The organism is Moraxella sp. 179-F 1C4 NHS (genome assembly GCF_045370505.1).
Taxonomy (GTDB): Bacteria; Pseudomonadota; Gammaproteobacteria; order Pseudomonadales; family Moraxellaceae; genus Faucicola; species Faucicola tetraodonis.
Window position 1 is genome coordinate 1 of the sequence record NZ_JBIQEC010000015.1, and the last position, 57671, is coordinate 57671.

The 57671-nt window shown below is 43.3% G+C and carries 39 protein-coding genes, 1 tRNA gene and 1 CRISPR repeat array (1 of these 41 running past the window's edge); of the genes, 22 read left to right on the plus strand and 18 right to left on the minus strand.

Features of this window, described 5'->3' with window-relative positions; all coding sequences use genetic code 11:
* Nucleotides 1–62: 62 nt before the first annotated feature.
* Both ACH0AB_RS08030 and metH read right to left on the minus strand, forming a co-directional pair.
* On the minus strand, nucleotides 63–794 hold the full coding sequence (locus tag ACH0AB_RS08030) for a hypothetical protein (RefSeq protein WP_406877845.1): 732 nt from the start codon (nucleotides 792–794) through the stop codon (nucleotides 63–65).
* A gap of 9 nt (nucleotides 795–803) precedes the next feature.
* A complete protein-coding gene (gene metH, locus ACH0AB_RS08035; protein ID WP_406877846.1) occupies nucleotides 804–4571 on the minus strand; it encodes a methionine synthase in 3768 nt (1255 codons plus the stop codon).
* A 288-nt stretch (nucleotides 4572–4859) separates the two neighbouring features.
* Between metH and ACH0AB_RS08040 the strand changes: the two genes are divergently transcribed.
* Nucleotides 4860–6101, plus strand: a complete 1242-nt coding sequence (locus tag ACH0AB_RS08040) for an NnrS family protein (RefSeq protein ID WP_060994308.1) — start codon at nucleotides 4860–4862, stop codon at nucleotides 6099–6101.
* A 1-nt stretch (nucleotide 6102) separates the two neighbouring features.
* Here the strand turns inward: ACH0AB_RS08040 and ACH0AB_RS08045 are convergent, their stop codons facing one another.
* The gene (locus ACH0AB_RS08045; protein WP_406877847.1) at nucleotides 6103–6858 is read right to left on the minus strand and encodes a hypothetical protein; all 756 of its coding nucleotides are present in this window, start codon (nucleotides 6856–6858) and stop codon (nucleotides 6103–6105) included.
* A 370-nt stretch (nucleotides 6859–7228) separates the two neighbouring features.
* On the opposite strand from ACH0AB_RS08045, the gene ppk2 reads away from it, so the two are divergent.
* A complete protein-coding gene (gene ppk2 / locus ACH0AB_RS08050; RefSeq protein ID WP_406877848.1) occupies nucleotides 7229–8242 on the plus strand; it encodes a polyphosphate kinase 2 in 1014 nt (337 codons plus the stop codon).
* A 91-nt stretch (nucleotides 8243–8333) separates the two neighbouring features.
* Here the strand turns inward: ppk2 and ACH0AB_RS08055 are convergent, their stop codons facing one another.
* The 4 genes from ACH0AB_RS08055 to ACH0AB_RS08070 form a co-directional block, all read right to left on the minus strand.
* A complete protein-coding gene (locus tag ACH0AB_RS08055; protein ID WP_406877849.1) occupies nucleotides 8334–9776 on the minus strand; it encodes an ATP-binding protein in 1443 nt (480 codons plus the stop codon).
* 34 nt (nucleotides 9777–9810) lie between these two features.
* Nucleotides 9811–10488, minus strand: a complete 678-nt coding sequence (locus tag ACH0AB_RS08060; RefSeq protein ID WP_007117116.1) for a response regulator — start codon at nucleotides 10486–10488, stop codon at nucleotides 9811–9813.
* Between the two features lie 43 nt (nucleotides 10489–10531).
* Nucleotides 10532–11071 (minus strand): cytochrome b/b6 domain-containing protein, encoded by a 540-nt coding sequence (locus ACH0AB_RS08065; RefSeq protein ID WP_406877850.1) that lies wholly within the window; start codon nucleotides 11069–11071, stop codon nucleotides 10532–10534.
* A 112-nt stretch (nucleotides 11072–11183) separates the two neighbouring features.
* Entirely contained in the window at nucleotides 11184–11459 is a 276-nt protein-coding gene (locus ACH0AB_RS08070; protein ID WP_007117114.1) for a PepSY domain-containing protein, read from the minus strand.
* A 223-nt stretch (nucleotides 11460–11682) separates the two neighbouring features.
* Between ACH0AB_RS08070 and ACH0AB_RS08075 the strand changes: the two genes are divergently transcribed.
* Nucleotides 11683–11759: transfer RNA gene (locus ACH0AB_RS08075), tRNA-Val, on the plus strand.
* Nucleotides 11760–12377: 618 nt separating this feature from the next.
* Nucleotides 12378–21649: a CRISPR direct-repeat array (repeat unit 28 nt; unit sequence TTTCTAAACCATCTATGCGATGGCGAAC).
* A 97-nt stretch (nucleotides 21650–21746) separates the two neighbouring features.
* Here the strand turns inward: ACH0AB_RS08075 and cas1f are convergent.
* From cas1f to ACH0AB_RS08100, 5 genes are all read right to left on the minus strand, one after another.
* Nucleotides 21747–22715: a type I-F CRISPR-associated endonuclease Cas1f gene (cas1f, locus tag ACH0AB_RS08080; protein ID WP_050324603.1), complete on the minus strand. Its 969-nt coding sequence runs from the start codon at nucleotides 22713–22715 to the stop codon at nucleotides 21747–21749.
* A 58-nt stretch (nucleotides 22716–22773) separates the two neighbouring features.
* Entirely contained in the window at nucleotides 22774–23397 is a 624-nt protein-coding gene (locus ACH0AB_RS08085) for a type I-F CRISPR-associated endoribonuclease Cas6/Csy4 (RefSeq protein WP_099808514.1), read from the minus strand.
* A gap of 1 nt (nucleotide 23398) precedes the next feature.
* A complete protein-coding gene (gene csy3, locus ACH0AB_RS08090) occupies nucleotides 23399–24460 on the minus strand; it encodes a type I-F CRISPR-associated protein Csy3 (protein WP_406877851.1) in 1062 nt (353 codons plus the stop codon).
* 61 nt (nucleotides 24461–24521) lie between these two features.
* Nucleotides 24522–25493: a type I-F CRISPR-associated protein Csy2 gene (gene csy2 / locus ACH0AB_RS08095; protein ID WP_406877852.1), complete on the minus strand. Its 972-nt coding sequence runs from the start codon at nucleotides 25491–25493 to the stop codon at nucleotides 24522–24524.
* Nucleotides 25490–26728 carry a hypothetical protein gene (locus ACH0AB_RS08100; protein ID WP_406877853.1) on the minus strand — a complete coding sequence of 413 codons (1239 nt, stop codon included), beginning with the start codon at nucleotides 26726–26728 and terminating at the stop codon, nucleotides 25490–25492. Before ACH0AB_RS08100 ends, csy2 begins: the two co-directional genes overlap by 4 nt.
* A 182-nt stretch (nucleotides 26729–26910) precedes the next feature.
* Between ACH0AB_RS08100 and cas3f the strand changes: the two genes are divergently transcribed.
* Together cas3f and ACH0AB_RS08110 are read left to right on the plus strand one after the other, a co-directional pair.
* The gene (cas3f, locus tag ACH0AB_RS08105) at nucleotides 26911–30174 is read left to right on the plus strand and encodes a type I-F CRISPR-associated helicase Cas3f (protein WP_406877854.1); all 3264 of its coding nucleotides are present in this window, start codon (nucleotides 26911–26913) and stop codon (nucleotides 30172–30174) included.
* Nucleotides 30175–30629: 455 nt separating this feature from the next.
* Entirely contained in the window at nucleotides 30630–31085 is a 456-nt protein-coding gene (locus ACH0AB_RS08110) for a replication initiation protein (RefSeq protein ID WP_076775676.1), read from the plus strand.
* 98 nt (nucleotides 31086–31183) lie between these two features.
* Here ACH0AB_RS08110 and ACH0AB_RS08115 read toward each other — a convergent pair whose 3' ends face one another.
* Nucleotides 31184–31450, minus strand: a complete 267-nt coding sequence (locus tag ACH0AB_RS08115; RefSeq protein ID WP_065253432.1) for an ArsR/SmtB family transcription factor — start codon at nucleotides 31448–31450, stop codon at nucleotides 31184–31186.
* Between the two features lie 67 nt (nucleotides 31451–31517).
* On the opposite strand from ACH0AB_RS08115, the gene ACH0AB_RS08120 reads away from it, so the two are divergent.
* Nucleotides 31518–32810, plus strand: a complete 1293-nt coding sequence (locus ACH0AB_RS08120; RefSeq protein ID WP_312535222.1) for an arsenic transporter — start codon at nucleotides 31518–31520, stop codon at nucleotides 32808–32810.
* A gap of 25 nt (nucleotides 32811–32835) precedes the next feature.
* On the plus strand, nucleotides 32836–33246 hold the full coding sequence (gene arsC, locus ACH0AB_RS08125; protein WP_065253430.1) for an arsenate reductase (glutaredoxin): 411 nt from the start codon (nucleotides 32836–32838) through the stop codon (nucleotides 33244–33246).
* A 351-nt stretch (nucleotides 33247–33597) separates the two neighbouring features.
* On the opposite strand, the gene ACH0AB_RS08130 is transcribed toward arsC, so the two are convergent.
* The 5 genes from ACH0AB_RS08130 to ACH0AB_RS08150 form a co-directional block, all read right to left on the minus strand.
* Nucleotides 33598–35283 carry an AMP-binding protein gene (locus ACH0AB_RS08130; RefSeq protein WP_406877855.1) on the minus strand — a complete coding sequence of 562 codons (1686 nt, stop codon included), beginning with the start codon at nucleotides 35281–35283 and terminating at the stop codon, nucleotides 33598–33600.
* 150 nt (nucleotides 35284–35433) lie between these two features.
* On the minus strand, nucleotides 35434–36510 hold the full coding sequence (locus ACH0AB_RS08135; RefSeq protein WP_406877856.1) for a CaiB/BaiF CoA transferase family protein: 1077 nt from the start codon (nucleotides 36508–36510) through the stop codon (nucleotides 35434–35436).
* On the minus strand, nucleotides 36503–38671 hold the full coding sequence (locus ACH0AB_RS08140) for a 3-hydroxyacyl-CoA dehydrogenase NAD-binding domain-containing protein (protein WP_406877857.1): 2169 nt from the start codon (nucleotides 38669–38671) through the stop codon (nucleotides 36503–36505). The genes ACH0AB_RS08135 and ACH0AB_RS08140 overlap by 8 nt, the downstream gene beginning before the upstream one ends.
* Nucleotides 38672–38891: 220 nt before the next feature.
* Nucleotides 38892–40100, minus strand: a complete 1209-nt coding sequence (locus ACH0AB_RS08145; protein ID WP_406877858.1) for an acetyl-CoA C-acetyltransferase — start codon at nucleotides 40098–40100, stop codon at nucleotides 38892–38894.
* A 112-nt stretch (nucleotides 40101–40212) separates the two neighbouring features.
* Nucleotides 40213–41361 carry an acyl-CoA dehydrogenase family protein gene (locus ACH0AB_RS08150; protein ID WP_188875812.1) on the minus strand — a complete coding sequence of 383 codons (1149 nt, stop codon included), beginning with the start codon at nucleotides 41359–41361 and terminating at the stop codon, nucleotides 40213–40215.
* Between the two features lie 282 nt (nucleotides 41362–41643).
* On the opposite strand from ACH0AB_RS08150, the gene ACH0AB_RS08155 reads away from it, so the two are divergent.
* From ACH0AB_RS08155 to ssuD, 15 genes are all read left to right on the plus strand, one after another.
* Complete coding sequence (locus ACH0AB_RS08155; RefSeq protein WP_227713380.1) at nucleotides 41644–42306, plus strand: TetR/AcrR family transcriptional regulator; 663 nt, start codon at nucleotides 41644–41646, stop codon at nucleotides 42304–42306.
* A gap of 361 nt (nucleotides 42307–42667) precedes the next feature.
* A complete protein-coding gene (locus ACH0AB_RS08160; protein WP_406877859.1) occupies nucleotides 42668–43684 on the plus strand; it encodes an aliphatic sulfonate ABC transporter substrate-binding protein in 1017 nt (338 codons plus the stop codon).
* A 152-nt stretch (nucleotides 43685–43836) separates the two neighbouring features.
* Nucleotides 43837–44733, plus strand: coding sequence for an ABC transporter permease subunit (locus tag ACH0AB_RS08165; protein WP_253852206.1), 897 nt, complete (start codon nucleotides 43837–43839; stop codon nucleotides 44731–44733).
* Nucleotides 44733–45512: an ATP-binding cassette domain-containing protein gene (locus ACH0AB_RS08170; protein WP_406877860.1), complete on the plus strand. Its 780-nt coding sequence runs from the start codon at nucleotides 44733–44735 to the stop codon at nucleotides 45510–45512. The genes ACH0AB_RS08165 and ACH0AB_RS08170 overlap by 1 nt, the downstream gene beginning before the upstream one ends.
* Nucleotides 45513–45868: 356 nt before the next feature.
* On the plus strand, nucleotides 45869–47167 hold the full coding sequence (locus tag ACH0AB_RS08175) for a YeiH family protein (RefSeq protein ID WP_406877861.1): 1299 nt from the start codon (nucleotides 45869–45871) through the stop codon (nucleotides 47165–47167).
* Nucleotides 47164–47361 (plus strand): hypothetical protein, encoded by a 198-nt coding sequence (locus tag ACH0AB_RS08180; protein WP_204155600.1) that lies wholly within the window; start codon nucleotides 47164–47166, stop codon nucleotides 47359–47361. The genes ACH0AB_RS08175 and ACH0AB_RS08180 overlap by 4 nt, the downstream gene beginning before the upstream one ends.
* 256 nt (nucleotides 47362–47617) lie before the next feature.
* Nucleotides 47618–48835: an SfnB family sulfur acquisition oxidoreductase gene (locus ACH0AB_RS08185; RefSeq protein WP_406877862.1), complete on the plus strand. Its 1218-nt coding sequence runs from the start codon at nucleotides 47618–47620 to the stop codon at nucleotides 48833–48835.
* Nucleotides 48836–48852: 17 nt separating this feature from the next.
* A complete protein-coding gene (locus tag ACH0AB_RS08190; RefSeq protein WP_406877863.1) occupies nucleotides 48853–50091 on the plus strand; it encodes an SfnB family sulfur acquisition oxidoreductase in 1239 nt (412 codons plus the stop codon).
* A complete protein-coding gene (locus ACH0AB_RS08195) occupies nucleotides 50091–51467 on the plus strand; it encodes an LLM class flavin-dependent oxidoreductase (protein ID WP_406877864.1) in 1377 nt (458 codons plus the stop codon). Before ACH0AB_RS08190 ends, ACH0AB_RS08195 begins: the two co-directional genes overlap by 1 nt.
* A gap of 101 nt (nucleotides 51468–51568) precedes the next feature.
* Nucleotides 51569–52435 carry a MetQ/NlpA family ABC transporter substrate-binding protein gene (locus ACH0AB_RS08200; RefSeq protein WP_406877865.1) on the plus strand — a complete coding sequence of 289 codons (867 nt, stop codon included), beginning with the start codon at nucleotides 51569–51571 and terminating at the stop codon, nucleotides 52433–52435.
* Nucleotides 52436–52479: 44 nt separating this feature from the next.
* Complete coding sequence (locus ACH0AB_RS08205) at nucleotides 52480–53553, plus strand: methionine ABC transporter ATP-binding protein (RefSeq protein ID WP_406877866.1); 1074 nt, start codon at nucleotides 52480–52482, stop codon at nucleotides 53551–53553.
* The gene (locus tag ACH0AB_RS08210) at nucleotides 53546–54193 is read left to right on the plus strand and encodes a methionine ABC transporter permease (protein WP_065253422.1); all 648 of its coding nucleotides are present in this window, start codon (nucleotides 53546–53548) and stop codon (nucleotides 54191–54193) included. The genes ACH0AB_RS08205 and ACH0AB_RS08210 overlap by 8 nt, the downstream gene beginning before the upstream one ends.
* 158 nt (nucleotides 54194–54351) lie before the next feature.
* Nucleotides 54352–55122 carry an FMN reductase gene (msuE, locus tag ACH0AB_RS08215; RefSeq protein ID WP_406877867.1) on the plus strand — a complete coding sequence of 257 codons (771 nt, stop codon included), beginning with the start codon at nucleotides 54352–54354 and terminating at the stop codon, nucleotides 55120–55122.
* Nucleotides 55123–55339: 217 nt separating this feature from the next.
* Nucleotides 55340–56266 carry a CysB family HTH-type transcriptional regulator gene (locus ACH0AB_RS08220; RefSeq protein ID WP_159676670.1) on the plus strand — a complete coding sequence of 309 codons (927 nt, stop codon included), beginning with the start codon at nucleotides 55340–55342 and terminating at the stop codon, nucleotides 56264–56266.
* A 395-nt stretch (nucleotides 56267–56661) separates the two neighbouring features.
* A protein-coding gene (gene ssuD, locus ACH0AB_RS08225) for an FMNH2-dependent alkanesulfonate monooxygenase (protein ID WP_406877868.1) crosses the window boundary here: on the plus strand, nucleotides 56662–57671 show its 5' portion. 199 nt of this gene lie beyond the right edge of the window; only the first 1010 of its 1209 coding nucleotides appear in the window; its start codon is at nucleotides 56662–56664; the stop codon falls past the right edge of the window.

The window sequence follows — 57671 nt, forward strand, 5'->3', positions numbered from 1 at the left end:
TGTTTACTCTCGCTGACTGCTTTTTTTGTTATGATAGCGCTTTTTTAAAGGGCTGCGTAACTTCAGTTATCTAAAAAAACTATCCTTAAACCTGTGAAGATTGAGAAAATTAGCCACAATATAATAACTACAAAACAAGAAAATGAAAAACTGAATTCATAATTTAATGTTGCTTTTAAAATTAAAATGAATGGTAAATTAATTACAATTGATGCGAGAGAAAAGTTTAAACCTGCAAAGAAAATTCTAAATATTTGTATATTTGAAATTGTTTTCCATTTTTCAATTAGAATTAATATAAATGGTAGGATTGAGATAGCAGGAAAGTAAGTAATTAACTTAGAATTTATTTCTATTTCTAAGAGATATTTTAAGATAAAAAATAAAGGCGTACTAAAACAGAGAACAAAAAACACGCCAATTTCACGAGCATAATTTTTATGAATATTCTGGTAAATAGGTAAGTTTTCTTGATATAACCACCTTAAAATCATAGGAATTAAAGTAAAAGTAGTTATAAATGTAATAAGAACTGTAAAAATACTTAAAGTTAAGCTCGGAATGGTTTGACTGTTTGTTAAAGCAGAGTATATAAGTGACTCAAATCCTATTTCTGTTAAATAGAATTTGATAAATAATCTTGATGTAATAAAAGCAATTACAGAACCACTTAGTAAACCAATAATAATAGAAGTTATTCTTTCTTTAAAGAATATAACTAGCTTTTTATAGGTTTCGTCAGCTATATCAAGATTATTTAAATTATTTGTCTCAGTATTTGGTTCTGTAATCATGATTAATACCTACAAATTCGGATTTAGCCACTTTTCTGCGGTAGCTTTATCCCAACCCTTACGTCTAGCATAATCTTCAAGCTGGTCTTGACTGATTTTACCGACATTAAAATAATCACTCTCTGGGTGACTATAATAAAACCCACTCACACTAGAGGCAGGGTACATGGCATAGCTTTCCGTTAAATACGTCCCAATAGCATTGGTGGTATCAAGCCAGTCAAACAGCTTGCCTTTTTCGGTGTGGTCAGGGCAGGCAGGATACCCAGGCGCAGGGCGAATACCGACATATTTTTCTTTAATCAGCTCTTCATTGGTGAGATTTTCATCGGATTGGTAGCCCCAATATTGTTTACGAATCAACTCATGCAAATGTTCGGCAAATGCCTCAGCAAAGCGGTCGCAAAGCGCCTGTACCATGATGGCACTATAATCATCGCCTTTGGCTTTATAGTCATTGGCAAGTGCTTCTGCGCCAAACAATGACACCGTAAAACCACCGAGATAATCGGTTTTTTCAGGACTGATAAAATCCGCTAGGCTGTAATTAGGTTTACCACTGGCTTTATCAGACTGCTGGCGTAAATGCTCAAAGGTATGCGTGACATTGCCTTGCTCATCGAGTACCTGCACCGTGTCTGAGCTTGGGCGTTGGGCAGGGCTTAGTTTAAACACCGCTTTAGCTGTGACCAATTTTTCCTTGATTAATTTATCAATCATGGCTTGAGCATTGGCAAATAAGTCTTTGGCTTCCTCCCCGACGATGTTATCATCAAAGATTTTGGGATATTTGCCGACCAATCCCCAAGAGATAAAGAAAGGCGTCCAGTCGATATAGGGCAATAAATTTTGTAACGGATAATCGTCCAAAATGACTTGTCCTAATTGGTTGGGCTTAGGCGGCGTGTAGTTCGCCCAGTCGTATTGGAAACCTTGCTCAATCGATTCGGCATACGATAGCTTCGCCGCTTTGGGTTGGCGATTGGCAAGACGTTCACGGACTTCGCCATACTCTTGACGCAGCTCACTGATGAAATCGACGCGTTTTTCTTTAGATAGTAAGGTTGTGGCTACGCCCACTGCGCGACTGGCATCAGCAACATAGACAACCGCATCGTTTTGATAGTTGGGCTCGATTTTTACCGCGGTATGGGCTTTTGAAGTCGTCGCACCGCCAATCAGTAGGGGTAGATTAAAGCCTTGCTCCTGCATTTGTTTGGCGACATACACCATTTCATCAAGGCTTGGGGTAATCAAGCCTGACAAGCCGATGATATCGACGTTTTCATCTTTGGCGACTTGTAGGATTTTTTCACAAGGCACCATCACACCCAAGTCGATGATGTCATAGCCATTACAGCCGAGCACCACGCCGACGATGTTTTTGCCGATGTCATGCACATCGCCTTTCACCGTTGCCATGAGCACTTTGCCTTTGGTTTCGCCTGCAACTTTTTCTTTTTCGATATACGGATTAAGCCATGCCACCGCTTGCTTCATCACACGGGCGGATTTTACCACTTGCGGTAGGAACATTTTGCCTGCCCCAAACAAGTCACCGACCACATTCATACCGTCCATCAAAGGTCCTTCGATGACGTCTAAGGGACGGGGAAATTTTAGCCGTGCTTCTTCGGTGTCTTCATTGATATAAGTGGTTACCCCTTTAACTAACGCGTGCTCAATGCGTTTTTCTACGGGCAATTCACGCCATGACAAATCGACGGTGCTGTCTTTTTTCTTACCGCTCAAATAGTTTTCTGCCACTTGCATCAAATGGTCGGTGGCGTCTTGACCTGACTCGCCTTGGTTACGGTTCAAAATCACGTCTTCAATGGCGTTTCTAGCATCTGGTTCGATATCGTCATACAGCTCTAACATAGCTGGGTTGACAATCCCCATGGTCATGCCGTTTTTGATAGCATGGTACAAGAACACGGCGTGAATGGCTTCTCGAATGGGATTGCCACGAAATGAGAACGACACATTGGACACACCGCCTGAGACCATGGCATTGGGCAAATTGTCGGTAATCCATCGGGTAGCATTGATAAAGTCTAAGCCGTAGTTGTTATGCTCTTCAATCCCCGTGGCGACGGCAAAAATATTGGGGTCAAAGATGATGTCTTCACTCGGAAAACCGATTTCATCAACCAAAATATCGTATGAGCGTTTGCAGATTTGGATTTTACGCTCAAAGCTGTCTGCCTGTCCGTCTTCATCGAACGCCATGACGATAATCGCCGCTCCATAACGCTGACATAGTTTGGCTTTTTCCACAAACTCTGTTTTGCCTTCTTTTAACGATATCGAATTGACCACAGATTTGCCTTGCGTGCATTTAAGACCCGCTTCGATGATATCCCATTTTGATGAGTCAATCATCAGCGGTACACGGCTGATATCTGGCTCACTGGCGACCAAATTGACAAAGTGAATCATCGCCGCCTTGCTATCTAGCATGGCTTCATCCATGTTGATATCAACGACTTGGGCGCCGCCTTCGACTTGGTCACGAGCCACGTCTAACGCTTCGGTGTATTCTTCGTTTTTGATGAGACGCAAAAATTTCTTTGAGCCTGTGACATTGGTACGTTCACCGACATTGACAAACAGGCTATCCCGGGTGATGTTGAATGCTTCAAGTCCCGACAACCGGCAAGCTGGCTTGTAGTCTGGCAGTTGGCGTGGGGCAAAGGGTGACGTCATCTCGACAATTTTGGCGATATGTTTGGGGGTGGTACCACAGCAGCCGCCCACGATATTGACCAAGCCAGATTTGGCATAGTCGGCAACCATGGTGGCAGTTTGCTCAGGCGTTTCGTCATATTCGCCAAACTCGTTGGGCAAGCCTGCATTGGGGTGAGCGGAGACAAAAGTTTCGCACACATCCGACAAGGTTTTGATATGCGGCTTTAGCGCATCTGCCCCCAGCGCACAGTTAAACCCAATCGAAATCGGCTTGGCGTGGCGGATTGAATTATAAAACGCTTCGGCAGTTTGCCCCGACAACGTACGTCCCGAGGCATCGGTAATGGTCCCCGAAATCATAATCGGCAATTCAAACCCAATGGTGTCAAACACGCCCGTCACCGCAAAAATCGCTGCTTTGGCGTTTAGGGTATCGAACACGGTTTCTATCAAGATAATGTCCGCACCGCCTTCAATCAAAGCGTAAGTCGCCTCAGTGTAGTTATCAACCAGTTCATCAAAGGTGACGTTACGAAACGCTGGGTCATTGACATCGGGCGAAATCGAGCAAGTGCGAGAGGTGGGACCAATCACGCCTGCGACAAACCGAGGTTTGTCTGGGTTTGTCGCAGTGATTTCATCACACACTTGACGGGCAAGGGCGGCGGCGGATTTGTTAATCTCATAAACGAGATTTTCCATGCCGTAGTCTGCCATCGAAATTTGCGTGCCATTAAAACTGTTGGTTTCAATGATATCTGCGCCTGCCTCAAGATACGAGCGGTGAATATCACGGATAATATGCGGCTGGGTCAGTACCAGTAAGTCATTGTTGCCTTTGACATCACGTCCAAAATTGGCAAATCGCTCACCACGGTAGTCTGCCTCGATGAGTTTATAGTTTTGGATTTCTGTCCCCATCGCCCCGTCAAGGAACAAAATCCGCTGCTTTAACAGGTCAGCTAAACGGACTTTGTTAGTCGCTTGTATGGCTTTGAACGGAAAATTGGCAGGGGGTGTGAGTTGAAAATTGGCTGGGTCGTGGGGTTTGTGACTGGTAGGTGTGTTACTGGTGCTAATACTCATGCTAATACTCACTGAGAGGGCTTGTCCTGATTCAAATTGTCATAGGTATCTGTTAATAAGTCGATTATAACATTTTGTCGCCGCTCAATCGTTAGATTTGTGGAATAACCTGTTGAATGAAAATTTTAGCTAAAACCTAATTTGTGTATAAAAGCATGAGGCAGAGAGAATGAAAATAGCGTTAATCTTTAATATGTAAGTTAACGGCTATTCTCATTTACACTTTGCTATAATATATATTTTAAATACATGTTAAAACGATGGTTGCCCTAATAAGTGAGCATAGCCATGCAACAAATCAGATTACCTAACAAACCCCCTTATTCTCCCCATCCTGTACTCAATTTAGGCTTTCGCATTTTCTTTTTAGGTGCAGCAGTGTTTGCGATTTTGACGATGCTGAAATGGGCATACATAACGTTTGCCACGCGGTTTGAGTTTGATGGTACGCATCAGATGATGCCGTTTTACTGGCACGGTCATGAGATGTTGTATGGTTACGCACTGGCAGTGATTGCAGGGTTTTTGTTGACCGCCGTGAAAGCTTGGACTCAGCAGTCTATGCCTTATGGTTATAAGTTGTTGGTAATTTTTGTACCTTGGGCGTTGGCTCGAGTGTTATTTTTGGCCAACGGCATAAATATCAACACCGGCACGCTGATAGCGGCTGCGAGTGATACCATATTTTGGTTATTAACCGCCTCTTTTCTTATCTTACCGATTTATCGCGTTCGGCAAAAACGCCAAATCGGTATCGTGGCTAAGTTGCTTTTATTATTCATCGGACAGGTTTGGTTTTATGTTGCGCTATTTACCCAAAACAATAATGGCATGCATATGAGCCTGTTATTTGGGTTGTATTTGATTGTTGGCGTGGTGCTTACCATGGGTAGACGCATGATGCCCATGTTTATTGAACGTGGGATAGCTACGGGTGGGGAAGTACGACAGAAAGTTAAAAATTCTGATTTGCTGGATCGGCTCAGTCTGTTAGGATTTTTTGCCTTTATGCTGAGTGATGTGTTTCTAACGGGCTATCGTTGGGCAGTGTGTGCCAGCGGTACGGCAGCGCTAGTCATTGCGATCAGCAATTTAATACGACTTAAAAACTGGTATTTGCCAGAAATTTGGTCAAAACCACTACTGTGGTCACTTTGGCTAAGCTTTTTTGGTATGGTGATTGGGTTTTTCCTATTTGTATTAGTCCCTTTTGGTATCATTAATCACAGCTTAGCGATGCATGCCGTTGTGATATCAGGTATTGGGCTAATGACACTGGCAATGATGTCGCGGGTGTCTTTGGGTCATACCGGACGTAATATCCATCAGCCGCCCAAAACCGTTACTGTCATTTTTATTAGCATGACGATGGCTTGGTTGGCGAGGGTGGTATTGGGTTGGATACTGCCTGATTATTACTTTGCTACGCTGGCAATGGCTCAAGCGTTTTGGATTGTCGCCTTCTTGGTATTTGTAGCGAGTTATGCGCCTATCTTAACTTTGCCAAGAACAGATAAATTATTTGGTTAGTTTATTTAACGGTAAACTGCTCATCAGCTATGGCAACTTTGGGTGGCTCGATATAAGGTAACACAGCGCCACGGCAACTTTCTCTACTATTTTTAGTCGCAGCAAGCAGCTTTAAGCGCGCCAAATACTGGGCTTTTAACGCATTAAAGCTTTGTTTATCCACACCCGATGTATTTAAGGCGGTTAATTCAGCCGTAGCTACCCAGCGGTCAACAGTATTATAGTGCTCGCGAGAATGGCGCCAACCAAACTCACAAAATTCTGCTTCTGCCCAAATAAGTTTGACTTCACTATCGGCTACCGTTTTGACGAGCGGGGTGAATGCAGGCGTTTGTTTAATGGTCAACAGGCTTGCCCAAAGATCGGGACGCTGTAAACCTGATGTAGGCGGAATGTCTGCTGTCAAAGGCAGTTTGTCAACTTGGTTGGTTTTTAACGCCTCAACAATACTTAATGCTTCAGCCAGCGCATAACGACTTGCTTTGGTGAGGCTGGCTTCATTTCTTTCATGTGCCACATAACTTAGCCATGCATCGGCTTTATAAGCCTGAAAACGAGTATTGATTGGTTGGTGCTCAGCTTGATAGGGCTGTAGCTGCTCACGAATACAAAAAACATCTGCGACAAAGGCTTTATTTTGGGTGCCTTTAGCTATAACAGGTACAACGGCTTTTGTATCACTTGAACAATAAGCCCCTGGTTTATATTGGGTAGGCACTGCTTGGCTGGATAGTTCAGCATGAGCAGGATTTACCATGAAACCTATACGATGCAAAAATGGACGATGCCGATTCAAAATTGGAAACCTGCTATGCGTCAGTTTGTGATGTTATATGGACATCGGGTGGAGGGGTATTAATATAGAATATTTGTTTACTAGTTAGTATGATGCTATTTTAGGCTGCCTTTAAAGGTTTACACAAAAAAATTTGCAATCTCTCTTAAAGATAAGTAAGCATTGGTACAATTTTAACGACAATTAAATTGAAATAAAACCTAAAACAGCAAACATATGTCAGAACGTTGTTTTTTTCCGATAAGCTGATGTTTTTAACCTTTTGTATCATCATACCTTCATAATTTTGTCATATTATCAGCATTTTTAATTCTCATTAGAGAGTCTCAATATGCCAAATAATCAGCCCACTGCTAATAGTAGCCTTGTTATCAGCAATCATATCACCGATATGCTTGATGACTTACCCCAATCACAGTTTTTAAATGATGAAACCCTCAAAACCAATGATAGACTGCGTCAACAAATGCATGACGACTTGATTGACAGCTATGATGAAGAGATTGAGTCCGAAATGGACGACTACATCCAAGATTTACGGTATGACGGGCAGCCGTTAACCGACAGCCAAAAAATCGCTCGCCATATTTATTTTAATGAATTGATTCGTCTGCAAAAAGAATTGATCAAATTGCAAGATTGGGTAGTAGCAACCGGTGAGCGCATCGTTGTCATCTTTGAAGGTCGCGACTCAGCGGGTAAAGGCGGCGCTATCAAACGTATCACCCAACGGCTCAATCCGCGTGTCTGCCGTGTGGCCGCCCTGCCTGCACCTAATGACCGAGAAAAAACCCAATGGTATTTTCAGCGCTATGTCGCGCACCTGCCAGCGGCGGGGGAGATTGTGCTATTTGACCGCAGTTGGTACAACCGTGCTGGGGTTGAGCGCGTGATGGGATTTTGTACGGACGCGCAATACGAAGAGTTTTTTGAGTCAGTGCCAGAGTTTGAGCGTATGTTGGTGCGCTCGGGGATTCGCTTAATCAAATATTGGTTTTCTATCTCAGATGACGAGCAAGAGTCACGTTTTATGAGCCGTATTTATGACCCGCTCAAACAGTGGAAACTCTCACCGATGGATTTAGAATCGCGTCGGCGCTGGGAAGATTATACCAAAGCCAAGGAAGTGATGTTTGAACGCACCCATATCCCAGAAGCCCGTTGGTGGGTAGTTGAGGGTGATGATAAGAAAAAAGCGCGGCTAAACTGCATCAACCATCTGCTCTCACAAATTCCCTACCAAGAAATACAACGGGATGAAGTGGTATTGCCAGAACGCGAGCATCACGACAATTACCAACGTGAGCCAATCGCTGAAGATATGTATGTGCCTAACGTGTACTAATTTTTTAGTTTACTCCGACAAAAAGGATACGCTATGTACCTTTTTTAAACGCTGCCTGTTGTTGGTCAGTTAAACTTCAGCAATTGGCACGTCAGCGCTTAAAGAGACTGACTTGAAAACCGCAAATCTGACCATTGTGTTCTAGGTTCTGCATGGTAATTTGCAAACCATGCAGCTCAGCAATACGGCGCACAATCGACAGACCCAAGCCACTACCAATCTCAGCTTGACCTGCAGGGCGAAAAAACCGCTCTGATAGCCGAGCAAGGTCGATAGATGCAACCCCGTTGCCATTGTCGATAACTGTAATCACATCGCGATCTAACACTAACCGAATCGTGGTATGGTCAGGGCTATAGCGAATGGCATTGTCCAATAGGTTACGCAGCAAAATGCCGATTAAAGTGGCGTTACCTGTCAAAGGCAAGATAGCTTTGGCATCCACTAACACATCACGGCGTAATTGGCTGTTTTTTTCGCGGGCACGGCGGTTGACTTCTGAGAGAATGTCATTGGATAGGGCTATCCAATCAATCGGTGCAAAGGTCTGCGGATCGAGCCCTTGCTGCGGTGCCAGTTTTGCCAAAATCAGCAACTGTTCGACCAGTCGATTGGCGCGCTCATTACTGTGACTGATTTGTCGGCAGTGACTCAGGAGTGCATCGGTTTGGCTATCGGTTAAATTGGCTTGCAAGATGGTTTGTTGTAGCACATCGGTCTGTAGCTTGATGGCAGTGAGCGGGCTGCGTAATTCATGAGAGGCATCTGCGGTAAAGCGTTTTTCACGCTCAAGGGTATCCGCGACTTTATCAAATAACCCATTGAGCGCGTTTAGCAAGGGTTGAATTTCTAACGGTGTATCAACCGATAAAGGGGTTTTATCTTCAGGGCTGCGAGTGCTCAACAAGTCACTAATCCGTTTGAGCGGAACGAATCCACGCCGCACTGACAGCCATGTCAGCATAATCAATAGCATCACCCCAATCAGCGAAGGAACAAGTTGAATGGTTAATGATTTATATATAATCTCTTGACGCGAATTAAGGTTTTGCCCGATGGCAATGAGATGGTTGGTCGCGTCGTCATGCGCATAAAACAGGCGCCACGAGTGACTAAAGGGATTGAGCTCTTGATAGGCACTGTTGTTTTCCAAGAAACCGTGTTGTTTGGGCAAAAATGTAAAATGCTGACCGTCTTTATCAGCCATCAGTAATTTACCGTTTTGATCCCAAATCGCAAAACCCATATAGTCTTCTTCAGCATCCCCTAAATCGCCTGATAACAAGCCGTTTTCAAGATTTAAAATTTTAGGCTCATTGGCAGGGTTGGCGAGATGAAGTTTAACGTCTTGTGAGATACCAATCAGATAGCGGGCTAATTGGGTGATTTGGGTGTCATTGATTTCGTTGATTTCGTGCGAAAGCCGCCATACCGATATGAGGGTAATCGATAGCCAAATAATCGGTAGTCCGATGAGCAGGGAGTTGAGTAGCTGCCTTTGGATACTATAAGGTTTTTGGGTGGTAGGGGTCATAATGGTAACCGCTTAAAGCGGGATATCGGGCGAATCATTCAGGGCGCTGCAACGCAGGATTGAGATAATAGCCAATACCACGCCGAGTAAGGATAAAATCATTGCCGAGTTTTTTTCGCAGGTTATGAATATGTACTTCAATCGCGTTGCTTTCGATATCTTGCTGCCAACCGTATAGCTTATCCTCAAGGCTGGCACGGCTATGCACCAAATTGGGATAGCTGATAAACTGCTCAAGGACGGTGATTTCTTTGGCAGTCAAATCCACCCATTTGCCTTGATAAAAAACTTGCTGCTGCTGTGGCAAATAGCTGACATCCCCATAACGGATTTCAGTCTGACTGCGACCTTGGCTACGGCGAATCAAAGCCTGCAAACGGGCAACCACTTCATCTAAAGCAAACGGTTTGACCAAATAATCGTCTGCGCCAGCATTGAGACCTGCCACGCGGTTGGCAATGGCGTCTCGCGCCGTAATAATCAAGACAGGCGTGTCAATCTTTTGTTGTCGCCAATTGGCTAAAATGGTCATCCCATCACCACGCGGCAAGGTCAAATCCAATAACACAGCATCAAACACCCCTTCATGAATTGCCATTTCACCGAGTTTGGCATCAGCAAACCAATCCACCATCATGTTTTGTTGGCTCAAACCTTTGACAATGCCATCGGCAATGGTGGCATCATCTTCAATCAGTAAAATTCGGGTCATGAGGGTTTTCCGTGTGTTTTATCTTAGTTTTTAGCAAAGGTATTTATTGAACGGTTTTTTCACCCGTTATCATCGATTTTACCAAGTTTTGCTGTTGTAGTCTGCCCATTATAATCGCCGCTGCCACATGTAAAGGGACTAGCACCCAAAGACTGTTGGCTAAAAATTCGTGAATCGCTTGGATGCTATCGTCTCCCCAAAATTGGTCGGTGGTTTGCAAATAGCCTGTGACACCCAGCGCGATAATAACGCCCCACAGCGCAAACATCATCAGCGCACCCAACGGATTGTGACCCAGATGACCTTGAAACTTATGCTGCTTGATGTCGGTCATATGCTCGCGAATGCGGGTTGGGGTAGGGAAAAAATTACTAAATCTGGCGTATTGGCTACCCACCAATCCCCAAATCAAACGAAACACTACGAGCGCCACGACGGCATAGCCCATGTACTCATGCACATCACTACCACCTTCAGTGACGATAAGGTTGGCAAAAATACCCGCAGCGACTGCCCAATGAGTGATGCGCACCCAAATATCCCAGACTTTGACGGTTTGTGCAGATTGTGGTTGTGGTAACATTGCTATTTTCCATTGTCTAAAATATCAACACGGCTAAGTTAGCCGTGTGAAGGCATAACATTGGCAAACCTACCTCAAATTGCGTTGGTTGGATGGTTTGCTTATCCTATTATTAGTCGATTTCTGATTTAACGATTTTGCCGTCTTTGGTATCAAAGTACATTTCGACTTTTTTCCCACCTTTGCTTTTGCCATACATCTCAAAGCAGTTGCCATCAGTTTTGAATTTTTTGATAGTAAAGCCATGTTTTTCTAGTGCTTTTTGAAAATCGGCTTGCGGGATTTGTTCGTTTTTTGGGTGCGCTTGGCAGTTGGCTTCGGCAAATGCGCTGCTGGCTGATAACATAGCGAGTGCCAATAAGCCTGAGGTGATTAATGATTTTTTCATAATGCTATCCTAAGTTTTTAATAAAGTTGTCAGGTCACGGGATAAGGTTGATAATGAGGTATATCCGAGTGGCTGAGTGTATTAAAACAACCTAACCTTAACGAAAACTTAGCTAAAGATGGCGCAATAAAAATTAAAGCGAAAAATTAAAACCACTTGCAAAAGCAAAATTTTTTGGTAAAATGGCACTCCTACTTACGCAAGTAGATTGTTAGACCCTTTTAGGCATATAGCTCAGTTGGTTAGAGCACCACCTTGACATGGTGGGGGTCGTCTGTTCGAGTCAGATTATGCCTACCATATTCCAAAAGCCCCAGTCGATTGATTGGGGCTTTTTTATTGCAGTGATATCAAGGATTTACGTGGTTTTTCGAGAGTTGAAATTTTGACCACTTTTGTGATTTTGGGCACAGAAAAATCGCTTAAAAATCTTGTGTGCCCATTTTGTGCCCAAATTGTGCCTTGGTTAAGTTTTGAGCAAGTAGATTTTGACCCCCACTCAAATTTAAAAGAGATGAAACTGAATTATTTTTTTTCGAGTTTCATTGCTTATTTTAAATAGCCTTCATGCCCTAAAAAAAATCCTTTCAAAGTTATTCCCTCCAAATTAAAAACATGGCTATTAGAAACTTTAAGACATTGACACACTAGTTTAGTTAACCGTCTTGAGATTGGAAAAATAGATACAAAAGTTGTTATACGGACTATATAAAGTTTTGAGTTTTCACGGTACGACTCTAAATCCACATACTAATAAAATAATACATAAGCAAAAATTCAATATATTAAATTGCTTACCTTAACTTTAGATTAGGACTATCTCGTATAAAAATGAGAAATATTGACGAAAAAAATGCAAAGTAGATATATACTAGAAAAATTTAGTAGGGTGCATGAACAATATCAATCAAACTCATGTTTCTAAACCATCTATGCGATGGCGAACCTTTTTTGTTGCCTAGATTAATATTGCCAAGTTTTCTAAACCATCTATGCGATGGCGAACAAGAATTATGGGCAAATTATTTGTCGGTCAATTTTCTAAACCATCTATGCGATGGCGAACTCTAAAACATAGATACTTTGAATTTAGTTACTTTTCTAAACCATCTATGCGATGGCGAACATAACTCCGCAAGCTGTGGTAAAACGTAGTCGTTTCTAAACCATCTATGCGATGGCGAACATGAGATGACTAAACAAGGCCAAAGCGAGTTATTTCTAAACCATCTATGCGATGGCGAACCCAAACGAGCCGTGATTGAAGTATTGCAAAAATTTCTAAACCATCTATGCGATGGCGAACTTGCTGCTGTTTATATCAAGACTTTTGCAAGTTTTCTAAACCATCTATGCGATGGCGAACCTTGAGTGTCATTTAGCGGTGTGCTTAACTTATTTCTAAACCATCTATGCGATGGCGAACTTAAAAATCAGCAAGCCCACGTTAGACAGATGTTTCTAAACCATCTATGCGATGGCGAACAACCCTGAAACAGCGATAGGCACAGTCGCATTTTTCTAAACCATCTATGCGATGGCGAACTGGTGATTTTTTTTGATAGCTTGGTTTCTTTTTTTCTAAACCATCTATGCGATGGCGAACCTTTGGTGCCAAAGCGCTGCTCATTCGCCTGTTTTCTAAACCATCTATGCGATGGCGAACTATTGACCTTTTTATTTGACAGGATTTTGACATTTCTAAACCATCTATGCGATGGCGAACTCGATGACACAAATAAACGTATCGCTACACTATTTCTAAACCATCTATGCGATGGCGAACTTATTTGCTTGCTTGCTGTGTTTGTTAATCAATTTCTAAACCATCTATGCGATGGCGAACTAGCAGCAACAACAGGGGCAGGGGTTGAAGCATTTCTAAACCATCTATGCGATGGCGAACAACTATTGAATGATTATGTGCTTGAAAATGTTTTTCTAAACCATCTATGCGATGGCGAACGTCATCCCCCAACTATTTAAAATTGGCTTAGGTTTCTAAACCATCTATGCGATGGCGAACATCATAGTGTTTGATGGTCAGCGCAGCATGTGTTTCTAAACCATCTATGCGATGGCGAACTTCGCCTTGCTGTGTTGGTTTTTCTGGTGGCTTTCTAAACCATCTATGCGATGGCGAACTTTCACAGTATGAGAAGGGTCATGTAACTAAATTTCTAAACCATCTATGCGATGGCGAACGAACGTTCAGAAACCAAAAAATAATCTTTAAAGTTTCTAAACCATCTATGCGATGGCGAACGACATCGACCTTGACATGGGTTTTGAGAAGATTTTCTAAACCATCTATGCGATGGCGAACCCGATATCTTCGATGCCTACGGATGTTTTGTTTTTCTAAACCATCTATGCGATGGCGAACACGGACTTGGGCGAATAACCCAAAGCATCAGTTTTCTAAACCATCTATGCGATGGCGAACGGGCTATAGTGCATTGTTTGGCTATAGCGTGGTTTCTAAACCATCTATGCGATGGCGAACTAATATGTTACTCTGATTAATATATTACTCAATTTCTAAACCATCTATGCGATGGCGAACTTTGATTGTGAATTCGACACTTACAACCTTAATTTCTAAACCATCTATGCGATGGCGAACGATATGTAACCCACTTTTTTTATGTGGCGTAATTTCTAAACCATCTATGCGATGGCGAACATGAGCTGGCGAAAAAACATAACGCCCATGATTTTCTAAACCATCTATGCGATGGCGAACCGCCCAGAATAGCGCCTATTTTGGGTTTATCTTTTCTAAACCATCTATGCGATGGCGAACACAAGGCTTCGGGCTTTGCTGCTTTTGATAATTTTCTAAACCATCTATGCGATGGCGAACACAATGGCACTAAATACCAGTTTTAAATCACTTTTCTAAACCATCTATGCGATGGCGAACATACCAGAGTTGCCCAACATTGTTAGGAATGGTTTCTAAACCATCTATGCGATGGCGAACTTTCAGATAGTTTTATCAGCCGCCTTACCCGTTTTCTAAACCATCTATGCGATGGCGAACATATTCCAAGAGTGACTTTTTAGTTGCTCTAGTTTCTAAACCATCTATGCGATGGCGAACAAAAAGCTACGGTTATCATCAATGCTATCAATTTTCTAAACCATCTATGCGATGGCGAACCAGTCGATACCCCTGCGTACTTCCCAACTAATTTTCTAAACCATCTATGCGATGGCGAACAAAAACCACAAAAATGCTAATGCCATGGTCAATTTCTAAACCATCTATGCGATGGCGAACCCTTTAGATTCGACTTCATGCACAGCACGCATTTTCTAAACCATCTATGCGATGGCGAACTCGTAAAAGGTAAAATCACGGTACTCCGCATATTTCTAAACCATCTATGCGATGGCGAACGCCTCCCCTGTACTCGTTGAGCATGACTTGGCTTTCTAAACCATCTATGCGATGGCGAACTTTTTGTCTTTAAAGGTGCCTTTGATTTTTTTTTTCTAAACCATCTATGCGATGGCGAACGATTTAGCAGAACTGATGATGTGGCACGACAATTTCTAAACCATCTATGCGATGGCGAACGACTAAAGATGAGCAGGACATGGTATTACAAGTTTCTAAACCATCTATGCGATGGCGAACGCTCCGCAATCAAGCTATCACTGAAGGAGCAATTTCTAAACCATCTATGCGATGGCGAACGTGATGCACAGTTAGATACTTATCAAGTTGATTTTCTAAACCATCTATGCGATGGCGAACGAAGCTCAATGGGCGATTCAGTACTAATTGCTTTTCTAAACCATCTATGCGATGGCGAACGCCAAATCCGTTTAATGTTCCTACTGCAATTTTTTCTAAACCATCTATGCGATGGCGAACTTTTAGCCAAAAACTCAGCGTTTTCAATCGTTTTTCTAAACCATCTATGCGATGGCGAACTTTCGTGAATTTGTTGCCCAGAGAGTTCAAACGTTTTCTAAACCATCTATGCGATGGCGAACTTTCAGATAGTTTTATCAGCCGCCTTACCCGTTTTCTAAACCATCTATGCGATGGCGAACTAAGTAAGCTCGGCCTGTTGCGGTAAATTTTGTTTCTAAACCATCTATGCGATGGCGAACGCCAAATCCGTTTAATGTTCCTACTGCAATTTTTTCTAAACCATCTATGCGATGGCGAACCTGGCAAAATTCTGGTTAAGCTCGTTCACCGTTTTCTAAACCATCTATGCGATGGCGAACGTCAAACTGCACATACACACTATCGGTCACTGTTTCTAAACCATCTATGCGATGGCGAACTCATGCCGATAAGCGACCGACCGACCGATGGGTTTTCTAAACCATCTATGCGATGGCGAACAAAAAAAGTAGGTTAAATAAAGTCTGAATTTGTTTCTAAACCATCTATGCGATGGCGAACTATGCCATGTCTATTATCTTGGGGGCTATTGTTTTCTAAACCATCTATGCGATGGCGAACAATCAGTTGGGTCAAGTATCTGCTGATATTTTTTTCTAAACCATCTATGCGATGGCGAACCACTTTACAAACAAGGGTGTCATTGTCTAAACTTTCTAAACCATCTATGCGATGGCGAACAGCTTCATCATAAATCACTATGTCATTTTCGCTTTCTAAACCATCTATGCGATGGCGAACTGACCCTGCTCTGCCTTTATCGACAATGGCAATTTCTAAACCATCTATGCGATGGCGAACATAATGGCAAAAACTAACGAGGGTTTTGCTATTTTCTAAACCATCTATGCGATGGCGAACGCAGCCGAGCCGAAAATCAACTTTTACGACAATTTCTAAACCATCTATGCGATGGCGAACCGATTTAAACCGCTACCGCCAAGAACAGGCAGTTTCTAAACCATCTATGCGATGGCGAACAGCGACACAAAGAAATGCGTGAGCGTCTTGAATTTCTAAACCATCTATGCGATGGCGAACCCCACAAAGCGGCTTGTCAGTCGATGTTGAAGTTTCTAAACCATCTATGCGATGGCGAACTTTTTGAGTGTGAAGTGATGGATAACCGTTTGTTTCTAAACCATCTATGCGATGGCGAACTTCAGAAGGGTCAACCATCGCACCCGCTTGTGTTTCTAAACCATCTATGCGATGGCGAACTTTAATCGGCTTTGTCACTGAAGAATACAAGTTTTCTAAACCATCTATGCGATGGCGAACCCCAACCGCCTGCACTGGCGGCATAGGCAAAATTTCTAAACCATCTATGCGATGGCGAACTCGGTGTGTTCTGCTGGGCTATTTTTTTTGGGTTTCTAAACCATCTATGCGATGGCGAACATATTTGTACCGGTTGGCGTTGGCACATTATTGTTTCTAAACCATCTATGCGATGGCGAACCGATTTAAACCGCTACCGCCAAGAACAGGCAGTTTCTAAACCATCTATGCGATGGCGAACTAATGTGGGGCATCGCTGGTGCTGTTTTGATTTTTCTAAACCATCTATGCGATGGCGAACATTTCCTTTATGTAATTTTCCATCTTTTCAACTTTCTAAACCATCTATGCGATGGCGAACAAAACCGCTATGAATACCAATCCTGTTATCTTTTTCTAAACCATCTATGCGATGGCGAACTGCTAACACCAGTGGATTTGCGCGTTTTGTTATTTCTAAACCATCTATGCGATGGCGAACAGCTTAAACCAGCTAGAAAGTTATCGGCTATTTTTCTAAACCATCTATGCGATGGCGAACTCTTCACCAAATTTTTCTTTAATTTCATTGTATTTCTAAACCATCTATGCGATGGCGAACGCGTGATTAAAACCGAAAATGCAACCGAAAGGTTTCTAAACCATCTATGCGATGGCGAACTTTGTTGACAAAATAAAAGGAGTTTTATCCGTTTTCTAAACCATCTATGCGATGGCGAACTTGTCTGTTTATCGCCGATTAACTTGCTAAGCTTTCTAAACCATCTATGCGATGGCGAACAGCTTGGCGCGGATTGGGCACTGCTGTTTGTCTTTCTAAACCATCTATGCGATGGCGAACATCAGCAATCATGACATCCATTTTGCGGATAATTTCTAAACCATCTATGCGATGGCGAACGATTTCGTCCACAGTGTCTTTAACTACAATGTTTTCTAAACCATCTATGCGATGGCGAACCGTTAAACTCTTATTAACCCGTTGGGGACAGTTTTCTAAACCATCTATGCGATGGCGAACGGTGATTTACCTAAGGCATAGACCAGTTTTGCTTTCTAAACCATCTATGCGATGGCGAACGCCGCTATGGCTGTGGGGTTTTGTATTTGGTATTTCTAAACCATCTATGCGATGGCGAACTACGAAGCCGTTTTGCGGTTTCAGATTTACAATTTCTAAACCATCTATGCGATGGCGAACCCAATGCTAACGATGTTGCCCTGTGCGTCTGTTTTCTAAACCATCTATGCGATGGCGAACTGTTTAACATGGTGATTGCTGCGCCATTTGCATTTCTAAACCATCTATGCGATGGCGAACAAAAACGGTATGCAAGAAGCAGCAGGCGAAGCTTTCTAAACCATCTATGCGATGGCGAACCCGAACGGTTAAATGCTTACAGCTTGCCAACGTTTCTAAACCATCTATGCGATGGCGAACATCCATATGTACCACAGTATCCTTCTAATGTTTTTCTAAACCATCTATGCGATGGCGAACGACCTGTGGGGTCAAATTTACTTTTTGGACGCTTTCTAAACCATCTATGCGATGGCGAACACAGGGGCGTGAGTTAGACGACAATCCGCAGATTTCTAAACCATCTATGCGATGGCGAACATCTTTTCAACGGTCTTGGGCGCATACTTTTTTTTCTAAACCATCTATGCGATGGCGAACAATATCTACACGCTGAGCGAGCGCGGTTAGTTTTTCTAAACCATCTATGCGATGGCGAACTGTTTAACATCACATTCGATAAATTTGTGACATTTCTAAACCATCTATGCGATGGCGAACTACTGGAACGGTGAGCAAGTCACAGTCACAATTTTCTAAACCATCTATGCGATGGCGAACTCTTCAAATCCGTAATCGTGGGCGGTGTGCCATTTCTAAACCATCTATGCGATGGCGAACAGTGTTATTGCAGAAGTTGCAAACGTTTTGATTTTCTAAACCATCTATGCGATGGCGAACAACACGCTGCAAGGCAAAGACTTGATGGCCAATTTCTAAACCATCTATGCGATGGCGAACCCTGAGTATTCAGACTTCATTGAAATCCTGCATTTCTAAACCATCTATGCGATGGCGAACCTGACCGGTGATTTTCGTATTGCCGAAGCGATTTTCTAAACCATCTATGCGATGGCGAACAAAAGGCGCAAACGCTCTTTATGATGGCGGCTTTTCTAAACCATCTATGCGATGGCGAACACGATTGAAAATAGTTGACCCTGATTTTGATTTTTCTAAACCATCTATGCGATGGCGAACAGGTTATCCATCTGAATGTTGGCAACTTTCTGTTTCTAAACCATCTATGCGATGGCGAACAAAGATTCTTGGGTGTAGCTGCCTTTTATCTTTTTCTAAACCATCTATGCGATGGCGAACGTCGCTACACCCAACGGCAACCGCCTGAAATCTTTCTAAACCATCTATGCGATGGCGAACTAAAGCAGTGTGTTTTTTTGCCGTCATTGTAATTTCTAAACCATCTATGCGATGGCGAACAATGGCAAAACATTACTCGTCTCAATTCCACATTTCTAAACCATCTATGCGATGGCGAACTGGGCTTTGGTGTCTCTCATCAGCTTCCTGCTTTTCTAAACCATCTATGCGATGGCGAACAAAACGGGCTGGGATTGATAAGAATGTCCAAATTTCTAAACCATCTATGCGATGGCGAACACAGTCAGTGATGCGCCGCCAGCGCCGACTATTTTCTAAACCATCTATGCGATGGCGAACAAACTGAGATTGCAGCATATCGCGATACCTTTTTTCTAAACCATCTATGCGATGGCGAACGTCGAGAGGGCGGAGAATACAATACCCTTCGGTTTCTAAACCATCTATGCGATGGCGAACACGAGATTGTGTGTGTCGTCCCTGTCGACGTGTTTCTAAACCATCTATGCGATGGCGAACGACGGGCTACTACGCACCCATCAAGACAGCATTTTCTAAACCATCTATGCGATGGCGAACAATATTAAAATCGCCAGCCGTGATGACCAGTTTTTCTAAACCATCTATGCGATGGCGAACCAAACCTTGGTCGCCAAGCGTTACCAAGGCAATTTCTAAACCATCTATGCGATGGCGAACCGGTGTCTGGGTCTTCCAAGTCCCACGTGCGTTTTCTAAACCATCTATGCGATGGCGAACCGGTTACCCATCGAGCTAACCAGTCGTTTTATTTTCTAAACCATCTATGCGATGGCGAACCAAGACGATGGACTGCCCATCTTGACTCCTGTTTTCTAAACCATCTATGCGATGGCGAACCAAAGCAACTGCGCGCCTGGCACGTCATACCCTTTCTAAACCATCTATGCGATGGCGAACCTGAATTTGTGATAGCTGTGACTTGGCTTGTTTTTCTAAACCATCTATGCGATGGCGAACATACAACCTACCCATGCCCTAGTAAAAATCAATTTCTAAACCATCTATGCGATGGCGAACGGTAAAAACACCAATAAAATCGCAGGCGTGTTTTTCTAAACCATCTATGCGATGGCGAACTGACCAACGGATAACTTCTCTTTGCCCATACTTTTCTAAACCATCTATGCGATGGCGAACGGTCAAAATCTGCATGGCATTGATGGCATAGCTTTCTAAACCATCTATGCGATGGCGAACTTGGGGCAGGTGTGAAAGGCGCAGCCGCCGTATTTCTAAACCATCTATGCGATGGCGAACTTTAATGGCTCGGATTCTTGGCGCATACCCTTTTTCTAAACCATCTATGCGATGGCGAACTACCGCCAAACACAACAAGGGCGCTTGGGAATTTTCTAAACCATCTATGCGATGGCGAACATTCGCAGCATGTTGTTCTCAGCAGGGTTTGTTTTCTAAACCATCTATGCGATGGCGAACGGTAAGGGTAGTGATGTATATCTTGAGCCCGCTTTCTAAACCATCTATGCGATGGCGAACCTTGCAAGCTCGGCACGCGCTTTGGCACGCAATTTCTAAACCATCTATGCGATGGCGAACGCTGGTGGCGGGTGATTTCTCACCGCGCTGTGTTTCTAAACCATCTATGCGATGGCGAACAACAGAATTGAGCAGTACAAAAGAAGGTTTTGTTTCTAAACCATCTATGCGATGGCGAACTCGCCGGCGGTGTTTTGATTGGTTTTGCAATTTTTCTAAACCATCTATGCGATGGCGAACATCATAATGATAGATGCTCACGGTTCCTGTTATTTCTAAACCATCTATGCGATGGCGAACGACTATCAATCGCCCATATATGCTGCGCTTCGTTTCTAAACCATCTATGCGATGGCGAACGTTTTATCACTTTAGATTATCATGATGATAATTTTCTAAACCATCTATGCGATGGCGAACTACCATTAAATTATAGTGAGATTGGCTGTATATTTCTAAACCATCTATGCGATGGCGAACACCAAAGCCGCAAATCTCAAGGTTTTTTGCTTTTTCTAAACCATCTATGCGATGGCGAACTTATGTAAATCGTGCAAATCGTTGTAACGGTATTTCTAAACCATCTATGCGATGGCGAACTGATTAAACTTGTCTTTATCAACAATTTGGTCTTTCTAAACCATCTATGCGATGGCGAACTCTCACTTAAATTTGAGCCATTTTTTGGCTAATTTCTAAACCATCTATGCGATGGCGAACGTTATCGGTCATGTAGTGATAGCAAGCTGACTTTTCTAAACCATCTATGCGATGGCGAACGATTTATCTAAGCCAGAAGATAAAGCCTGTGATTTCTAAACCATCTATGCGATGGCGAACGTATGTCACAACTATGTTCCCCAACTCTCCTTTTTCTAAACCATCTATGCGATGGCGAACTGGGCTATAGTTCACTGTCTGGCTATAGCTTGTTTCTAAACCATCTATGCGATGGCGAACAATTCAGAAGCAGTTTAACCCACTTTTTTTATTTTCTAAACCATCTATGCGATGGCGAACTGGAGAATTTTCTGACAAAATCCCCAGATATCAATTATATACGTTTTAATTCAGTCAAGACACTTCGTTTTAAAGTGCTTTTTATAAGCAGCTGATTTTATTTAATTTTTTGGCAAGTGTCTACAACGAAGCCAAACATATAATCTAACACATCTTGGTCTTGGCAAATCTCGATAAGTTGCATCCGAAACTCTTTTTGATTATGCCCCAGTTTTGCCGAAATAAATGCTTGTGGCATCACCATCGCATCTTTGACCAAATCTGCTACATCAAACACCAAACCACCACGGCGGGTTTTACCATGTAGCATCGGTAGAGCAAAGCTAATACCTAACCCATGTAATGCAACTGCCGCATAGCCATAAGCGATATAATTCCCGTGGTCAAGGTAGCTATTGGCGATATCGGCGATATCATCATTGGCATTTTTGCCTTCCTCGCGGGTAAATTTAAAGCCACAGCCTTCCGCCAAGCTTTTATATAATACCTTTGCCCAGCGACCTTCGGCAGTCAATAACTGCTCTTGGTTCATTGCCGATTCTATCGCTTGTGAAAAATTAACTACCGCCGATTCATCTAGGCGAATACCATATGATGTCAGTAGTGGATTTTTTTGCCAGTATTTTTTGACAATTTCAATACGTTCTTGTAATAGCACCTTTGCCATCAACAGCCGTGTCGTATCATCAAGCCATGCTTTCATCCAAATTTGCATATATTCGGTAGGACGATACTCACTTTGTGGGGCTAGAAAGGTCAAATCTAATGCACTAAATAATGGTGAACCGCCTGAACCACAAAAACCGACCATTACATTTGATTCTGCCAAACGTCTAGCGGCGGCATCGGTAATCGAACTACCTTTACCCAGTAATAAAAAAGCGGTATTTTTTTCAGGAATATTATAAAAATGTTCAATCGGTTGCATACTTTCGGTCAGATACACGATACGGTCATCTTTTAAAATGACTCGAACTCGCTCAAGATAAAACACACACGCCCGCTTGGACAACATCAGCGGACGGCTACGTTGCTTACGTAAATGACTATTATGAGTTTGGCTCATGTTTTTCTCTTTGATAAATGAAAAAGCAGTAAGCATAAAAGCCTACTGCTTTTTTAAATTAGAATATCGGCAAAGCAAACGGCTGACTGGCACGAGCCAAACCATAGCCATCTGGCACGCCGTCACCTGCATTTTCCATCGGTACAATATCGATGGTTAAGGTAAAAACTTGTCCTGTGCTTTTACTGGCAACTTTAAGATACGGCAAGTCTTTGGCAGTGGCTAGACGACGTTCTCGTAATGGCACATTATTGTCAGACAGTTGAGTACGTTCCATTTTTGCCGTAGGAATGCGAAAACGACGATAACTTTGCCAGCCTGTGATTTTGGCTGTTGGTACAGGCGTTGGCGTACCGACCACACTATAATCCCGCACTTTCCAATGTTGGCTAATACTATCTACCAATCGCTGTAATGCCTCGCTACTATCCGAAAATACCCGAAAAATATCAAAATCAAAACGGGGCGACTTGCCATATTTTTTTTCGAAATCCGCTTGCTTTGCTTTAAGCTTTGGGGAAGGGACCAATGCTATGGCATATGGTGATTTATCCACCAATGCCAACGCTCGAAACGTGCCATGCAATACCGCATAAATCTGATTGCGAATGGTCGGTAGTGATAAATCGACCGTATCTGCCGATTCAATCACACGTACATCCACATAAAACTCAAATGACATCTTAATCTCCCTCAGAATATACGCCACCACGAATCAGACAGGCAATCAAAAACATCCCTTTTTCGCTGTTGGGGTCTAAGTCATCAATCTCTTTTAAAATATCAAACGCTGACATTTTTTCTTTACCCACACGATAAAAAAATTGATGCTCAAGATTTGCCCCATTTGGCTCTACCGCAATCGGTTTATGGTTGTATTCTTCGGCATTGGGATACCACGTATCAATGGTACGAATCGCATTACCGATTTTTTGGTCACGTAATGCCGCTTGCCCCAAAAATTGGTTGTTGTCTGCCCCACGTTGCGGGCGAACAGGGTTAAGTTGATACAGCGAACGAGAAAAGCCTTTGGGTTTATCTTCTAGATAATTTTGTGAAGGGAATACTTCCACACCACCCATGCCAAAATCAACTACCGCTTCGATATGTAGCCCTGCATTGGTTGCGTCGCCTTTTGCCCCTGTTAATAAAATCTCGGCTAATGCCTGCTCATCCGCACTAGAATTGTCAAAACTGTTTAAATTGTAGTCTAACGCCTTAAAGGTATAAGATTTTTCCGAATTTTGACTGGGTGTTACCGTAATTACAATGCTTTCTGCCACCAAGCGATTACGCCATAACCAGCGACCGTTCACAACATTACGCACATAACGACCGACCACCGTTTTTAGCCCATCGCTGTCTTTGGCACGAGCCACAAACGCTTGAAATGCCTTGCGAAATGCTTGTTCATCGCTTTTATCTGCCCCTGCTTTAGTCGCACTGGCAAACAAAATATCATCCAAGTCAATCAAACGAAAATCCCACGTCACCAATAATTTGGCATTGGGTAATAATTTGGCAGATTCGGTTTGTTGAATATTACTGACTTCACGAGCGACTGATTCGCCCGATGCTGACCCTTTGCTTTTATTGCCTGCTACATTTTGTGTACCACGAATGCCATGATACATGACTTTTAATGATTCAGTTTTGCCATCTATCAGATGAAAAAATGCCCCGTCGCTGATAACAGTACCACGTTGTAGGGCTAGGCTTGCGGGTAATTTTTTGAAAGTTGCCATAATAGAACTCCTGTTTGTTGTTTAACATTGGTTAGGTAAAAGTTTAGTTTCAAAAGTAAGGTTAAATAGATTGTCGCAATAAAAACACATCGCCACCATTATGGGTTTGCCATTGGTACTGCCAAAATAACTCTTGTGGGTTGTCAGATAATTGACGTAACGGCTCGGCAATCGGGTTTTGCGGTTGGTACGGTTCTTGCTCTTCTTCAGATAAGTCCACATCGTCAGACGGTTGGACTTTGGCAAAATTGAGTAACTGCCGAATCGACACATATTGCACCAAGCCAATCAATGGCTCGGCATAGGCGTGGGGCGTTTCTATCACATCGTTATCAAGCGTATAGGCTTGTCGCACACCCGTTCTATCCGTTTTTGGTTCTTCAAGCAACGCATAGCCTAGATTCGTCGCTGACAAAAAACTTAAGCCATGATATTCACCAAAGGCATGATTTAAGCCGTCCTTGGTAAGTGCCAATAGCCGTGTAAAGGCTTGCAAACGATTGAGATTTTGCGATTGTTGGTACGCTAATAACACATCGTGACGGTCTAGCACCACAAAGCCTGTCTTAATATTTTTGGAAAAAATTTTTGATAAATCTTTTTCTTCAAAAATTTTAACTTTACCAATTTCAATAATTTGACCGCCTGCAAATCGTTGATTGTTTAATAATTCAATTAACACGTCTGAATCAATAACACAATCAAATCGTATCACCAAACTAAGATGCAAATGACAGCTTGCCGTTGGTTGTAATGATAAGGCATTGGGATTTTTTGATGAATAATCGTTTTTATTGATAAACGCAGAGCCACGGCGTTGGGCAGGGGTAAAGCGTCCATAGGCAAAGCCACCCAAATCTTGCCTGTCATGGTGAATATAAATCACGCCTGTGTCCTTCACGCCCAATTTGCGAGCCAACGCATGAGCGAACATAGTGGATGCCATCAAAGGTACGCCACCGAGCAAAATCCCGCTGGTCTGCAGATTTGCCCCTTGCACTTGAATATGCGGAATGACCGCTAAAAAACTCATGATGCTAACTCCTTATGACTGTAGAGCAAGCCACGAATTCGGCGAGCCAAAAATGGTATGGTGCTATCTTCGAGTACAAAGGTAACAGGGTTACTTTGTCCTTCGACTTCGTAGGATTGACGGACGATATTTTTTGCCAAATGCTCGGCAAACGCCGTCATCCAGCCTTCATCTCGTAGCTTTGGGTCAATCAGTCCTTGGATGGCTAAATCGACGCTTGGGTGCTGTAATGGTGTTAAAGCAACCCGTTCTTTACTCACCATTTCCCCTGGATTTTCGTCATACGGTTCATTGCTTATTTTGGTGATATTGGGCAATCTATCAGCCACTTGTTCGAGGCTATTTTTAGCTTCTCGCCCTTGAGCCAAGACGATGCGTAAGATATGGGTCAAAAATTGTTGCTCGGCTTCACGGCTATCCATATTGGTACTAGTGGCTTCAATGCCTTTGTTTTTCCAGTCTTGGTTATTTAAATCTTGTTCTGTAGTAGCAATACCTTGATTCACCAAATCTGCCCAAGCAAGTAATGCGGGCTGAACAAGTTTGTCTTTCGGCAATTTATTGGGGATATAGTAGTCTAAGCCTTTGTAATACAGGCTAAAGGCTTGACGTATCGTATCATTAGCAGTTGGGGCAGTTAGATAAATTGGGCGTTGCATGGCTCGTACTAGGCTACCCACATTTTGCGGATTTGCCCCACCAATACCAAATACAGCGGTGGTAATACTGTGTAAATCATTGTCGATTTTACGAGCTTCTTTGATATCATCAACTTCATCATTTAACCAATGATTCACCCCTGCTGAGCTAATGGGACTAATTGAAAGGTAATCGTCACCTTTTGGCAATAATAACTGACGCATCCGAATGTTAATATGCTCAAGTCCCGCTTGATAAGGCGTGTCAAACAAGCTGACAATATCAGGCTGAATCGTATTTACCACAGTTTTAAAATCATCATCTTGCTCTGATAAATCTTCATCTAACATCGCTGATTTGATGGCTTTAAAAATCGTAGCGGTCTTACCTGCATTGGCTTGGTAATCGGTGGGAATGGTAATATCGTCAGCCAATAATGTTCTCGCACTGATATAGGGTAAATCCAACGCTTGCGATTTTGCCAAGCGAATACCGCCTTTTTCGATATTGGAATTAATCGTTTTATTACTAAAATTCACCGATTCAGCAAGAGTTTGCCGATATTGGTCGATAGGGATGGTGGAAGCATCTGACATTCATTTCTCCTTTTTTATTTAATTCTATAGTTTTAGCATAGTATTGCCCAAATAAAAAGCAGGCAAAAGTAGATAAAAGACACACGATGTCGTATTGTTAATATTCATTATAGAATTTAGTTTTATATTAAGTGAAAATGATAAGCTTATAAAAACAGAAAAATTAATTTGGAAAAAATGAAATGCACGTCATTTTTATCTCTGCTTGCGAAAAAAAAGCCCTGAAAAAAACCCGAGCCGTACTCGACAGCTACGCCATCCGCACAGGACAAAGCACATGGCAAGCCCCCATGACCATGGAAGGTCTAACCGAAGTCCGCAAAGCCCTAAAACAAAAAGGCATCACTCGCCAAACCGCTGTCGCCGCTTACATCAATTACGGTATGCGACGCATGAAGCTGGCTTGGGTCGTGGGCGCAAAGCATCGTTTTAATAGCGAAGGGGCATACCCTGTCGCTTCAACTGGTAAGCCTTATACCAAGCGACAACTCGACGACTGGGCCAGAGCAGCAAGCCTATTGGCAGGGGCGGCAGGCGATATGCATGATATTGGCAAAGCATCGCAACATTTTCAAAACAAACTGTCACCTAATCAAGCAAATAAAATCATCGCTGATGATATCCGCCATGAATGGCTATCCGTCAAGCTATTGCAACAACTACGGCATAATAACTTTGATTGGCAAGACGCTTGGCAACAAGTTGCCAAAGATAAAAACCGTAATACTTTTACGCTAGGCGACTTAACTAAGGTTAAAAAAGGGGTTTCAACTACTATTGAAGCAGTTGATTATCTAATAATAACGCATCATGGTTTATTAGGTGTTGCTGAAGGAATGAAAAATATCTTTAAAGCTACGCCAAACCATTCTAAACACGTTCGTCAAGAATTACCCCGTACCGAACAACTCACTTGTGCAGGCGAGTTACCACAAAGTATTTTTGACAGCTATCAAAAACGCATGGCACGACTTGCCAAATTATTGCCCACCAATGCCAGTCTAACTTATTATAAAGCCCTCTGTTTACACGCTCGTAACGCCTTGATTCACGCTGACCACACCATTTCCGCATTAAACTATTTGGATATCAATCCACCCAGCGCACCCAATCCTACCCAAATTTTTGCCAATACCTGCTTTATCGATGGCAAAAAACAACATAACCAACCGCTAGAATGGCATTTACGTAGCGTGGGCGAGCGAGCCAGTGTTATCGCCTGCAAAATGATGACGGACTTAAATCTGTCTGGACTGTGCGAGCAAACAGTCGAATATATCAAAACACCCACCCAAAACGCTTATTTTAAGTGGCAAAATGTTGCTGGCAATGCCTTACAAAAATTCGCCGATGAACACCCCGATGTACCTACGCTTGTTTTTAATATCGCAGGTACAGGGAGCGGTAAGACTCGAATGAATCTACGCACCGCTTGTACCTTGCGACCCAATGACCCACGTATTTGTATTGCGTTAAATTTGCGTTCTTTGACTTTACAGACAGGTGACGCTCTCAAAAAATCCATGAATCTATCCGATGATGAATTAGCCGTCGTCATCGGCGACAATATTACCCAAGAACTATTTGAAAAAGCCAAAAATAACCAAGGAATTGACGAAGATGAAAATCCCCCAGAGCCGATATTTGATGCCAAAGGAGAAGATTATGATATCCCTGCGTGGCTTAACCCATTGTTTGAGAAAACCACCAAAAAGGGCGTTATAAGTGACAATGATGGCAAAACGTTATTGGCATCGCCTTTGCTCGTTTCAACCATTGATTATCTGATAGCAGCGGGCGAGCCACACAAACAAGGGCATCATGTCAAAGCCTTGCTACGGCTTATGAGTAGTGATTTGATACTCGATGAAATTGACGGCTACGACCCGCAAGCCTTGATGGCGGTATTGCGACTGGTGCAACTTTCCGCCATGTACGGTCGCCACGTGATTTGCTCATCGGCAACTTTGTCCAAAACCTTGGCGATTAGCGTGCATCGTGCCTTTGAATCAGGCATTGCCATGCGACAAGCCTTGCTAAACAATGACAAACAAGCATTTAATATTGCCATTGTCGATAATGAAATTGATAGCAAAAACCCGCCCAAAATTTGGCAACAAACGCTAACGCAAGATAACGACACCCAAGCTGACGATAAAAACTTTAAAGATATTTACCAAACACACCTCAATGAATTACAGCTTGCTTTAGCCAAAAAGACGAGTTTTCGCCTAGCCGAACTCAAACCCATGCCAAAGGCAACGATTAGCGATTGGCAACAAGCGGTACTTGAATCTGCCCAAATCTTGCATGATAGACACGCTTGGCAATGGCAAAATGGGGAAAAATGCCTATCCTTTGGCTTGATTCGGGTAGCAAATATTCACCATGCTATTAGCCTTGCTCATTATTTTGCCAATCATTGGCAACACGCCCATATCGCTTGCTATCATGCCAATGATTGGCGAATCAATCGTTTTTATAAAGAACAACGCTTAGACACTTTACTAAGTCGTCATAAAGATGGCAAAAAACGTAAAACAGGCAATGAAACCATCGAGCAAGATAGCGAAATTATCGAACTTATGAACCACAGCCAACAAAACGATGTACCCTTTGTCGTGATTGCCACGCCTGTCGAAGAAGTGGGGCGTGACCATGACTTTGACTGGGCAGTTATTGACGCATCAAGCGTTCAGTCTATTGTACAGACCGCAGGGCGAGTTAATCGTCACCGCCGAGAAACGATTCATGAGCCAAATATTATCATCCCCCAATTTAACTATCGGCATTGCAAATACATGCAACAAAAGAAATCTAAAGAAAAAATAATCATTGCCTTTAAATACCCAGGTTATGAAGGTTATAACAATGCCAATGTTTACCCAACCCATGATTTGGCAAAGTTGTTACCCTGGCAAAATAATCAACTCATAATAGATGCTAGACTGCGTTTTGATAAAGATAACTGTCTATTTGCCCAATTTGATGATAGCGAGATACAAGGGTTTTGTGAGCGATATTTTTATGATGAAGGCGATGAGCTTTTTTCAAATACAGCAGTTGAAAGTAGTCTAATGACCGAGCAACTGTATCAAAAATTCACCCCGTTACGAGATAGACAGTATCAAGCCCTGTATCGAATGAATGCAGAATCGATTACGGATAATGAACTGGTTATCGAAAAATACGTTAATACGTTTAATCCAAGTTTTAAAAAGCAACAACAAGAATGGCAAGATTATAGCGGTGATTTTACCAAACCTATTTTACAACCCGCTAAGCCACAAGCGTGGCTGTATTTGTCGCCTAGTCAAATGGTGGAACAATGCGAATTTTATGATATTGATATTGAACAAGGCTGTCAAATTTCACTAAGTCTATATAATGATAAAAATGAGATACAGTGGCTATATGATGAAGGGTTTGGTGTAGTTAAAAAATAAGTAATTATGCTTGATATCGAATGTCTCATGTAAATTTGTTTTTATGATAGAAATTAAACTTTATCAAAATAATCTTATCACTCTAAATTTCATTAAACATTAGTATTAGTATTATCTATATTATTAAATTATAGAGGCTCTGTATTCCGCCATGGTAGCGGCTTTGCACGCAGATATGTGTACAGACTGGTGAATATAAATGTACAGATAGGTGAATCAAGATGTTCAGATAGGTGAATATAAATGTACAGATGGGTGAAGCTAGCAGTTTAACGCACATTAAAAGCGATTCGAAATAAATAATGAAAAATAACTTCTAAATCATTGAAACGAATGAATTTTGATTAACTTTTGTAACTGACATAGATTAACATAGATTACGATTTTACCCATCATCATGCTCACTTCTATAATCAAGCTCACAATAATTTGAGCCAATTGATAGCAAGTAGCCCATGACTATGCAAAGTTTTTACAATCAAGGTGCTGATAAAGTAATGATTATCAAACCCAATACGCTGATTGAAGCGGGTTTCGACTTGACCGAAGCCGAGCATGACTTGATAACACTGGCGGTTAATAAACTACATCGTTTGCAGTCTGGCGGCAGACGAGTATTGATTAGTGCCAAAGAATTTGCCAACGCCAATCGTGTCAATGAAATCTATGCCTATCGAGCCTTAAAAGATACCGCCAAAATACTTGGCGACAGAAAACTCAAATTTACCCTATACCTTGATAAAACCATTCAAGCGACCAATGAAGCGGACAAACTCACTGTTATCAAGCCTAACCACAACAACTTTACCACGTTGCGTTCTGAATATAACTGGCTACAAGGGGTCTCGTATCAAGATGATCAAGGCTTTATTATTTTGGATTTTTCCGACTGTAACTCTCCCCTAAAATAAAACAGCTCAGACATAGCCTTAATTGGCTAAGACCACATTCAGCTTTGAAGGGAAAAACACCCATCGAGAGGTATTTTGAATTAAGCGAGGAAACGCCGTTAATTTAATTCCAATGCACCAATTACCGCTTTGCCCCAATTTGGTAACTCTTTACTAATCGAATACCAAATCCAAGTGCCTTTACGCTCACTTTCTAAAATACCGATTTGCTTTAATTGGTTTAAATGCCGTGAGATAGTTGGCTGTGGTTGGTCTAACTCGCTGATGATGTCACACACGCATAACGCTTGCTTCTGATTAAGTAGTTGCACAATTTTTAATCTGGTGGGGTCGCTTAACGCCTTGAGAAAGTCTGTTTTATTCATATATTTACATATCCAAATATATAGATTATAGTATAGCTCAATTTTAACAGGTTTCTATAGGCAGTCAATGATTACCGCATTACTCATTTTTCTAGTGACTTTGATATTTGTAATATGGCAACCTAAAGGCTTGGGTATCGGTTGGACTGCCAGTATCGGGGCTGGGATAGCTTTGCTATTAGGGGTAATAACGGTTGCCGATATTCCTGTAGTGTGGAATATTGTTTGGAACGCTACCTTTGCCTTTATTGCTATTATCATTATTAGTCTGTTACTTGATGAAGCAGGCTTTTTCCGCTATATCGCCTTGCACGTTGCAAGATTAGCAAAAGGTAGCGGTAATCGGTTGTTTGCGTTTATTGTGCTACTTGGGGCGGTGGTATCGGCATTGTTTGCCAATGATGGTGTGGCTTTGATATTAACACCCATTGTGATTGCGATTTTAACCACGTTACGCTTTTCCCCTGCGACTACCCTTGCTTTTATTATGACAGCAGGATTTATCGCTGATACCGCCAGTATTCCGCTCGTGGTGTCTAATTTGGTAAATATTGTGTCGGCTGACTTTTTTAAAATCCCTTTTACCGATTATGCCAAAGTGATGATACCAGTAAACGTGGTAGCGGTTGTCACCTCATTATTGGTATTGTATGGGTTTTATCATAAAGACATTCCTACGGTTTATGCGTTGGATTTAATCGAAAACCCACAATCGGCTATCGTGGATAAAAATACCTTTATCATGGGTTGGGTGGTGTTGGCGTTACTTTTGTTGGGTTTTTTTGTGCTTGAGCCTATAGGTGTACCCATTAGCTTCATTGCAGGGGTTGGCGCGTTGGTGTTGCTTGTGGTAGCGAAAATGGGTAAAAAAATAACGGTGCTGCCGATTGTCAAAAATGCCCCGTGGCAAGTGGTGATATTTTCATTGGGTATGTATTTGGTGGTGTATGGTTTAAAAAATGCAGGGCTGACCGATTATTTAGCTCATGAGTTAAGCCAACTCGCTAATCATGGCATGATGACAGCTACAGTAGGAACAGGGTTATTATCGGCAGGGCTTTCATCTGTAATGAATAATATGCCAACGGTGCTAATTCAAGCTTTAGCGATTGATGAGGCGACTATCCATGACCCAATGATAAAGCAAGCCATGATTTATGCCAATGTAATAGGCTGTGATTTAGGCACGAAAATTACCCCGATTGGCTCACTCGCTACCTTATTATGGTTGCACGTTTTAGCCAGTAAAAATATTACGGTGAGTTGGGGCTATTATATTAAAGTCGGTATTATTTTAACCTTGCCTGTATTGGTGGCTACATTGGTTGCATTGGCAATTTGGTTGCCAATAATTCAATAATTTTAAAACTTAAAAAGGAACAAGTATGCAAAATATTACAATTTACCACAACCCTAACTGTGGCACATCACGCAACACGCTTGCTCTTATCAAACATCAGGGCATTGAGCCTTCTGTTATTCAGTATTTGGATAACCCACCTGATGAAACAACCCTGCGTGATTTAATTACCAAAATGGGTATTACCCCAAGACAATTACTGCGTGTAAATGTGCCGCCTTACGCTGAACATAGGCTAGATAACCTTAGTTTGACTGATGATGACCTTATTCAAGCTATGTTAGCTGACCCACTTCTAATCAATCGTCCAATCGTTGTGAGTGATAAAGGCGTTAAGCTGTGCCGTCCTTCCGAAGTTGTACTAGATTTGATTGATACGCCCTTAACCAAAACCTTTATCAAAGAAGATGGGGAAAAGATTGAGCCGACAATTTAGTCAAAACACCTGTTTTTATTGAACTTGTAAGCCGTTATTGGGACTCCCCATTAACGGCTTTCTCATTTCAGCAATAAACTATCGTATTGATTTAAACCATAACTTGTATATTAGGACTTACGCAAAAAATTTTGCTTTTGCGTAAGTCCTATATCTAATGGATTTTGCTAACATGCAATTTAGGGTAATTTAACTTAAAGGTTTTCGTCTGTTCGAGTCAGATTATGCCTACCATATTCCAAAAGCCCCAGTCGATTGATTGGGGCTTTTTTATTGCAGTGATATCAAGGGTTTACGTGGTTTTTCGGGGATTGAAAGGTAAACATCTGACCATTCTTTGGGCTGACACCATTATTTACTATTTTTCTCAAGTAACCGCAGTTCAGTTTTTTGAATTTTGCCAACCGCGGTTTTGGGTAATTGCTCAATAAACGTATATTGTCGGGGCCGTTTATACCCGGTTAATTGCTCATGACTAAAGGCTTTAAGCTCATCTATCGTCAAACTGTCATCTGATTTGACAATATAGGCTTTAACCGATTGCCCTTGAAGCGCATCTTCAACGCCAATCACGGCACATTCTTGGACTTTCGGGTGATTTAACAGTACCGCTTCAATTTCGGTTGGATAGACATTAAAGCCACTGACAATCAGCATATCTTTTTTGCGATCCATTAATTTGATATGCCCGTTTTGCATCATCATCCCAATGTCGCCTGTCTTTAAATGGCCTTCAGGTAAGAAATAATCGGTGTTGTCAATGTTATGATAGCCTATAGTCACATTATCACCTTTGATACAAATCTCACCCACTTCGCCTAACGCCACTTCCTTGCCCACATCATCACAGATTTTGATATCGATACTCGGCAAAGGTAGACCAATATCGCCAGTGTATTCATGATTGGTGAGGGGGTTACACGTGCCTGCACCGATAGTTTCGGACATGCCCCATCCTTCTATTAATGGGCAGCCCGTAAGCTCAAGCCAAGCTTTGGCGGTGGCGGGTGTGGCTGCCATACCGCCGGCGATTGATAATTTTAGTTCACGGGTATCGACATTTTTAAAATCGGGGTGGTTAACTAATGCCTGAAACAAAGTATTAACCCCAGGAAGAATGTGAAACGGCTTAGCAGATAATATTTTGATAAAACCGGCAATGTCTTTAGGGTTGGTCACCAAGGTCATGCGCATGCCAGATTTCATGCCTAACATGGAAAAGATAAACGCAAAAATGTGATACAGCGGCAACGCTAGGATACTATGGAATACTTGTTCGACAGTTTTTTGTTGGTTGAGTACCGGCAAAAACCACTGATAGTATTGTTCAACTGCTGTCAAAATATTTCGATGGGTCAGCAAGATGCCTTTGGGTCTGCCGGTGGTGCCGCCGGTGTATTGGATAAAGGCAACATCATCCAGTGATTTGGATGGCTGTTGGTAAGGCATGGATTGAGCCGCCTTTAACACTTGACCCAATCGTAATGGCTGATACTTTTGGTCAATTTGGTAAGGCGCTACCATTTTCTTGACATATTTTACAGCGATATCGACTATTTTACCCTTTAATCCTAACAAGTCCCCTAGACTAATAATCACGACTTTTTTCACTGGGGTTTTATCAATGATTTTTTGTAAAGTGTGAGCAAAATTTTCTAAAATAAAAATAACTTCAGTATTGGCATCAATCAACTGAAACTCTAATTCACGAGCGGTATGTAGCGGATTAATCGGCGTCAAAACATACCCTGAGCGAATCGCACCTATCATGACCGGTAAATACGCTTGTACATTAGGCAGCATGATAGCGACACTGGCATTTGCGCTTAAGGATTGGGCTTGTAGCCAGCGGCTTACTAGGCGTGCGACGTTATCCACTTCTTTGTAGCTCATCGCTCGCGCCATATTGCTGGTGCATTCTCGTGAGGCAAAGGATGTTAAATGATCATCAAAAAATTGTATTAACGATTGATCAGTTAAAGCAGGAATGTGTGCGGCGGTGTCAGGGTCATAAAATTTTGTCCAAAAATTTTCCATGTTGTTATCCTTTTTCTGTCCTTAGAAAATAGGCTAATAGGCGCTTGAGAAGATTTTGTCCATGCGCCTATTAGGGTGCGCGTATTGCCGCGCTTTTTGATCACTATCAATCGCTGTGCCTTTGAGTTGATAGTGACGCAAATGAATAGCCTAGTTGCAATCCTGAGTGAATGAATCTATTTCACACCAAGGCTTAACATTACCATACTCATCTTGATTAGCAAATAGTTCATGACAGGCGGCTTCTGCCAAGGTTAAAATAGGCGTCACGCACACATCAAATTGGGTAAAGTAGCGCTGCCAGTGGCTAAGTGGCTGCGAGGCAAATTTTTGGGCAATCGCTTGGGCAGCGGCTTGGCTCTGCGGATGAGTAGGCAGTACGCCCATTTGCCAATGGCTAGCCGCATGTTCATTAACATCTAACGCTTGACACAAGCCTTGCCAAAACTTTAGCTCAAGCGAGCCGACTGCCATATAACGACCGTCTTGTGTCTGATATAGCCGGTAACATGGCAGCACGCCGCCTAAAAAATCCTGCTCAGGCGTCGGTGTTACCTGGGTTAATGCTTTGACAAATTTCCCCGTCGCTTTTGGCATCACCAAATGGTTGTATAAACTATGGGTCATGCTGATGATGATATGGCGACCTTTGCCAGTTAGCTTGGCATTGACAACGGCCGCTAATAAAGCGATGATCGCCGTGTCACTCCCGCCAGCCAAGTCGGCAAATTGAACATTGGGCATGGCTTGTTCACCCGATGCGGTTTTGAGTTGGTCAAGTACGCCACTCATTGCCATAAAGTTGATATCATGCCCGGCTTTATCCGCCCAGTTGGGCGTCGTGCCGTAACCGGTGATGGAAACAATCACCAGCTTTGGGTTTTCCGCAAGCAGTGCCTGTGGCGAAAGTCCCATGCCTTCTAATACGTTGGGGCGGAAACTATCAATCATCACATCAGCGGTGGCAATTTCGCTTTTAAGCTTAGCAATGTCATCGGGGTGCTTAAAGTCCATTTTGTGACAAGCTTTACCATGATTTAAAGCATCAAACAAATTGCCTAATGCCCGGGCAGGGTCACCTGACTTGGGTTCATACTTGATCACATCTGCCCCCAAATCAGCGAGCAGTCTTGTGGCAAATGGACCCGGCAAGTTGCGTGATAAGTCAATAACTTTTAGCCCTGTTAAGCAGTCAGCTATACCCAGTGCAGCTATGGCGTCATTCATTAACAAACTCCTTATGCGCCTTTGCCATCGCTACTAAAACTTGGGCAGGGGCAAAGCGCTCGCCATAACGCTCGGCAAGTTGTTGACTGCGTGCGACAAAATTATCAACGCCATAGGCATTAATAAACTGCAAGGTACCCCCATGATGCGGGGCAAATCCCCAGCCAAAGATAGAGCCGATATTGGCATCTGCGATTGAATTAATCACGTTTTCTTCATAACAACGAGCGGTTTCATTGGCTTGGATAAACATAAAGCGGTCAATAAGCTCTTGCTGAGTAGGCTGCGTGTCTGCAACGGGGAATAAGTTTGATAGCCCTGACCACAGTTGTTTTTCACCTCCCTCTGGGTAGTCATAAAACCCTTTGCCAACTTTTTTACCCAAACGCCCGTGGGTTTTGCCCATCAGCTCGACCACGCTATCGGCGGGGTGATGCGGCATTTCTTTGCCTTCTTTTTGTAAGTCTTTTTTGGTTTGCTCATTAATATGCAGCATCAGACCTAAAGACACCTCGTCTTGCAGTGCCAGCGGTCCGACTGGCATACCTGATTTGATACCCGCTACCTCAATCAATCGGGGATGGACGCCCTCAGAGAGCATGGCAGAGCCTTCGGTGATATAGGTGGCAAACACGCGAGACGTATAAAAACCACGGCTATCATTGACCACAATCGGCGTTTTGCCAATTTGTAACACATAGTCAAAGGCTTTGGCTAACGTAGTTTCATCGGTTTGCTCGCCCATAATGATTTCAACAAGCGGCATTTTATCGACAGGTGAGAAAAAGTGTAAGCCGATAAATTGCTTAGGACGGCCACTCGCTTTGGCTAAACCGGTAATTGGCAAGGTTGAGGTATTTGACGCAAAAATCGCATCGCTAGCGGTGACTGCTTCTGTTTGCTGGGTACACTTGGCTTTAATATCACGGTCTTCAAACACCGCTTCAATCACCAAGTCACAATCCGCTAAATCTGCATAATCTGTGGTGGTTTGAATTTTATCCAGTAAGGATTGTTTTTTGCTATCATTGCTTCTGCCTTTGGCAATCGCTTTATTCAGCAAGTTTTCTGAATACATTTTGCCTTTATCCGCATTTTCCATCGTGGTATCGAGCAATACCACGTCAATGCCTGCCTTAGCAGAGACATAGGCAATACCTGCACCCATCATCCCTGCGCCCAACACACCGACTTTTTTGGTTTGGTATGTCGGGATAGATTTTGGACGAGATTGGCCCTTGTTGATGCTGTTGAGTTGGTGCCAAAGCGTGCCAATCATATTTTTTGACACTTGTGACATGGCACAGGCGACAAAATAGCGCGACTCAAGCGCCAGACCAGTATCGATGTCCACTAAGCTACCTTCAAACACACAGGATAAAATGTGGGTAATGGCAGGGTAGTTGCCATGCGATTTTTGATTTGCCATCGCAGGGGCAATGCTCAGCATTTGGGCATTTTGTGGGGTTAGGGCGTTACCTTGAGGGATTTTAAAGCCTTTGGCATCCCAAGGCTGCTGAGCGGTTGGATGTTCATGAATCCACTGTTTGGCTTGTTCAATCAGTGCCGTTTTATCAGTAACTACCGCATCGATAATGCCAAGCTGATGAGCGGCTTGGGTGGTAAGCTTAGTACCTTGGGTCATCAACTCTAACGCTTTTTGCATACCGACAAGACGCATTAAACGCTGCGTACCACCGCCCCCAGGTAATAAGCCCAATTTGACTTCAGGCAAGCCATATTTGGCATTCGGTTGGTCAACGGCAATGCGATAATGACAGCCCAACGCCACTTCAAGCCCGCCACCTAAGGCAGTGCCTGTTAATGCAGCGACGATAGGTTTACCGCAGGTTTCAAGGCTGCGTAACACCTTTTTGAAATGTTCAACAAAATCAAAAGCTTGCTTGGGGGATTGGATATTGGCAAATTGGTCGATATCGGCACCCACGATAAAGCTATCTTTATCGCTGGTGATGATAAGCCCTTTGCTGTCTTTGTCTTGAACAAAACTTTGAGCGATTTTTTCTAAATCATTGCTAAAATGCTCATCAAGCACATTCATTTTGCGAGATTGTTGAATGGTCAAAATGACAATATTATCGTCGTCAGTGGCAGAAAAATTGGCCAATTGATTCGCCGCTTGGCTGGTAAGACTGGTCATAGAAACATCCTTTTTTCTTCAGTTTTTTAATTCAATTAAATAGGCGACTTAGGGCGTGTCCCTAATTCGGAACAAAGTATTTTTAATGGCCTAAAATGCCTAAATCTGGCAAAACTGCGTTAAATTGTTTGACAATATTCCAATATTATCTGCACAATTTGCCTTGTTTTGCTAGCGATTTAGTCTATTTTCAGCCTCATTATCCAAATAGGGACACACCCTAAACACGTTCAATAATCGTGGCAATACCCATACCGCCACCGACACATAAGGTCGCAAGTCCAGTGGTCAAATCACGACGCTCCAATTCATCTAACAAGGTGTTAATCAAAATTGCTCCTGTTGCGCCTAATGGATGTCCCATAGCAATCGCACCACCGTTGACATTCACGATATCCATATTAAGCCCTAAATCTTTTGCCGTTTTCATTGGCACCGCTGCAAACGCTTCGTTAATTTCCCATAGGTCAATATCAGACACCTGCATTTTCGCTCGGGCTAAGGCTTTTCTTGCGGCCAGTGTCGGACCTGTTAGCATTATCGTCGGTTCTGACCCCACCACTGCCGCCATCGTGACTTTGGCACGGGGTTTTAAATTCGCCGCTTGTCCCGCTGATTGACTACCAAGCAGACATAACGCGGCCCCGTCAACGATACCTGATGAGTTACCAGCATGGTGCACATGGTTAATTTTTTCAATCGTGGCATATTTATCTAAGACCACTTTATCAAAGCCCATTTTTCCTGGCATGGCAAACGAGGGCTTTAATTCTGCCAAGCGTTCAACGCTGGTATCCGCGCGAATGGTTTCATCATGGTCTAAAATCATCAGACCATTGATATCTTTAACAGGAATAATTGATTTAGCAAAATACCCTTGCTCAGAAGCCTGCTGGGCTCTGTGATGAGACTCGGTGGCATATGCATCAACATCACTGCGACTAAAGCCTTCTAATGTCGCAATCGTATCAGCGCCGATGCCTTGTGGGGCAAAGCCGGTGGCGGTATTGACGCGTGGGTCCATGTACCAGGCCCCACCGTCTAACCCCATTTTGACACGGCTCATAGACTCCACGCCACCTGCCACCACCATATCTTCCATGCCCGACATGATTTTGCTTGCGGCTAAATTAATCGACTCTAACCCTGATGCACAAAACCGTGATAGGGTAACACCTGCCACCGATTCTGCCCAACCGGCATCAATTACCGCAATTCGGGCGATATCCGAGCCTTGCTCACCAACAGGGGTGACACAACCTAGTACCACATCATCCACCAACTGTGTGTCCAACTGATTGCGCGACTGTAAATTTGTCAGTAGTTCTCTGATTAACCAAATTGGAGCGACTTGGTGCAAGCTGCCATCGGATTTGCCTTTGCCACGCGGCGTGCGGATAGCATCATAAATATAAGCGGTATTACTCATTTGATTTTCCTTAATCATGATTAAAATTTGTCAATTGCTAATGGCTAATCCTAACATCTGATACTAATATCTAGGCTAACTAAAAAGTGGCGCAGCCATATAAAACGATGAGTTACATAAAACGAGACGCCAACTCTTTCATGATTTCATTGGTACCGCCATAGATTTTTTGCACTCGGGCATCAGCATATAATCGGGCAATCGGATACTCCAGCATATAACCATAGCCACCAAATAGCTGTAAACATTCATCCGTGACTTTGGCTTGTTTATCCGTGGTAAAGGCTTTTAATAGAGCGGCATGTTGTACGGTCAGTTTTTTGTTAAGATGGGCCTCGAGTGCCGCATCACACATCGCCCTGACGGCAAGGTAGTCGGCATTACATTCGGCAAGTTTAAATCGGGTATTTTGGAATGACCACACAGGCTTGTTAAAGGCGTGACGTTCTTTGGTATATTCGATGGTAAGTTCAATCGATTTCTTAATCGCCCCCGCCGCCGCTAACGCAATGATTAAGCGTTCTTGTGGCAACTCTTGCATCAACTGAATAAAGCCCATGCCCTCCACACTGCCCAATAAGTTTTTTTGTGGGACACGCACATTATTGAAGAACAACTCTGAGGTATCTTGTGACGATAAACCGATTTTCTCTAAGTTGCGACCCCGCTCAAAGCCTGCTAAACCATCGGTTTCTAACACCAAGAGAGAGACACCTTGAGCGCCTTTTTCGCGGTCGGTTTTACAAGCGACGATAATTAGGTTAGCTAACTGGCCATTGGTGATAAAAGTTTTAGAACCATTTAAAATGTAGTCATCACCGTCTTTAACGGCATAGGTTTTGATAGCTTGCAAATCTGACCCCGTACCTGGCTCGGTCATCGCAATCGCACCAACCAATTCGCCCGTTGCCATTTTTGGTAACCAACGCTGTTTTTGCTGTTCACTGCCATGATGCAAGATATAAGGTGCCACAATACCTGAATGCAAAAAGCCACCAAATCCGCTCAAGGCCGCATCGGCTTGGGCATAAATCAATGCCGCTTCATGACGAAAGTCGCCACCGGCACCGCCATACTCTTCAGGCATCGACGCACATAAAAAGCCCATCGAGCCTGCTTCAAGCCATGCTTCTTTATCCATCATGCCGTTTTTTCGCCACTCGATGTCTTTGTCAATCCAAGTTTGAAAAAACTTCTTGGCAGTATCTTCTAGCATGGCGACTTCTTCGCTCATCCAGCTTGATTCAAAATGGTTGATCATCCTTGATTCCTCGTTCGTTATTGAGAGATTAATTAAACCGTTATAATAGTAATATTAATTACTACCTTAAAAAATTGCTCGGGTATTTATAGTTATTTATCCTTAAATTATATTATAAAGGTAATTTATATTACCAATGTAATACCAAATAAAAACCCTAAGATTATGATTAAAGAGCCAAATAATGCCGCCATCATAACAAAGATAAAAAATGAGAACAATATTGTCTGTGGATATGGTAATATATATTACTATTTTTTAAATATCTAAATAGAGAATATTATGACTGCGTTGAAAAAGCCAATGACGCTTGGACGTCCTAGTAATACAGTGGGTGATTTAACCTTACTTGCGCAGATACGACCTGCAACCTTAGATAAAATCGAAAAAAGTGTGATTACGCTGTATGCCAGTGATGAGAGCGAGGTCGCTGCGGATAGTGTGACTATGCAGTCAATTGCAAAACACGCGAACGTGTCACTGCAGACCTTGTATAAATATTTTGGCGATAAAAACACGCTGATTTATGTGATTTTAGATCGAGTGCTTAGTCGCCTAGCCGCTCGAATGATTGACCATTTGAGCGGTATTGATAGTGTTAAAGACCGGCTGCGTAAGACGCTATGGGTGATGTTTGATTTTGTTGACCACAATCCTGATGCGGTATTGTTTTTTTCTACAGCGATTCCTGTCTCCCACTATCAACATATTGCCATTTATGAAAACAAGGATTTGATGGAAGCTTTTTTGCAAGTGTTGTCGGATGGGCAGCAGCGTGGGGAGCTTAATCAAAATGTCTCGCTTAAAACCTTATTAGATGTGTTTATGGGTTTTATCACCCGATTGGGGCTGATGCACGTGTTAAGACACGCTGCCAAACCGATGACGGCTGACTTTGACCCTTTGTTTGATATCCTATGGCAGGCTATTTCACGGCATGACTAAGAAAATAACGCATTTTACAAATACACGAACAACAATCTAGGAATGTTTGTCCGCTATTATTACCCCGAATAAATGAACGGTCCAGCACTGGCTGTAGCGATTGCGCCCTATGTTTTTCTCTACGCAGAATAGCATTTATCTGTCCACACACCCTTCCGCTATCAATAAACAATAAATTAAAGCGGTTAGCAAATTCCGCTATATTCTTATCAATTATAATTATTAAGCTTTGTTATTATTCTGTGGAATAATAGCGCCATTCGATGATGTTTGATAGCGCTTGATAGCATTTCATCTCGAAAAAAATGAAAAATTTTGAGGATAAGGACAAATTGTCCTAAATATTGCATAAGGTGTTGTAATGAGAAAAGTTTCTGCTCTACTTATTTCGGGGTTTAGTATTAGCTTGCTAGTATCAGGTTGCCAGCAAAATACCACCAAATCTGCCAATGCGGCAACCACCAATGAAGCACAGACCAATGACACTAAGAGCGGTGATGCAAAACCACTTGAAGAAGTGCGTATCGGATTACAAAGTTCAGGGGCGTTGGTGTATTTGCGTGAAAGTAAGCTGCTTGAAAAGTCGCTCGAAAAATCAGGCATCAAAGTCAATTGGGTGCAGTTTCAATCGGGACCGCCGCTGCTAGAAGCGCTAAATACCAACAATATTGACTTTGGCACCGCAGGGGACACGCCACCTATTTTTGCCCAAGCCGCGGGTAGTAATCTGGTGTATGTGGCCTATGAAAAACCTTCACCACAGTCTGAAGCCGTCATTGTCCCCGCCAATTCAACCTTAAAGTCAGTGGCTGAATTAAAAGGTAAATCTGTGGCGGTGACTAAAGGCTCTAGTGCTAATTATACGTTACTAAAAGCATTGGAACGTGACAAATTGAGTTTTGCTGACATAGATGTCAAGTATTTACAGCCATCTGATGCCCGTGCTGCCTTTGAATCGGGGAAATTGGATGCTTGGACCGTTTGGGAGCCTTATCTATCGAGTGCCAAAATTGAGCTAAAAGCGCGAGTTTTGACCGACGCTACAGGTCTTAAGCCCAATAATACATCGTTTTATTTGGCATCAACGGATTTTGCTCAAAAACACCCCAATGTGATTAAAGACATTGTCAAAGCCATTGATGAAGCGGATAAAGCGATTACCGCTGACCCGGTAACTTTTAGCAAAATGATCCAAAAAGTCACCAATCTAAAACCTGACGTGGCGTTAGCCTCGGTGAAATCAAGAAATTACGGTGTCAACTATATCACCGATGACATCATTCAAGCCCAGCAGCAAGAAGCGGATACTTTTTATAAAAATAAATTGCTGCCAAAACAAATACAGGTAAAAGATATTGTCTGGTATCCACCCAAGTAAAACTATGGCTAGTAAAAAGCTAGTAAAAAAAGAATAGGTAATCTTTATGACGCTAGCTTGCGCTTACTACTTTGAAGCGATACAGCCGACAGTTAAGCTTTTAACAGTCATTAATAAAGTTGCATTGATAAATTTGCAGTGAGAGGTTGTTTATGAAAACGTCAAGTTTTGTTGCGGATAATTCAGTGGTAGCGGCATCAAAGCCGCTACCGACGAAACCGATAAGGGTGAATGCGCCAGTCAAGACATTGTCAACCCGCAAGGTTGTTAAAACCCTATTTGGGCGTACAGGGGGTTGGTGGTTGCCGTTACTCATGTTGGCGGGTTGGCAACTGGTAGCAAGTTTTCAATTACTGCCTGAGGCTTACCTTAAAAATATTTCGTCACCCAATGCCGTTGTTCAAGCGGGCTATGAACTCATAAAAAGTGGTGAGCTTTGGCAGCATCTCGGTATTAGTGCGCTGCGAGCGTTTGCGGGGTTGTTGATTGGCGGGTTGTTTGGGTTAGGGTTTGGGCTGTTGACCAGCACTTTGCCTGTATTTCGCACGTTATTGGATACCACCTTTCAAATGCTGAGAAACATCCCACATTTGGCATTAATTCCCTTGGTCATCGTGTGGTTTGGGATTGATGAAGCGGCAAAGGTTTTTTTGGTGGCAGTTGGCACATTTTTTCCGATTTATTTGAACACCTATCATGGTGTGCGTAATGTGGATAAACATCTGGTCGAGATGGCAAAAAGCTATGATTTAACAGGTTGGGCATTGTTTAAAGAAGTGATTTTACCTGGGGCATTACCGAGTATTTTGGTGGGGGTGCGTTTTTCATTGGGCATTATGTGGCTGACGCTGATTGTGGCGGAAACCATTTCGGCCACCACAGGCATTGGGTATTTAGCCATGCACGCTCGCGAGTTTTTTCAGATTGATATCATTATGTTTTCAATCTTGGTTTATGCATTATTAGGGTTTTTAGCCGATTTTATTGCCAAAAAGCTTGAATTTGTTTGGCTCAAATGGCACCCCGCTTACCAACAAGGAGCACACTAATGTCAACGCCATTGTCAGCGTCATCCAGAACGCCATTAAAAACCTCAGCAGGATTGGCTTTAAGCTTAACAAATGTGGTCAAAAAATTTGACAATCGAGAAGTCATTAAAAACCTAGATTTGCACATTCAAAGTGGTGATTTTATCGCTATTGTCGGGCACAGTGGCTGTGGCAAATCCACGCTGCTGCGTTTACTTGCGCAGTTAGAAACGGCGAGTAGTGGGGAGTTGACAGCCATGTCAATTGCCAATCAAGCAATGTCACCTCAGGCATGGCGACAATCTACGCGGCTGATGTTCCAAGATGACCGATTATTACCTTGGAAAACGGTACTGGAAAATGTGGGGCTTGGGCTAAAAACGCCAGATTGGAAAGCGCAAGCGTTAAAAGCGTTAGCGGAAGTCGGCTTGGCAGAGCGAGCTGATGATTGGCCATCGGCATTGTCAGGGGGACAAAAGCAGCGAGTGGCTTTGGCTAGAGCGATTATTCATCGTCCACAGCTGTTGCTACTTGATGAGCCATTGGGGGCGCTCGATGCGTTAACCCGTCTTGATATGCAGCAACTATTGGTCAAATTATGGCAAGAACATCGATTTACGGTGATTTTAGTGACCCATGATGTCAGTGAAGCGGTCATCACGGCTGATAGGGTGATTTTAATTGAACACGGCAAAATTGGACTGGACTTGCCAATCTTATTGCCCCATCCCCGTAATAACATGACTAAAACTGCGCCACTTGAGCAAATTGTGCTTGATAAGATTTTAGCGGTGCATTGAGTCTGTCAATCGTTCAATGGCAAGCCACTGACACATTTTGGCACTCTTTGCCACCCTTTGGCACCCTTTATTGAGCAAAAGCCCATTAAAAAATTAATGGGCTTTTTTAATGATAAAATTAATCGATTTGATTTTTCTGTCTGGGCTAGCCGAAGCTTTGCTCAGTGCTTTTATTGGTGCTAAGTCAGTAAGTAAAATCCACCTAAACATTATGCGCTCACAGTAGCGCCTGTTAGCAGAATTTATTATATTCATATCAGTTATGGTTACTAAGTGTAATCAATAATTTATGGAATAATGCCTTTTTCATTTGATACAAGTGCTATATCAATACTGGGAGAAAGGAGCGTGCGGTCATGAAATTTTTAAAAAATGAGGATAATTGGTCGGTTGTACTGGGACTATTTATTGTGGTAGTGATTTGCACCTTGTATATATCGCAAATACCTATTGCCAACTTAAATGTTAAAATAAAACCTTGGTCAGACTTTAGTGAGTTATTTAACCTAGTTAGCCATTCAATCCTAGGACTGCTAAGCTTAGGAATTGGTTTCGGGTTATTGCTATTTTTGGGTGCCAAATCCGCGCAACCTGAAATAAAGTTACCCCCATTTTTAGCCAAATTTGTCCTATTGTTTTTGATGGCGGCGGGCATTTTGATTTTAAGCAGTAATAAGACTGTCAAAGCATGGCAACTAGAAAGTCCTTTGGTAGCCTTGTTCATAGGTCTGTTAATTGGCAATTTTACCTCAATTGCTGATAAATTAAAGGAAGTGCTGAGAACCGAATACTATGTCAAAATTGGTATTGTTTTAATGGGGGCAACCTTACCCTTCACTACGATTTTAAAAGCGGGTCCGGCGGCCATCGTACAAGCCTTAATTGTTTCGGTTGTGACTTTTTCTACCATTTATTTCGTAGCAACAAAAGTGTTTAAGCTTGATAACCGATTTGCAGCGACCCTTGGGGCAGGTGGCTCGGTGTGTGGGGTGTCAGCGTCGATTGCCATTGGCGGTGCCTGTAGAGCCAAGCATGAGCATGTGGCGGCGTCAATTTCGTTGGTGATTGTGTGGGCAGTAATTATGATTTTTGCGCTGCCATTTGCTTGTAAGTTGTTGGATTTGCCACCTGCGATTGCCGGTGCCTGGATTGGAACGTCTGAATTTGCAGATGCTGCTGGTTTTGCAGCGGTTGAAGCGATTGGTAATGAGTCTGCTACCCAAGCCTTTACATTAATGAAAGTGGTAGGCCGAGATATGTTTGTTGGATTATGGGCATTTTTGGCAGCTTATTTATCGGTCACTGTCTGGGAGCGTGCTTCAACGAACGAGCGAATTGATAAATCAGAGATTTGGCGTCGATTTCCTAAGTTTATTATCGGTTTTTTTATTGCCTCAATCATCACTACCTTATTTGTATTGATTGCACCCAACGCTGAAGCTTTTAATAAACAAGCATTAGGTCTTATCAAAGACTATCGCGGTTGGTTTTTTACCTTAACGTTTTTATCCATTGGTATGACAACGCGATTTAAAGCATTGGCAAGCGTGGGCATTAAACCTGTACTTGCGTTTACAGCGGGTGTTTTGGTCAATCTGCCGCTGGGCTATTGGCTCTCTAACCATGTGTTTGCAAGCTATTGGATAAATTTATGATCACCCAATCAACCACTATCAAAAGTCAAATCCCATTGCCAAAGACGGTGTTAGCGCAATTTGGCTTTAGCAATCATTGCTCCCAAGCCGTCTTTGATACGTGGGAGTTAAAAAAAGCCCTTAAAGCAGCGGGTATTGATGAAAATCAATATCAGCTGACAGTAAATTATAGCCGACAGTGGGGATATTTTTGATGGTTTGAAAAAACCTATGGCGATAAATTAGCTTTGTTATTAATTTGAAATTCATCCAACAATTTACCTGTTGGTCTAAGCCCTGATATAAGCCCATTAAAAAATTAATGGGCTTTTTTTATGGTCACCCAATCAATCAAATGACATGCTGTTCATCATATTTCTTGCTATAGATAGCAAAATATCTTGGTTATCTTTGCGAAAAAAAATCTTTACCATGATGCCTTATTCAAGCATTTAGCGGTAAGGAATTAGCATGACGGATTTTAATCAGCCATTTGATAAATATGCCCCAGCGCAACGCATTGTCACTGATGAGCAAGCCATTCAAGCTGCCAAGCAAGTGGCGGATTTTGCCCTCATCAATCGCGACGAGCGCGACCAACAACGTCAATTGCCTTTTGCAGTGATGAACTTATTTAGCCAAACTGGGCTTGGCGGCATACGTATTCCCAAACAATATGGCGGCGCCGAAGTGTCAAATCGCACCTTGGCAGACATCTTTCGTATTTTGAGCAAAGCCGATGCCAATATTGGTTTGATTCCACAAAATCAAATCAGCCTACTTAATATCATCAACATCATCGGCAATGACAGTCAAAAACGCTTTATTTTTGGCGAGATTTTGTCAGGCAGTCGCTTAGCCAATGGCGGGCCAGAACGTGACACCAAAGACAGCAAAACCTTGGCAACGACATTGACCATTGCCAACAATGGTTACTATCTTAACGGGGAAAAGTTCTATTCAACAGGCAGCAGTTTTGCCGATTATTTGGCGATTAAAGCCTTACACCCTGAGGGTCATGTGGTACTCACCATTATTGATAAAGCCGCAACGGGCGTTGAGGTAGTAGATGATTGGGATGGTTTTGGACTGCGTACCACCTCAAGCGGCACGGTCAAACTCAACCAAGTCAAAGTCCTACCTGAGCTAATTTTTGATGAGCGCTTGCTCAGCGATGCACCGACGTATCGTGGGGCGTATTCTCAGCTGATACAAGCGGCGATTGATGTCGGCATTGCGGAAGGGGCGTTTGAAGACACCTTAGCTGTGGCAAAAAAAGCCCGTCCCATTGTCGATGCCAATGTCGAAGCTGCGCGCTTTGAGCCGTATTTGCTACAAGTAGTGGGAAAGTTAAAAGTACGCTTGGATGCGGCTACCCTATTACTGCAAGAAGCGGCTGATTATTTGGATGCGCTGGATAGATTGGATTTTGTCACCGCAGAAGAGGCAGCACTCGCGTCTATCAAAGTAGCAGAAGCCAAAGTATATGCCAATGACGCCGCTCTCACGATTTCTGAAAAACTGTTTGAAATTGGCGGTAGTCGTTCATCACTTAGCGAGCATGGCTTGGATCAGCATTGGCGAAATGCCCGCGTGCATACTTTGCATGACCCAGTGCGCTGGAAGTTGCACGCATTGGGCGATTATTACTTAAATCACAAATTGCCCAACCGTCATGCTTGGATTTAGAAAGTAAGGAAAACACCATGTCAGATACCATCACCCGTCCAGTAAGGGACGCTCAAGCTTCGCTAGTCAAACCTACGCCCGTCGCCCATATCATCAAGTCGGACAACGAAGCGTTAGAAATCGCCTATCAGCTTGCCCAATCGTTTAAACAAGCGCGTATAAAACGAGACCGCGAACGGCTATTACCCTTTGCAGAAATTGACAGCTTGAGCCAATCAGGGTTATGGGCAATCACCGTGCCAAAACGCTTTGGCGGCGCTGATGTATCAAGTTGGACCGTCGCTCAAATCATTGCGCTGTTGAGTGGTGCAGATGGGGCGATTGGGCAAATTCCGCAAAATCATTACTATGCGTTAGAAGTATTAAAAAACACGGGGACAGAAGCCCAGCAGCAACGCATTTTTGCTGAAGTATTACAAGGGGCGCGGCTAGGCAATGCGCTGGCTGAGTTTAAGCCCAAAAATGCCGTTGATAAAACCACCAAACTCACCTCAACGCCAGGCGGTTATCTAATCAATGGCGAAAAATTTTACTGCACAGGCAGTCTGTTTGCACACCGTATTCCGACTTTGGTAAAAGATGACAACGACGGCGAATTTTTGGCATTTGTGCAGCGAGACGCCAAAGGTCTCACGCTAATTGATGATTGGCAAAGTTTTGGTCAACGTACCACAGGCTCAGGCACGGTCTTATTTGACCAAGTTTTTGTGGATAAAGACGATGTCATTGCTTTTGATAAAGCCTATCAAAGTCCAACGGTTTGCGGGCCGTTTGCCCAGCTGTTGCACGCCGCCATTGAGACAGGTATTGCACGTGGGGCGTTTGAAGAAACCTTGGTACAAGTGCGGCAAGCTCGCCCTTGGATTGATTCGGGCGTGAATAAAGCCACCGATGACCCACTCACGCTATTGCAAATTGGGCGCAGTGCGGCAGATGTGCGAGCGGTGGAGGTATTACTCAAACACGCTGCCCAAACCATCGATGCCGCTCGTCCAACGCCCAATGAGCAAAATATTGCCCAAGCGTCATTGGCGGTCGCGGCAGTGCGCGCATTAAGCACCGAAGTGGCACTAAAAACCTCCTCACAGCTCATTGAGCTGGCAGGCAGTCGCGGTAGCCAACGTGACAAAGGGCTAGACCTGTATTGGCGAAACGCACGGGTGCATACCTTGCACGATGCGGCACGGTGGAAATACTACTTTATTGCCAACTATGCACTCAATGGGGTATTGCCGCCACGGCGAGGGACGTTGTGATGGGTGAGACGGTGAAACAAGAAAATAACCCGCCAAAGCCGATTATTCTAAACGCCTTTGATATGAATTGCGCTGGGCATATCAATCATGGTTTGTGGACCCACCCAAGGGATGAATCTTATCGATTCAATGAGCTTAGCTATTGGACAGGCTTGGCAAAAACCTTGGAGCAAGGGCTGTTTGATGGGTTGTTTTTGGCGGATATCACAGGCTGTTATGACGTTTATCAACATAACATTGATGTGACCCTTAAAGAGTCGGTGCAATTGCCAAGCCATGACCCGACCACCTTGGTGTCTGCCATGGCGTCGGTGACCGAGCATTTGGGCTTTGGTATCACTGTAAATTTAAGTTATGAGACGCCTTATCAATTTGCTAGACGTATGGCGAGTCTAGATCACTTAACCCAAGGTCGTTTGGGATGGAATATCGTGACAGGGTATTTGGACAGTGCTGAGCGATTGATTGGTAATCAAGGGCTAAAGGCACATGATTTACGCTATGAGCAAGCGGACGAGTTTTTGCAGTTGTGCTACCAGTTTTGGGAAGGCTCATGGCAAAACGATGCAGTCAAAATAGACAAACAGGCGCGCATTTTCACTGATCCTGCCAAGGTAAAAGCGATTCACCATCAAGGGCGTTTTTACCAAAGTGACGGCGTTTTTCAAGTGATGCCGTCTATTCAGCGCACGCCAGTGCTATTTCAAGCAGGGGCATCAGCCAAAGGTTTGGCATTTGCTACCCAGCACGCGGAGGCGATTTTTATTGAGGGTGGCGAAAAATCAGCGATTAAACGGCAGGTGGAGACGATTCGCCAGTTGGCAAAAGCACAAGGTCGCAATCCCAATGACATCAAAGTGCTGATGGGGATAACGGTAGTGACTGACGAGCGTCACGACCTTGCCCAAGCAAAACTGGCAGAGTATGAAGGCTATGCAAGTAGCGAGGCAAAATTGGCACATTACTCAAGTTCGGTGGGGATTGATTTATCACAGTATGCCGATGATGAGGTGATTGCCTACCAACAAACCAATAGCATTGCGTCGGTGAACCAGCGCTTTCGGCAGCAGGTTACCAAAGCGCAGCTGATAGCCGAGCATCGGTTAGGGGGACGCTATCCGCTAATCGTGGGTGATGGGCGCGAAGTGGCTGAGGCGTTGTTGACCTGGGTGGACGAGACAGGAATTGATGGTTTTAACGTCACTCGCACGGTCACGCCTGAGTCTTACGAGGACTTTATCCAGTATGTCATTCCTGAGCTACAACGTCGTGGACGCTTCAAAACCGAATACAAACAAGGCAGTCTACGCCACAAGCTCATTGGCAAAGGTGAGCGGTTACCCAGTTCACACCCAGTGCAAAGCTTTCGATGTTAAGGGCTTGTTTAGAGGACTTTTTTCAGCGTTATCAGTTTTTTATGTTTTAAGCAGCTATTTCTAAGCAGCTATTTTTAAACCATCATTTTTAAGGAGCTATTATGGCAATCGCAGCAAAACATCGTGCTACTGTTTTAGGGGTAACTATCATTGCTGTCTTGGTGTTACTGAGCAGCTGGGCATTTTACAATAAAAGCCAAGCATCAAACGTCACCAAAGACAATCCGTTAACCATCGGTATTAGCCCGCCTTTTGCCAATCCACTTAAAGAAGCAGTCGCGGCGGCAAAACAACAAGGTATCAACGTCAAATTAGTCGAGTTTACGGATTGGAATACCCCAAATGTAACACTTAACAGTGGCGACATCGATGCCAATTATTTTCAACATCAGCCGTTTTTAACCAATGCGCTCAAACAGCATCCAGAGTATAAGCTATCGGCTTTGGGGAAAGGGGTTGCCACCCATGTCGGTTTGTATTCTAAAAAATACCAAAGCCTAGCGGCACTGCCGACGCGTGCTCGTGTGGTGGTGCCAAATGACCCTGTTAATCAAGGGCGAGCGCTACTACTGCTGCAACAGGCAAAATTAATTGGGCTAAAAGACCCAAATAATTTTCTGTCTAACTTAAGCGATATCAGCAGCAATCCAAAACAATTGCAATTTGTTGAAGTCGAAGGCCCGCAGACCGCAAGAGCGGTTGATGATGCTGATTTGGTGTTTAGCTACCCGCATTATTTGCGCTTAGCCAAAACCATTGACCCCAATCAAGCTTTAGTCTTTGATGATACCACCAACAACCGCTATGCGATTTTATTTGTCACCCGGGATGATTTTGCCCAAAAAAATCCTGAACGAGCCGAACAGCTGAAAAAATTTATTCACATTTATCAAACGTCACCCAACGTAAAACAAGTGCTTGACAAAGAAATCGGGGGAAAACTTTGGTTTCCAGGTTGGACCTCGTAATGCGTTAACAAGTTTTAGCCATAATAATTACAAAGGATCATGCTATGCAGTCGTTTACTCATATTACCCAAGATGACAGTCATTCATCACCTCCCTATATCCGAATCGATAAGGTCAATAAGTTTTATCAAGGACAAGCGCAAACGATTCATGCACTAAAAGATATCTCGCTTGAGGTGCCAACAGGCAAAATTCTGGGTATTATCGGTAAAAGCGGGGCAGGAAAATCATCTTTATTACGCATTATCAACGGCTTGGAGTCGATTAATGATGGCCATGTTTATATCGATGATAACAATGTGGCCTCACTCAACCAAGCACAGCTACGACAGCTGCGACAAGGCATTGGTATGATTTTTCAGCATTTTAATCTGCTGTCGAGCAAAACGGTACAAGACAACGTCGCCTTACCCCTAAAAGTCGCCAAAGTAAGTCAGGCTGATATCAATAAACGGGTGGCGCAAGTGCTAGAGATGGTGGGGCTCAGTGATAAAGCATTGATGTATCCTTCTCAGTTATCAGGCGGTCAAAAGCAGCGGGTGGGCATTGCGCGGGCGCTCGTGAATGAACCCAAAATTTTATTGTGTGATGAAGCCACGTCAGCACTAGACCCAGAAAGTACCCAGTTAATTTTGCAGTTACTCAAGCAAATTAATAAAAAACTTGGCATTACCATTGTGCTCATTACCCATGAAATGCAAGTCATTCGAGATATTTGCGACCAAGTGATTGTCATTAACCAAGGGCAAATCGTTGAAACAGGACCAGTGTGGAAAGTATTTGCCTCACCCATGCACACCATGACCCAAGAATTACTAGGCTATAATCAGTCATCCATTGATTTGGGTGAGGATAAACTCACCGACAAACACAGTGCCACTCATACTTTGCTCAACCTAAGATACGTTACCCCAAGAAAATCTGCCCCTGATTTAAAGGCAATTTTTGCGCAATTTGAAGCGCCCGTCTCTTTGTATCAAAGTCAAGTGGATACCATTCAAGGCTACTTGGTAGGCAATATCGTCGTTGGCGTCGCAACCACGGGTTTAGATGTCGCGCAATTGACCCAGCGCTTGGGTCATCAAATTTTGCATGTGGAGTTAATCGGTTATGCTTGAGTTGTTACTGACGGGGTTGATTGATACGCTGATTATGGTTGGCGTATCAGCGATTTTAGCGTTTTTATTGGGGTTACCGATCGCATTGGTATTGGTCAATTCAAGCGAGCAAGGTATTGCCCCATCATTTTTGACCAATCTAAGTTTGGGTTGGTCGGTGAACATTGTGCGTGCTATTCCCTTTTTGATATTGATGGTGGCTATTATTCCAGCCACTCGAATGATTGTCGGTACAAGCTATGGTGTGTGGGCAGCCGTGGTACCGTTAACCTTAGCCGCAACCCCTTTTTTTGCTCGAATTGCCGAAGTGAGTCTGCGTGAAGTTGACCCAGGGCTCATAGAAGCGGCACAAGCGATTGGCTGTAACCGTACACAGATTATTCGGTATGTCTTATTGCCCGAAGCATTGCCTGGCATTATTGCCGGGTTTACCGTGACGATTGTCACCATGATTAATTCGTCTGCCATTGCTGGCGCGATTGGGGCGGGTGGCTTGGGCGATATTGCCTATCGTTATGGCTATCAGCGCTTTGATGTACAAATGATGGTATCAGTGATTGTGGTTTTGGTGGCATTGGTCATGTTGGTGCAAGCCACAGGCGATAGTCTGGCTCAATGGGTCGATAAACGCCAATTGTAGCTCTGTATTTTTACCACTCTGATATGGCAAATTTGATATAGCAAAAAATCAGCTAAATAATGCAGATATTGTTGTTTCACAAGCGGCTTAATTTTTCGTTTAATGGGGTTATCGACATGTCATCGATTTATCTGATTACATTAAATTAAGGAACAAAGATGTCTATCACTCAAAATTTCACCAATCAAGCAAATCCAGCCATTCCACTCAATATCGTTGCGGTATCGGGTGGGCTCAACACACCATCAAAAACCGAAAGTCTGGTGCAAAATATTGTAGATGAGTTGGCACAAGCCACGCCCATCAACGTACATTTTATCAAACTTAGTGAAATCGGGCCTTTACTCAGTGGGGCGATTTATCGTAACCAACTGCCAGAGCGAGTACAAAACGACTTGGCAGCGATTGAGGCGGCGGACGCCTTGATTGTAGGAACGCCAGTGTATCGCGCGTCTTTTACCGGATTGTTTAAACACTTATTTGACTTTGTGGAGCAAACCGCGCTCGTGGATGTGCCGGTATTATTGGCTGCCTCTGGCGGTAGCGATCGTCATGCACTGGTTCTAGAGCACCAGCTTCGCCCATTGTTTAGTTTTTTCCAGGCCCAAACATTGCCAATAGGCGTGTATGCGACGGATAAAGACTTTACCCCAGAATACACCGTCTCAAGCCAACAGTTGCGTGACCGTATTGTGTTAGCGGTGGCGCGCGCGTTGCCGATACTTGAGTGGGCACCCGCCAAAGGCCGACGCGCCCAAGCCATTAAAGAAAAATCAGCGCAAGCCAATCAGCAGTTAGGCATTAATAAACAAGTCGAACAAGCCGAAATATTACCCTCTGTGGCAGTGCCAGATTTATCGAGTGCCGAAGCCAGACTACACCCGCAAACTACTCAATCATCCCCTAAAAACCATCCATCCGTCGCCTAAAGGGCGCATGCCTTAGTGTGTATTAGCTGACATCACCAGCTCAGTATGATTAAATATAACCCGAGCAACAAACTGTTTGGGTTATTCAAATTTTGTTTTTTGTGTGATTGATATATGTAATTTTGGAATATTAATTTGTTTGATAGGCGTTTGTTGTCCTAGGCCGCTCGGCTTACACTAATTTTATTCATTATCGGATTATTTGGGGCAACAGACTATGAATTTTCAACAACTTCGTATTATTCGAGAAACGGTACGCTGTGACTATAACTTGACGGAAGTAGGCAATGCATTATTTACCTCACAATCGGGTGTGTCCAAACATATCAAAGACTTAGAAGATGAGCTTGGGGTAGGGCTGTTTGTGCGTAAGGGTAAACGGCTATTAGGTTTGACCGAACCGGGTAAAGAGTTATTGGTGATTGTAGAGCGGATGCTACATGATGCCAACAATATCAAAACCTTGGCTGAACAATATACCAGCCAAGATAAAGGCGAATTGACCATCGCAGCCACCCATACCCAGTCTCGTTATATTTTGCCGCCCGTTGTGCAAGCGTTTAAACAGCTTTTTCCTAAAGTGCATTTGCGCTTGCTACAAGCCGCACCGCCAGAAATTGCGGCAATGCTACTTGATGGACGAGCGGATATTGGCATTGCCACCGAAGCCTTGTCAAGCTATAGCGAGCTTGTGACTTTTTCTTATTATCACTGGTATCATGCGATTGTGGTGCCGCCAAACCATCCGCTAACCCAGCTTGAACAGGTAACGCTTGCCGACATTGCCCATTATCCGATTATCACTTACATTAGTGGTCATACCGGGCGAACGATGATTGATGAAGCGTTCGCCAAAGCAGGATTACAGCCTGATATCGTGATGACGGCGTTGGATTCTGATGTAATAAAAACTTATGTGGAATTTGGCATGGGCATTGGTATCATCGCGGATATGGCGTTTAATCCCAATAAAGACACCCAGTTAACATTACTGGGTTGCGAGCCACTATTTCATCAAAATACTACCTTGCTAGCAGTGCGACAAGGGCATTTTTTACGAGGATTTGGCTATCAGTTTTTAGCCTTGTGTAACCCTACGTTGACCCAAGCAACAATGCATGATGCCATACAACCTAGCAGCTAACACTAAATACTGGTAACGCTAAATCCTGATAAGCAAGTTTGCAAATTTATCGTCTGTTACATTCGATGTAATACGCGTTAAACTCGCTTGCTGTCTCGCTTGCTGTGCTATTTTTAAGATTTGGGCTTGTTTATCTGGTGTTGATATCAATGCATTTGACGATAAAAACGCTTTGTGGTGAAAACTGTAAAGCGTTTTTTTTGATGTCACTGCTTTAGCGATTAAATTGATAGGGTTAGCAGCAAAACTATTAAGTAATTTTTGTGCTAACCAAAGCAGTTTTTGTTATTTTTTATTGAGCGATATTTGCTTTAAGCTTATGGCTACCGATAAACCGCCCATGACAAAAGGCGAGTTATCTTAATCAATTTTTGAGCTTACAAGCAGGGGTTACGATGAAAATTTTTTGGTTTATACCGACACATGGCGACAGTCGTTATTTAGGCACGAGTAAAGGGGCAAGAACCGTTGACCATACTTATATGAAGCAAATTGCCGTGGCAGCCGATAACCTTGGCTATGAAGGCGTGTTGATTCCGACAGGTCGCTCATGTGAAGACCCTTGGCTGGTCGCTGCTAGTCTCATTGATGCGACCACTCGCTTAAAATTTTTGGTGGCATTACGCCCTGGGGTGACGACACCCGCGCTTGCCGCTCGTATGACAGGCACCTTTGATCGATTATCAAATGGTCGATTGCTACTTAATCTGGTCACAGGCGGCGATGAACAAGAGCTTAAAGGCGATGGCATCTTTGAAGACCACGCGACGCGTTATCAGACAGCCAGTGAATACACCACGATTTGGCGAGAGATTTTAACCCGCTCGCACACAGGCGAATCCTTTACTTTTAACGGTGAACGCTTGCAAGTCGAAGATGCCAAATTGCTATATCCCCCTCTACAACAGCCATATCCGCCCTTGTGGTTTGGCGGTTCATCTGAGGCGGCGCAAACACTGGCTGCCGAACAAGTTGACAGTTATTTGACGTGGGGTGAGCCGCCTGCTGCCGTCAAAGGGAAGATTGAGCAGCTTAAAACCAAAGCCGCTGCCAAAGGTCGCACATTAAGCTATGGGATTCGTCTGCACGTGATTGTGCGTGAAACCAATGAAGCCGCTTGGCAAGCCGCTGATGAATTATTAAGTCATGTCACTGACGACACCATTGCTGCTGCCCAAGCCAAATTCGCCCAAATGGACTCGGTGGGACAACAGCGTATGGCGGCATTGCATGGCGGTCGCCGTGATAACTTAGAAATTTCGCCCAACTTATGGGCAGGGATTGGACTGGTGCGTGGTGGCGCAGGCACGGCACTGGTGGGCGACCCACAAACCGTTGCCGCGCGTATTCAAGAGTATGCGGATTTGGGCATTGATAACTTTATTTTTTCAGGCTATCCACACTT

Excerpts from the sequence above, each read along its gene's own strand:
- cas1f (WP_050324603.1), bottom strand. The coding sequence starts at position 22,715 with ATGAGCCAAACTCATAATAGTCATTTACGTAAGCAACGTAGCCGTCCG.
- ACH0AB_RS08210 (WP_065253422.1), top strand. The coding sequence starts at position 53,546 with ATGCTTGAGTTGTTACTGACGGGGTTGATTGATACGCTGATTATGGTT.
- ACH0AB_RS08030 (WP_406877845.1), bottom strand. The coding sequence starts at position 794 with ATGATTACAGAACCAAATACTGAGACAAATAATTTAAATAATCTTGAT.
- ppk2 (WP_406877848.1), top strand. The coding sequence starts at position 7,229 with ATGCCAAATAATCAGCCCACTGCTAATAGTAGCCTTGTTATCAGCAAT.
- ACH0AB_RS08135 (WP_406877856.1), bottom strand. The coding sequence starts at position 36,510 with ATGAATGACGCCATAGCTGCACTGGGTATAGCTGACTGCTTAACAGGG.
- ACH0AB_RS08085 (WP_099808514.1), bottom strand. The coding sequence starts at position 23,397 with ATGTCATTTGAGTTTTATGTGGATGTACGTGTGATTGAATCGGCAGAT.
- ACH0AB_RS08115 (WP_065253432.1), bottom strand. The coding sequence starts at position 31,450 with ATGAATAAAACAGACTTTCTCAAGGCGTTAAGCGACCCCACCAGATTA.
- ACH0AB_RS08155 (WP_227713380.1), top strand. The coding sequence starts at position 41,644 with ATGACTGCGTTGAAAAAGCCAATGACGCTTGGACGTCCTAGTAATACA.
- ACH0AB_RS08060 (WP_007117116.1), bottom strand. The coding sequence starts at position 10,488 with ATGACCCGAATTTTACTGATTGAAGATGATGCCACCATTGCCGATGGC.
- ACH0AB_RS08040 (WP_060994308.1), top strand. The coding sequence starts at position 4,860 with ATGCAACAAATCAGATTACCTAACAAACCCCCTTATTCTCCCCATCCT.
- ACH0AB_RS08180 (WP_204155600.1), top strand. The coding sequence starts at position 47,164 with ATGATCACCCAATCAACCACTATCAAAAGTCAAATCCCATTGCCAAAG.
- ACH0AB_RS08160 (WP_406877859.1), top strand. The coding sequence starts at position 42,668 with ATGAGAAAAGTTTCTGCTCTACTTATTTCGGGGTTTAGTATTAGCTTG.
- ACH0AB_RS08140 (WP_406877857.1), bottom strand. The coding sequence starts at position 38,671 with ATGACCAGTCTTACCAGCCAAGCGGCGAATCAATTGGCCAATTTTTCT.
- ACH0AB_RS08045 (WP_406877847.1), bottom strand. The coding sequence starts at position 6,858 with ATGGTAAATCCTGCTCATGCTGAACTATCCAGCCAAGCAGTGCCTACC.
- ACH0AB_RS08205 (WP_406877866.1), top strand. The coding sequence starts at position 52,480 with ATGCAGTCGTTTACTCATATTACCCAAGATGACAGTCATTCATCACCT.
- ACH0AB_RS08190 (WP_406877863.1), top strand. The coding sequence starts at position 48,853 with ATGTCAGATACCATCACCCGTCCAGTAAGGGACGCTCAAGCTTCGCTA.
- ACH0AB_RS08145 (WP_406877858.1), bottom strand. The coding sequence starts at position 40,100 with ATGAGTAATACCGCTTATATTTATGATGCTATCCGCACGCCGCGTGGC.
- ACH0AB_RS08165 (WP_253852206.1), top strand. The coding sequence starts at position 43,837 with ATGAAAACGTCAAGTTTTGTTGCGGATAATTCAGTGGTAGCGGCATCA.
- ACH0AB_RS08100 (WP_406877853.1), bottom strand. The coding sequence starts at position 26,728 with ATGTCAGATGCTTCCACCATCCCTATCGACCAATATCGGCAAACTCTT.
- ACH0AB_RS08070 (WP_007117114.1), bottom strand. The coding sequence starts at position 11,459 with ATGAAAAAATCATTAATCACCTCAGGCTTATTGGCACTCGCTATGTTA.
- ACH0AB_RS08120 (WP_312535222.1), top strand. The coding sequence starts at position 31,518 with ATGATTACCGCATTACTCATTTTTCTAGTGACTTTGATATTTGTAATA.
- ACH0AB_RS08110 (WP_076775676.1), top strand. The coding sequence starts at position 30,630 with ATGACTATGCAAAGTTTTTACAATCAAGGTGCTGATAAAGTAATGATT.
- ACH0AB_RS08065 (WP_406877850.1), bottom strand. The coding sequence starts at position 11,071 with ATGTTACCACAACCACAATCTGCACAAACCGTCAAAGTCTGGGATATT.
- metH (WP_406877846.1), bottom strand. The coding sequence starts at position 4,571 with ATGAGTATTAGCACCAGTAACACACCTACCAGTCACAAACCCCACGAC.
- ACH0AB_RS08170 (WP_406877860.1), top strand. The coding sequence starts at position 44,733 with ATGTCAACGCCATTGTCAGCGTCATCCAGAACGCCATTAAAAACCTCA.
- arsC (WP_065253430.1), top strand. The coding sequence starts at position 32,836 with ATGCAAAATATTACAATTTACCACAACCCTAACTGTGGCACATCACGC.
- csy2 (WP_406877852.1), bottom strand. The coding sequence starts at position 25,493 with ATGAGTTTTTTAGCGGTCATTCCGCATATTCAAGTGCAAGGGGCAAAT.
- ACH0AB_RS08055 (WP_406877849.1), bottom strand. The coding sequence starts at position 9,776 with ATGACCCCTACCACCCAAAAACCTTATAGTATCCAAAGGCAGCTACTC.
- cas3f (WP_406877854.1), top strand. The coding sequence starts at position 26,911 with ATGCACGTCATTTTTATCTCTGCTTGCGAAAAAAAAGCCCTGAAAAAA.
- ACH0AB_RS08175 (WP_406877861.1), top strand. The coding sequence starts at position 45,869 with ATGAAATTTTTAAAAAATGAGGATAATTGGTCGGTTGTACTGGGACTA.
- ACH0AB_RS08195 (WP_406877864.1), top strand. The coding sequence starts at position 50,091 with ATGGGTGAGACGGTGAAACAAGAAAATAACCCGCCAAAGCCGATTATT.
- ACH0AB_RS08130 (WP_406877855.1), bottom strand. The coding sequence starts at position 35,283 with ATGGAAAATTTTTGGACAAAATTTTATGACCCTGACACCGCCGCACAC.
- msuE (WP_406877867.1), top strand. The coding sequence starts at position 54,352 with ATGTCTATCACTCAAAATTTCACCAATCAAGCAAATCCAGCCATTCCA.
- ACH0AB_RS08220 (WP_159676670.1), top strand. The coding sequence starts at position 55,340 with ATGAATTTTCAACAACTTCGTATTATTCGAGAAACGGTACGCTGTGAC.
- ACH0AB_RS08185 (WP_406877862.1), top strand. The coding sequence starts at position 47,618 with ATGACGGATTTTAATCAGCCATTTGATAAATATGCCCCAGCGCAACGC.
- csy3 (WP_406877851.1), bottom strand. The coding sequence starts at position 24,460 with ATGGCAACTTTCAAAAAATTACCCGCAAGCCTAGCCCTACAACGTGGT.
- ACH0AB_RS08150 (WP_188875812.1), bottom strand. The coding sequence starts at position 41,361 with ATGATCAACCATTTTGAATCAAGCTGGATGAGCGAAGAAGTCGCCATG.
- ACH0AB_RS08200 (WP_406877865.1), top strand. The coding sequence starts at position 51,569 with ATGGCAATCGCAGCAAAACATCGTGCTACTGTTTTAGGGGTAACTATC.